Consider the following 55,678-nt stretch of genomic DNA (forward strand, 5'->3'; position numbering starts at 1 on the left):
CATCGGAGACAGACCGCATGAAAATCAAGCAGATCCACCACGTCGCCTACCGCTGCATCGACGCGAAGAAAACCGTTGAGTGGTACGTCAAGCATTTGAACATGAATTTCGTCCTCGCCATCGCCGAAGACCTGGTGCCGTCAACCAAGGCGCCAGACCCGTACATGCATGTGTTTCTCGACGCGGGCCAGGGCAATGTGCTGGCCTTTTTCGAGCTGCCCACGCAGCCGCCCATGGACCGCGACCGCAACACCCCCGCCTGGGTGCAGCACCTGGCGCTGGAAGTGGGCAGCATGGAAGAACTGCTGGCCGCCAAAGAGCGTCTGGTGGCGGGGGGCATCGAGGTGCTGGGCCCCGTGAACCATGCCATCTTCCAGTCGATCTACTTCTTCGACCCGAATGGCCACCGCCTGGAGCTGGCGGCCAACGTGGGCACGCCCGAGATGATGGGCAAACTGGACGCCGTCAAATGGGAAATGCTGGAAGAATGGTCGCAGACGCGCCGCGCGCCCAAGCACGCCGCCTGGATGCACGCGCCGGCCGACGCCTGAGCGCCCCGGATCGACACTCTCTGACCAATACATCGAACAAGGAACACCATGAAACTCGCAACCCTGAAAAACGGCAGCCGCGACGGCGCCCTGATCCTCGTCAGCCGCGACCTGCGCCAGTACCAGCGCGTGGCCGCCATCGCCCCCACCTTGCAGGCGGCGCTTGACAACTGGGACGCCGTGGCGCCAAAACTGGAGCAGGCGTACGCGGACCTGAACGGCGGCAAGGCGCCCGACGCGCAGCCATTTGACGCCGCGCTGTGCCACTCGCCGCTGCCACGCGCCTACCAGTGGGCCGACGGTTCCGCCTACATCAACCACGTGGAACTGGTGCGCAAGGCGCGCAACGCGGAAGTGCCGGCCTCGTTCTACACGGACCCGCTGATGTACCAGGGCGGTTCGGACAGCTTCATCGGTCCGCGCGACCCCATCTTCGCCCTGTCCGAGGACTGGGGGATCGACCTGGAAGCGGAAGTGGCCGTGATCACGGGCGACGTGGCCATGGGCGCCGGCGTGGACGACGCGGCGAAGGCGATCCGCCTGGTGATGCTGGTCAACGACGTCTCCTTGCGCAACCTGATCCCGGGCGAACTGGCGAAAGGCTTCGGCTTCTTCCAATCAAAAGCGGCCAGCGCGTTTTCCCCCGTCGCCGTCACGCCGGACGAACTGGGTGCCGACTGGGCGGACAGCAAGCTGCACCTGCCGCTGCTGGTGGACTTGAACGACAAGCCGTTCGGCAAGCCGAATGCGGGCGAAGACATGACCTTCAACTTTGCCCAGCTGGTCGCGCATGCGGCGAAGACGCGCGAACTGGGCGCCGGCAGCATCGTCGGCTCGGGCACCGTGTCGAACAAGCAGGGCAATTTGTTCGGCTCCAGCATCGACAATGGCGGCGTGGGCTACTGCTGCCTGGCCGAAGTGCGCATGTATGAAACCATCGAACACGGCGCCCCGAAGACGGCGTACCTGAAGTTCGGCGACACGGTGCGCATCGAGATGCGCGACGCGACCGGCGCCAGCATCTTCGGCAGCATCGAGCAGACGGTGGCCCCGTACGCTGGCGCCACGCGCGCCTGAGGAGGCCGCCCATGAAGCTGTACACCTATTTTCGCAGTTCGGCCGCCTACCGCGTGCGCATTGCCCTCAATCTGAAGGGCATCGCCTACGACAGCATCCCCGTGCACCTGCTGCAGGACGGCGGACAGCAGCTGCTGCCCGCCTACCGCGCCGTCAACCCGTCGGCCCTGGTGCCGGCGCTCGACGACGACGGCGCCATCCTGACGCAGTCGCTGGCCATGCTCGAGTACCTGGACGAGACGCGGCCAGCCGTGCCGCTGCTGCCGCCGGACGCGCTGGGACGGGCGCGCGTGCGCGCGCTGGCGCTGGCCATCGCCTGCGACGCCCATCCGCTGACGAATCTGCGCGTCCTGAAGTACCTGAAAGGCACGCTGGGTCTGTCGGACGAGGTCAAGCAGGAATGGTACCGCCACTGGATGGCCGAGGGGCTGGCGGCCGTGGAGGCGCTGCTGGCGCAGGGCGATCCTGCCGGCACGGCCCTGTTCTGCCATGGCGACACCCCCACCATGGCCGACTGCTGCCTGGTGCCGCAAGTGTTCAATGCGCTGCGCTTTGCCATCGACCTGGCGCCGTACCCGCGCGTGGCGCGCATCCACGCGCATTGCGCCGGCTTGCCGGCGTTTGCCGCCGCGCATCCGTCGCAGCAGCCTGACGCCGAATAGCTTTGACACGGCGCACTGCAGCAAGCCCCGCCCGGCAACCGGCGGGGCTTTTTCATGCGCAATTGATCTGGATCGTGTGTTTTCGTTAATGCCAGCTTGCCGGTGCGCTACAATTTGCGTTTGCCCAAATATTTTACGCGCCATGACCGCAACAACCGTTCCTGCCAGTATCACCGATGCCCTGTCCCTGGCGCATGCCTCCTGGCGTCCCATCCTGCTGCGCGGCCTGCACGCCGTGATGGCGGCCGATCCCGCCTACCTGCCGGCGCTGGCCATCGACGATTACCTGCCCACGCAGGGCCGCCTGTTTGCCGCATTTGCCTTGCCGCTGGCGCAGGTGCGCTACGTGCTTGTGGGCGAGGGGCCGTATCCGCGCGCCGACAGCGCCACGGGCGTGTGCTTCATGGATGGCGCCGTGGGCAGCCTGTGGTCGGCGACCGGGCTGTCGAAGCCCGTCAACCGCGCCACGTCCTTGCGCAACTTCATGAAGATGCTGCTGGTGGCCGATGGCCAGCTGCAGGGCGGCGACACGTCCGGCGCGGCCATGGCGCCCGTGGCGGCGGCCGCGCAGCAAGCCGACAGCGACGTGATCCAGACCCTGCCCGACTTGCAGCGCAAGATGACGGAGCAGGGTTTCCTGCTGCTCAATGCGGCGCTGGTGTTCCGTTCCCACGTGCCGCCCGTGCAGGATGCGCGCGGCTGGCTGCCTTTCCTGCAGGTGGTGCTGGAAGCGCTGGCACAGCAGGGCGGGGCAGCCTTGCCGCAACTGGTGCTGTGGGGCAAGATTGCCGAGCTGGTCAAACGCCTGCCGGTGGCGGCATCCTTGCCTCAGGTGACGGCGGAACATCCGTATAATCTGTCCTTTATCGGCAATCGTGACATGCAGGCCTTGTTTGGCCCGATGCAACTATTGCGTGCTTGAGCTTGAATCATCGCCTGTCTGGCGGAAGTGCGGGGAATATGCAAATCAGTAACGTGGAAGAATTGAAGGCGTGGATCGCGGCGGGCGGCGTGCCCGACTATCTGTATTTCTGGGGCCACACGCCGGCGCAGCCGCAGGTGCCCGACAAGAGCTGTTTCAGCCAGTGGTTTCCGTCGCCGTTCAGCCTTGCTGGCGTGACGTATGCGACGGCCGAGCACTACATGATGGCGCAAAAGGCGGCCCTGTTTGGCGACACGGCTGTCCAGGCGCGCATCGTGGCGGCCGAGCGGCCGTCGGAAGTGAAGAAGCTGGGGCGCGAAGTGGCGAACTTCGATGCCAAGGCGTGGGAAGCGGCACGCGCCGGCATCGTTTTCGACGGCAACTTTGCCAAGTTCTCGCAAAAGCCCGCGCTGCGCAAGTTTTTGCTGGGCACGGGCGAGCGCGTCATCGTCGAAGCCAGTCCCGTCGACCGCATCTGGGGCGTGGGCCTGGCGTCGGACAATCCGCGCATCGGCGATCCCTCGCGCTGGGACGGCTTGAACCTGCTGGGCTTTGAACTGATGAAAGTAAGAAGCGCTTTGCGGGGCTGAGAATTGACGCTGCGCATGCCCGCGCTTTCCCGACTGTTGTTTTCCTGATGCCGCCGCGCCTGGCGCGGCCGGCCATGCCCCTGCCAGCCCTGTGGTCATCGAGGGGCGCTCTGACAAACCCCGCCGAATTTGTTATACTTGACTAAATCATTCAACTACTCAGGGTTTGAGAAGTTGAAAAGCCGCAATATTTTAAACCAGTTATTGAACAGTTGAGCCGAGGATGTATGCGTCTGACTACAAAAGGCCGTTTTGCCGTGACAGCGATGATCGATCTTGCCCTGCGCCAGGGCAAGGGACCGGTCACCTTGTCCGGCATCAGCCAGCGCCAGTCGATTTCCCTGTCCTACCTGGAACAGCTGTTCGGCAAGCTGCGCCGCCATGAGATCGTCGAGTCGATCCGCGGCCCCGGCGGCGGCTACAGCCTGGCGCGCCGCGCCGACAAGGTGACGGTGGCCGACATCATCATCGCCGTCGACGAACCGCTGGACGCCACGCAGTGCGGCGGCAAGGAACATTGCCACGGCGCCGACGCGGCCACGGGCGCGCGCTGCATGACGCATGAATTGTGGTCCACACTCAACGAAAAAATGGTCGATTATCTGGATTCTGTGTCCTTGCAGGACCTGGTCGACCAGCAGAGACAAAAGAATGCCGAGCAAAGCGTGATGGTGATGCACCGTAACCACGCCGCCCTCGGTTGATAATGACAAAAATACCAGTTGCTGATTGCAGGAGTTATTGATGAACGCCCCAGAAAAAAACGTAGGCCAAGTGCACTTTGAAACCGCACCGCATTTCCCGATCTACATGGATTACTCGGCCACCACGCCGATCGATCCACGCGTCGCCGACAAGATGATTCCCTACCTGCGCGAGCAGTTCGGCAATCCGGCCTCGCGCAGCCACATGTATGGCTGGACGGCGGAAAAAGCCGTGGAAGAAGCACGCGGCCACGTGGCGGCCCTGGTGAACGCGGACCCGCGCGAAATCATCTGGACGTCCGGCGCGACGGAAAGCAACAACCTGGCCATCAAGGGCGCGGCACAGTTCTACAAGACCAAGGGCAAGCACATCATCACCGTCAAGACCGAGCACAAATCGGTGCTGGACACGGTGCGCGAACTGGAACGCATCGGCTTTGAAGCGACGTACCTGGAACCGCAGGACAACGGCCTGATCACCGTCGAGCAGCTGGCCGCGGCCGTGCGCCCCGATACCATCCTCGTGTCGGTGATGCTGGTGAACAACGAAATCGGCGTGATCCAGCCGATCGACGAAATCGGCGTGTTCTGCCGCTCGAAAGGCATCATCTTCCATTGCGACGCCGCGCAAGCGACGGGTAAGGTCGTCATCGACCTGCAAAAGACCAAGGTCGACCTGATGACCTTTACGGCACACAAGACCTACGGCCCGAAAGGCGTGGGCGCCCTGTACGTCTGCCGCAAGCCGCGCGTGCGCCTGGAAGCGCAGATGCACGGTGGCGGCCATGAGCGCGGCCTGCGTTCGGGCACCCTGCCGACGCACCAGATCGTCGGCATGGGCGAAGCGTTCCGCATCGCCAAGGAAGAAATGGACAGCGAAATCGGCCGCATCCAGGCCTTGCGCGACCGCCTGGCCAAGGGCTTGCAGGAGATCGAGGAAGTCTACATCAACGGCGACATGGACCACCGCGTGCCGCACAACCTGAACGTCAGCTTCAACTATGTCGAAGGCGAGTCGCTGATCATGGCGATCAAGGATATCGCCGTGTCGTCCGGTTCGGCCTGCACCTCGGCCAGCCTGGAACCATCGTACGTGCTGCGCGCCCTGGGCCGCAGCGACGAACTGGCGCACAGCTCGATCCGTTTCACCATCGGCCGCTTCTCGACCGAGGAAGACATCGACTTTGCCGTCAACCTGCTGAAATCGAAAGTACACAAGCTGCGCGACCTGTCGCCGCTGTGGGACATGTTCAAGGATGGCATCGACATCAATTCCATCCAATGGGCTGCCCACTAACCAATACCGTGGCCTCCTTCGGGGGCCGGCAAGAATATTAAAGGAGCATCAAAATGGCTTACTCGGACAAAGTACTCGATCACTACGAAAACCCGCGCAACGTGGGCGCTTTCGACAAGGGTGATGAAACCATCGGCACCGGCATGGTCGGCGCGCCTGCCTGCGGCGACGTGATGAAACTGCAGATCAAGGTCGGCGCCGACGGCCTGATCGAAGATGCGAAATTCAAGACCTACGGCTGCGGTTCGGCCATCGCGTCGAGCTCGCTGGTGACCGAATGGGTCAAGGGCAAGACCCTGGACCAGGCGCTGGCCATCAAGAACACGCAGATCGCCGAAGAACTGGCCCTGCCGCCAGTGAAGATCCACTGCTCCATCCTGGCGGAAGACGCCATCAAGGCGGCAGTATTGGACTACCAGACCCGTCATCCGGCAGCGTAGAGCGCCTGAGAAAACGCCCATGGCTGCGTTGCATTGCCTTGTCGTACTAGTCGTACTGCCTTCGGCAATGCGCCTTGCCCTGAACGTTTTTCAGGCACTCTAGAATTTGTTGGATTTTGATACCTGTTCCCATGTGGGAACAGGAGCGGAGAAATACATGATCACACTGACCGAAAAAGCGGCGAAGCACATCAACCGTTATATCGAACGGCGCGGCAAGGGCATGGGCCTGCGCTTTGGCGTGCGTACCACGGGCTGCTCGGGCCTGGCCTACAAGCTCGAATATGTCGATGAAGTGGCGGCCGAAGACAGCGTCTTCGAATCGCACGGCGTGAAAGTCTTCGTCGACCCGAAAAGCTTGCCTTACATCGACGGCACGGAACTCGATTTCGCGCGCGAAGGCTTGAACGAAGGCTTCAAGTTCCACAATCCGAACGAAAAAGACGCCTGCGGCTGCGGCGAGTCCTTCAGGATTTAAACAGCTGGCAAGACCCCGGTCGGTGCGCTGTACCCATCGATTGCGGTACAGCGACCACCGACCATTATGCAAAACCACTTCGAATTATTCCAGTTGCCGGCGCAGTTCGGGCTCGACATGAGCGCGCTCGACGCGGCCTACCGCGACGTGCAGGGCAAGGTCCATCCGGACCGCTTCATCAACGCCAGCAGTGCTGAAAAGCGCGTGGCGATGCAATGGGCCACGCGCGCCAATGAAGCCTACCAGACCCTGAAACACCCGCAAAAGCGCGCGCAATACCTGTGCGAGCTCAATGGCGTCGATTTGCAGACGGAATCGAACACGGCCATGCCGGTCAGCTTCCTGATGCAGCAGATGGAATGGCGCGAAGAGCTGGGCGATGCGCGGGCCGGCAAGGATGCCGACGCGCTCGACGCCCTGGACCGCCAGCTGCGCGGCGAACGCAAGGCGCTGCTGGCCCAGGTGGCCGCCCAGCTCGACGGCGGCGATTATGTGAACGCCGCGCAAAGCGTGCGCGCCCTGATGTTCCTCGACAAATTCGGCGAGGAAGTCCGGTTTGCCTACGAGGCCATCGAAGCCTGATCGTCAGACCGCTTGACCGGCGTGCCAAGCGCCAGTCTGGCCCGCGTTTTATAATGCGCACCAGGCATCAGCTGCATCACGCAAAAAAATTAATCGAGGCACGAATACAATGGCACTTCTGCAAATTTCCGAACCAGGCATGTCGACCGCGCCGCACCAGCACCGCCTGGCCGTCGGCATCGATCTGGGCACCACCAATTCCCTGGTCGCCACTGTCCGCAACAGCATCCCCGAGGTGCTCAACGACGAAGACGGGCGCTCGCTGCTGCCCTCCGTCGTGCGCTACCTGCCGAACGGCCATGCAAACATCGGCTACAAGGCCTTGTCTGCGCAAACCACCGACCCGAAGAACACCATCGTTTCCGTCAAGCGCTTCATGGGTCGCGGCCTGGCCGACATCGCCTACGCGGAAAACCTGCCCTACGATTTCCAGGATACGCCTGGCATGGTGCAGCTGAAAACCGTGGCCGGCGTGAAAAGCCCCGTCGAAGTGTCGGCGCAGATCCTCGCCACCCTGCGCCAGCGCGCGGAAGACTCGCTGGGCGACGACCTGGTGGGAGCCGTCATTACCGTGCCGGCGTATTTCGACGATGCGCAGCGCCAGGCCACGAAAGATGCGGCCCAGCTGGCCGGCATCAACGTGCTGCGCCTGCTGAGCGAGCCGACGGCCGCCGCCATCGCATATGGCCTCGACAACGCTTCCGAAGGCGTGTACGCCGTGTATGACCTCGGCGGCGGCACCTTCGACATCTCGATCCTGAAACTGAGCAAGGGCGTGTTCGAAGTGCTGTCCACGGGCGGCGACTCGGCCCTGGGCGGCGACGATTTCGACCGCCGCCTGTTCTGCTGGATCAGCGAACACGCCAAGCTGGCGCCCCTGTCGGACGAAGATACGGCCATCCTGATGGTGAAAGCGCGCGAGATCAAGGAATTGCTGTCGACCAAGTCGGAAACGATGATCGACGCGGCCCTGAATTCGGGCGAAGAGATTCATCTGCGCATCACGGCCGAGGAATTCGTCAAGATGACGGCGCACCTGGTCGCCAAGACCATGAACGCCATCAAGAAAGCCTTGCGCGACGCGAACGTGGATGCGGACGACGTCGACGGCGTGGTGATGGTGGGCGGCGCCACGCGCATGCCGCACGTGCAGCGCGCCGTGAGCGAATTCTTCCACACGACGCCGCACGCGAATATCGATCCGGACAAGGTGGTGGCGCTGGGCGCGGCCATCCAGGCGAACTTGCTGGCTGGCAACCGTGCCGCCGGCGACGACTGGCTGCTGCTGGACGTGATCCCGCTGTCCCTGGGCATCGAAACCATGGGCGGCCTGGTGGAAAAGATCATCCCCCGCAATTCGACTATTCCATGCGCGCGCGCGCAGGAATTCACGACCTTCAAGGATGGCCAGACGGCCCTGGCCGTGCATGTGCTGCAGGGCGAGCGCGAGCTGGTCAGCGATTGCCGCTCGCTGGCGCGCTTCGAACTGCGCGGCATTCCGCCGATGGTGGCGGGCGCCGCGCGCATCCGCATCACCTATCAGGTCGATGCGGACGGCTTGCTGTCCGTCTCGGCGCGCGAGCTGCGCTCGGGCGTGGAAGCGTCGATCAGCGTCAAGCCCGCCTACGGCCTGGGCGACGACGACATCGCCCGCATGCTGCAGGATTCGTACACGTCGGCCGACGTCGACATGGTGGCGCGCGCGCTGCGCGAAGAGCAGGTGGAAGCGGAACGCATCCTGCTGGCCACGCAGTCGGCGCTGGACGAAGACGGCGCCCTGCTCGATGCGGACGAACGCGCGGCCGTCGACGGCTTGATGAACAAGGTGCGCGACGCCATCGTGCAGTCGCAAAGCGGCGCCATCGACCACCAGGCCCTGAAGCTGGCGATCGAGGCATTGGCCGACGGCACCGAGGATTTCGCCTCGCGCCGCATGGACCGCAGCGTGCGCACGGCCTTGACGGGTAAATCCCTGGATCAAGTCGTTTAAAGATAATTGACATGCGCGCCGCAGGCACTCGCCGCGGCCGCGCTCCGAATGACAGACTGAAAGAAGAAACCATGCCACAAATCGTTATCCTGCCGCACGCCAAGCTTTGCCCGGACGGCGCCGTCATCGAAGCCCCTGCCGGCAAGTCCATCTGCGACATCCTGCTGGAAAACGACATCGACATCGAGCACGCCTGCGAAAAATCGTGCGCCTGCACCACCTGCCACGTGCTGGTACGCGAAGGCATCGAATCCCTGAACGAAGCGACGGAACTGGAAGAAGACATGCTGGACAAGGCCTGGGGCCTGGAAGCCGTGTCGCGCCTGTCGTGCCAGTCCATCGTGGCCGAGGCCGACCTCGTCGTCGAAATCCCGAAATACACGATCAACCAGGTCAGCGAAGGCAGCCACTAACATGAAATGGTCTGACATCAACGCGATTGCCGAGGCTTTGTACGACACGCATCCGGACATCGATCCCCTGACCGTGCGTTTCACCGACCTGCATAACTGGGTGGTGGAACTGGACGGCTTCGACGATGACCACACGCGCGGCGGCGAAAAAGTGCTCGAAGCGATACAGATGGCGTGGATCGATGAAGCGCGCTAAGGGCGCGGCGCCCGCCGCCGCGGCTTCAGTGCCGAAAGACATCATCACCGCCGCCAGCAACATGCCCGAGATCAAGGACGGCCAGTCGGTCGCCTTGCTGCAGGAATTGCACATCCTGACGCGCGACGGCAAGATGAACCAGGACAGCCGCCGCAAGCTCAAGCAGGTGTATCACCTGACGCAGTTCATCGAACCGCTGCTGCGCGAAGTGCAGCTGGACCACCCCGGCGTGTCCCTGGTCGACCACGGCGCCGGCAAGTCCTACCTGGGTTTCATCCTGTACGACCTGTTCTTCAAGAACGGCAGCGACGGTTCGCACATCTACGGCATCGAGACGCGCGAAGAGCTGGTGCAGCGTTCGCAGGAATTGGCAAAAAAATTCAACTTCCCCGGCATGTCGTTCTTGCCCCTGTCCGTGGCCGAATCGACGGAATCGAACTTGCTGCCGAAACAGATCGACATCGTCACGGCCTTGCACGCGTGCAACACGGCCACCGATGACGCGATCCACTTTGCCTTGAAGAAGAAGGCGAAATTCATGGTGCTGGTGCCATGCTGCCAGGCGGAAGTGGCATCCGTGCTGAAGAAGAACAAGGGCAAGAGCCTGGGCAAGAATGTCTTGACGGAACTGTGGCGCCACCCGCTGCACACGCGCGAGTTCGGCAGCCAGATCACCAACGTGCTGCGTTGCCTGCAGCTGGAAGCGCATGGCTACCAGGTCAGCGTGACGGAGCTGGTGGGCTGGGAGCATTCGATGAAGAATGAGCTGATCATCGCCAGCTACAAGAACCTGCCGCGCCAGCGTCCGACGGAACGCCTGCAGGAAGTGCTGCAGACCCTGGGCCTGGAAGAGATGGGCCACCGCTTCTTTGCCGAGGAACTGGCGAAGGCGCAAGCCTGATTGTTGGCTTACGCGGCAAGCCGCTAAGCTAACCTACCGGATGCACCACGTAGGTCGGATTAGCGCTCTGCGCGTAATCCGACAATCAGCAGCGTAATCCGACAGTCAGCAGCGTAATCCGACAGTCATCAGCGCAAGTCGTAAAAGGGGAGGAGCGGGTCGGTTACAATACCGGCTTTCTCCTCCCTTGCTTTTTGCGCCTCCCATGACCACACCACACGAAATGCCCACCGTCCGCCTGGCCAAGCGCCTGTCCGAAGACGTGCCCTGTTCGCGCCGCGAGGCCGAGCTGTATATCGAGGGCGGCTGGGTAACGGTCGATGGCGTGCTGGTGGAAGAGTCGGGCGCGCGCGTGGCGGACAACCAGGAAGTGGTGCTGTTGCCGAACGCCACCCTCGACGAAATGCCGCCCGTGACGATTTTGCTGCACAAGCCGGCCGGCATCAATGGCGGTGTGGGCAGCGAAGGCAAGCCGGCCCTGAGCTGCTTGCGTCCCGAAGAGATCTTCACGCCGGAGAACGTGGCGCCCAGCTCCGTCACGCGCTTCCTGAAACGCCACCTGATCGGCCTGACCATCACCAATCCGCTCGAGACCATGGCGTCCGGCCTGCTCGTGTTTACGCAGGATTTCCGCGTGGCCCGCAAGCTGGTCGACGAAGCGAAAACGGTGGAGCAGGAATTCATCGTCGAAGTGGCCGGCGCCATCATGGAAAACGGCCTGGCGCTGCTCAATCACGGCTTGCCCTTCAATGGCAAGCCTTTGCCACCGATCAAGGTCAGCTGGCAGAATGAAACGCGTCTGCGTTTCGCCCTGAAAAACGTGCAGCCGGGCCAGATCGCCCACATGTGCAAGATGGTGGGCCTGGAAGTCGTCGGCATGAAACGCCTGCGCATCGGCCGTATTTCGATGGGCGCCATGCCGTCAGGGCAGTGGCGCTATCTGCAAGGCTACGAACGCTTCTAAAGCTGCGGCGCCGTGATGGCGTGGCTTTCTGCAAAGCTTTTCCATAGCCGTTCGGCAATATTCAAGGCGATGGTATCGGCCTTCTCTTGCAGGGCCGCATTGCCCATGCTTTCCGTCGTGGCAAAGAACAGGGTCAGCCAGCGGCGGAACATGCAGGGCGTGAGGTGTTCCATTTGCGCGTGCTGGGCCAGCGGCTTGCCGTGGTAGCGCATGGTGCCGCGCAGCAAGCCTGACCAGAAATCGACCAGTGTGGCCAGGTGGGCATCCCAATCCTTGACCTCGGCGGCAAAGATGGGGCCCAGCATGGCGTCGTCGCGCGCGGCTGCATAGAAGGTGTGGACGAGCAGCTTGACTTCGTCTTCGCTGCAGACTTCCGCGCGGTATGGGGCGAAACGTGTGTGGGGGAGGGGGGAGGTATTGTTCATGGCACGCCATGATCGCAGAGCCCCCGTGGCGCTTCAATGACCCAGGTCAAGCCGCATAAAAACTCAGGCGGCGACTTTCTTCGGTTTCTTGGCGGGCGCCGGCAATTGCACGATCTGCGTGCCCACCAGCTTGTCGTGCAGGAATTGTCCATTGCCCGTGAACAGGGCCGTGGCCGACCAGGCCAGGATGCCCGCGCCGATGGCGCCCAGGGCCGTCCAGTGCTGCAGGTCGAAGACATACGCGGCCACCAGCGCGGGCAGCAGCCACATCCAGGACAGCACGTAGCGGCAGGCGGCCACGCGCAGCGGCACGTGGGCGTGGCCCGGCAGCACCAGTTGCAGGCGCCAAGTCTTCATGGCCAGGGTTTGCCCTTCGCGGCTCCATTGGTGGATGAAATACGCGCCCATGACGAGGAAGGCCAGGCATTGGCGCATGTGTTCCGTCAACGGCGTATGCGCGCCTTGCACGGCCAGTTCGAACAGCAGGAAGGGCAGGAACAGCACGGCCAGGGCCAGCAGCGATTCGTACACCATGGAAATCAGGCGGCGCTTGATCGTGGGATGGGTGATGCTGGCGGCAGGCGTGCTATTTGACATTGGTCGGCAGTGGGGCAGGCGTGGTCGGTGGCGTGACGGGCACGGTGGCGGGAGTCGCGGCAGGATCGGCGACGGGCACGCTTGCTGCTGCGGGAGCGGGCGGCAGGGCAGGCGCAGGCGCAGCGGCGACGGGCGCTGCCGGCGTGGCAGGCAGCAGGATCGGGGCCGGTTTGCTCGTATTCGAATTGATCGCAGGCACTTTTTCCAGCGGCTTCTTCGGCACGAGTTCCGTCGCCAGCTTTTTCTTTTGATCTTCCGGCAACTGCTGGTATTGCTCCCATTGCGCGGTCTTTTGACCAGGATCAATTTTTTTCGTGCGCGCATAGTTTTCGCGCACGAGACGGCGTTGCTCCGGCGTCAGCTTGATCCATTCGCGCATGCGTTCATGCACGCGGGTTTGCTCGTCCGGCGTCATGGAGGCAAAGCGGTTGGCGATATCGAGCCATTTCTGCTTGCGCAGCGCTTCGAGCTTGTTCCATTCGCCCGCCAGCGGCTGCAGGGCTTCCTGCTGCGCGCGCGACAGCTTGTTCCAGGAGGGGTTGTCGCTGGCCTTGGGCGGCGTGCCGCCCTTGCCGGACGTGCGGGGCGAGCCGGGTTTGACGGCGGGGGGCGGTGCCACGGCCGCTGCAGGCGTGGCCGCCACGGGTGCAGCGGCAGGCGGCGCCTGGTGCTGACCCATCCAGGCGGCGCCAGCCAGGGCGCAGGCGCCCAGGCCGATGCCGCCGGCCAGCCAGCCTTTGCGTACGCTCAAGCGTGCCATGCTTATTGCTCGCGTTTCGTCAGATAGGCATTGAAGCCATGGTCCATATAGGCGGAGAGCGGCAATTCGTCCGACAGCACGGCGGCGTCGATTTCTGCCAGTTCGGCAATATGTTGTTCTTGCTCAAACTGATAGATGCCCACCATGCCGCCGACCAGCAGCAGCAGGGGGATGACGACGCTCATGCGGCCCAGCCACGACAGCGGTTCGACAAACAGGCTGCTGGCCACGCCGGCAAACACGTTCTGGCGCACGGTGACGGCGGCGGGTGCGTCCGCCTTCTTGCGCGACAGGGCCAGCTTGCGTGCCGCGGCCAGGCGATCGGTGGCCGATGCGGGCAGGTCGTCGAGTTTTTCGTTCAGTGCATGGCGCACTTTGTAAGCGAAATTGAGATCGTCGGTGTTCATAATTTTATTCCCTTGGCTTTCAGCGATTCGGCGAGCGTGTGGGTAGCTCTAGAGCAATGTGTTTTCACGCTACCTTCGGAGCAACCCATCGCTTCCGCTGTTTCAGCCACATCCATGTCCTGCCAATAACGCATGAGGAAGGCTTCGCGTTGACGTGACGGCAGTTTTTGTACCTCTGCATCAATCAAATCAAGGATTTGCGCGCGTTCGACCTGGTCGGCCGACGATTCGGCGGCGCTGGAGCCCTGTTCCGATTCATAAGTGTCAAGTATATCAAAATCCTCATGCTCGTCGCCCGAGGGCTTCATGCCGGAAAACAGGCTGACCCAGGTGTTGCGAACTTTTTCTCGGCGGAAATAATCGAGTATGGTGTTCTGCAAGATGCGCTGGAATAGCATCGGCAGTTCGGCGGCCGGCTTGTCGCCGTACTTCTCGGCCAGCTTGATCATGGCATCCTGCACGATGTCGAGTGCCGATTCTTCCTTGCGGACCGCGTAGGCGGCTTGCTTGAAAGCGCGCCGCTCGACATTTTCTAGAAAGTCGGATAATTCTTTGTCTGTTGCCATGCGGTATGGGGGATCTTAGCGGCTGCGGGGGCGGTGGGCGAAATGGGGCGGGTATGCTTTTTGCAACCCCGTGCATGCTAGCAAAAAATGTGCGTTTCCGCAGAGTTTTTGCACGGCGTGCGCGCAAAAAGCCCATTCGGCTGACATTTTCCTTGACCATAATGGTGCGACGCGATACCGTATAGGACGCTTTGAACACCCCAAAGCCCTATGGTCAGGTCGCGACCGGCACACAAGGCCATCCGCGGCAAGACGCGCTTTCATTTGTAGGCAGTTTGTTCTAACCCGCGCCACAAGCGCGAGCGGTTCGTACAGGCGCCACAGAAACTCCGGCCAAACGAGTTGCGTTAAGCGTTGTTTTGTAAGGTATCTATGGGTGCCCAAAGAAATTGCGTGACCGCATGAAAAGGGAAGCAGGAGCACTGTCGCGCACAGCGAACTTCGTCAGGAAAGAACATCCGATCAATCTCCAATGGACCTTGAAAGGAATGTTTCATGAATACCGAAGCAGCAGCAGGACCAATTACGGGCGCAGAAATTGTCGTGCGCTGTCTGGCTGAAGAGGGCGTCGAGCACGTCTTTGGATATCCGGGCGGAGCCGTACTCTACATCTACGACGCCATCTTCCAGCAAAACAAATTCCAGCATATCCTGGTACGCCACGAGCAGGCCGCGATCCACGCCGCCGATGCCTATTCGCGCAGCTCGAACAAAGTCGGTGTCGCCATCGTCACGTCCGGTCCGGGCGTCACGAATGCCGTCACGGGCCTGTCGACCGCGTACATGGACTCGATTCCCATGGTGGTGATCTCCGGCCAGGTGCCGAGCCATGCCATCGGGCAGGATGCGTTCCAGGAATGCGACACGGTCGGCATCACGCGCCCCGTCGTCAAGCACAACTTCCTCGTCAAGGATGTCAAGGACCTGGCGGCCACGATCAAGAAAGCCTTCTTCATCGCCCGTACCGGCCGTCCGGGACCCGTGCTGGTCGATATCCCCAAGGATATCAGCATGCACAAATGCCATTTCGACTATCCGAAGGAAGTCGAGATGCGTTCCTACCGTCCCGTCGACAAGGGCCACTCGGGCCAGATCCGCAAGGCCGTGCAGCTGTTGCTGCAAGCCGAACGCCCGATGATCTACACGGGCGGCGGCGTGATCCTGGCGAACGCATCGGCCGAGCTGAACAAGCTGGTCGACCGCCTGGGTTTTCCGTGCACCAACACCTTGATGGGCCTGGGCGCCTACCGTGCCTCGAGCGAGCAGTTTGTCGGCATGCCCGGCATGCACGGCACCTACGAAGCGAACATGGCGATGCAGAATTGCGACGTGCTGATCGCCATCGGCGCCCGTTTCGATGACCGCGTGATCGGCAACCCGAAACATTTCGCCTCGCATCCGCGCAAGATCATCCACGTGGACATCGATCCATCGTCGATTTCCAAGCGCGTCAAGGTCGATATTCCCATCGTCGGCAACGTCAAGGATGTGCTGATCGAATTCCTCGCGCAACTGGACGCGGCCGAAGCCAAGCCGGACGTCAATGCATTGAGTAACTGGTGGAAGCAGATCGCCGAATGGCGTGGCCGCGAATGCCTGAAGTACCCGACCTCGGACCTCGTCATCAAGCCGCAATCGGTGGTCGAGAAAGTGTTCGAGATCACCAAGGGCGACGCCTTCATCACGTCCGACGTGGGCCAGCACCAGATGTGGGCGGCTCAGTATTACCGCTTCGACAAGCCGCGTCGCTGGATCAATTCCGGCGGCCTGGGCACCATGGGTGTCGGCTTGCCGTACGCCATGGGCGTGCAGATGGCCAATCCGGACGCCACCGTTGCCTGCATCACGGGCGAAGGCTCGATCCAGATGTGCATCCAGGAGCTCGCCACGTGCAAGCAGTATCACCTGACGCCGAAGATCATCATGCTCAACAACCGTTTCCTCGGCATGGTGCGCCAGTGGCAGGAAATCGATTACGGTTCGCGCTATTCCGAGTCGTACATGGATTCGCTGCCCGACTTCGAAAAGCTGGCCGAGGCATATGGCCACGTGGGCATGAAAATTGAAAAACCGGGCGACGTCGACGGCGCCCTGAAAGAGGCGTTTGGCATGAAAGACAGGCTGGTATTCATGAACTTCATTACCGACCAGTCCGAAAACGTGTGGCCAATGGTGAAAGCCGGCAAGGGCCTGTCCGAAATGATGCTCGGCTCGGAGGATCTCTAATCATGCGCCATATTATTTCTGTCTTGCTGGAAAACGAAGCGGGCGCCCTGTCGCGCGTGGTGGGCCTGTTCTCGGCACGCGGCTACAACATCGAAACCTTGACCGTGGCGCCGACGGAAGACTCGACCCTGTCGCGCATGACCATCGTCACCAGCGGTTCGGACGACATCATCGAGCAGATCACCAAGCACTTGAACCGCCTGATCGAGGTGGTCAAGGTGGTGGACTTGACCGAAGGCCAGCATATCGAACGCGAGTTGATGCTGATCAAGGTCCGTGCCGTGGGCAAGGAGCGCGAGGAAATGAAGCGCACCGCCGATATCTTCCGTGGCCGCATCATCGATGTCACCGAAAAGACGTACACGATCGAACTGACCGGCAACAAGGTCAAGCTCGACGCGTTCATCGATTCGATCGACCGCGCCGCCATCCTGGAAACCGTCCGTACGGGCGGTTCCGGCATCGGCCGCGGCGAACGCATCCTCAAAGTATAAAAATATAAGCAGCTCTACGCGGCCCTGGCGCCGCATTTAAAACAACAACGCATCATCAAATTATAGGAAATACCATGAAAGTTTTTTACGACAAAGACGCTGACCTCTCCTTGATCAAAGGCAAAAACGTTGCCATCATCGGCTACGGTTCGCAAGGCCACGCGCACGCGCAAAACCTGAACGATTCGGGCGTCAACGTCACCGTCGGCCTGCGCAAGGGCGGCGCTTCGTGGACCAAGGTCGAGCAAGCGGGCTTGAAAGTAGCGGAAGTCAACGACGCCGTGAAAGCGGCCGACGTCATCATGATCTTGCTGCCAGATGAAAACATCGCCCAGGTCTACAACGAAAACATCGCCCCGTTCGCCAAGCAAGGCGCCGTGCTGGCCTTCGCCCACGGCTTCAACGTGCATTACGGTCAAGTCGTGCCACGCGCCGACCTGGACGTGATCATGGTCGCGCCGAAAGCCCCGGGCCACACCGTGCGCGCCACCTACACCCAGGGTGGCGGCGTGCCCCACCTGATCGCCGTCTACCAGGATAAATCGGGCATCGCCCGCGATATCGCCCTGTCGTACGCATCGGCCAACGGCGGCGGCCGTGCCGGCATCATCGAAACGAACTTCCGTGAAGAAACCGAAACGGACTTGTTCGGCGAACAGGCCGTGCTGTGCGGCGGCGCCGTGGAACTGATCAAGGCCGGTTTCGAAACCCTGACGGAAGCGGGCTACGCGCCGGAAATGGCTTACTTCGAGTGCTTGCACGAACTGAAGCTGATCGTCGACCTGATCTATGAAGGCGGCATCGCCAACATGAACTACTCGATCTCGAACAACGCCGAATACGGCGAATACGTGACGGGCCCGAAAGTTGTGACATCGGCCACCAAGGATGCGATGCGTCAATGCCTGAAAGACATTCAGACGGGCGAATACGCGAAGAGCTTCATCCTGGAAAACAAGGCAGGCGCACCGACCCTGATCTCGCGCCGCCGCCTGACGTCCGAGCACCAGATCGAAGAAGTGGGCGCCAAACTGCGCGCCATGATGCCTTGGATTGCGAAGAACAAGATGGTTGACCAGTCGAAAAACTAAACATTTTTTGCGGATTCACCATGAAAAGCCGGCGCAAGCCGGCTTTTTTTTCGTCAGCGATGGCGGATGCTTCCCGCCTGCCGCGCATTGACTCATGCTGGATTTTTGTCAATGCTGCGCGGCAGCGCGGCCTGCCGGTGTTACCCTGAATGCTGCCGGTTTCGGCACCATCTTGATCAGGAGGCACACGTGCACACGATAGCCCTGGCTTCGCTCCCAACTCGTCTGTTGGGCCTGTTTCTGACCACCGTTCTGACCTTGTTTTCCTTTAGTCACGCGCAGGCGGGCGTTCCCGCCTATCCCAAGAGCTTCAAGACCATGAATGTCGCCACGCCCGACGGCACGATCCACGTGCGCGTGGGCGGTTCCGGCCCGGCCGTGCTGTTGCTGCACGGCTTTGGCGATACGGGCGACATGTGGGCGCCGCTGGCGGCGGCGCTGGCTGGCGAGCACACGGTGGTGGCGCCCGACTTGCGCGGCATGGGCCTGTCTTCGCGTCCGGCGGGCGGCTATGACAAGCGCACCCAGGCGGCCGACATGCGTGCCGTGCTCGACAAGCTGGGCATCGACCACGCCGACGTTGTCGGGCACGATATCGGCACGATGGTGGCATACGCGTATGCGGCCCGCTACCCAGACAAGACGGACCGGCTGGTCGTCATGGATGCGCCCGTGCCCGGCATTCCGCCGTGGGAACAGATCGTGCGCAGTCCGCAACTGTGGCACTTTTCGTTTGGCGGCCCCGATGCGGAACGCCTGGTGGCGGGGCGCGAGCGCATCTACCTGGACCGCTTCTGGAATGAATTCGCCGGCACGCCAGCGAAGATCGACGAGGAAACGCGGCGCCATTACGCCAAATTGTATGCGCGCAAGGGCGCCATGCATTCGGCCTTCGCGCAATTTCTGGCGATCCCGCAAGATGCCGAAGACAATGTACGTTCGATGGCAAGCAAGCTGACCATGCCCGTGCTGGCGATCGGCGGCGCCAAGTCCTTCGGCGCCAACGAGGCCGTGGTCATGCGCAATGCCGCCACCAACGTCACGGAACTGGTTGTGCCCGATGCGGGCCACTGGTTGATGGAAGAGCAGCCGGCCGCGACGGTGGACGCCATCCAGGCTTTCCTGCGGCGCGGCAAATAAGGGCGCTGCCCCGGTCCCTTGGAAACCGGGTTTTCTTGCGGAGCCCGGTTTTTTCTTGCCCGCCTCCTGTCTTTTCATATTCCTATATAATCCCGCCCTTCCTTTGCAGTTTTACATGGACTGCATCTGTTTCGGTATCTGCCGACCGCAACGCGCATCACCGCTTTCGTAGCACGCCAGGCGCTAGTTATTAATCGCCTGCGCAACCAGAAGGACCCCTATGACTGACCGCACTACCGCGGCAGTGCCCATGCCGGGCGCTGCAGAATCTTCCATTTCCGATCGCCTTCCCGTCCTGGCCTTGCTGGCCCTGGCCATGACGGCGTTTCTTGCTCTCTTGTCGGAAACCTTGCCGGCCGGCTTGCTGCCGCAGATTGCCCGCGACCTCGGCATTTCCGAGGTCATGACGGGCCAGCTGGTGACCGTCTACGCCATCGGCTCCATCCTGACGGCCATTCCCCTGACGGCGCTCACCAGCACCTGGCGCCGGCGCAATGTCTTGCTGCTGGCCATCGTCGGCTTCCTGATCTTCAATACGGCGACGGCCCTGGCACCCAACTACCTCGTCGCCCTGGTCTCGCGCTTCGTGACGGGCATGGCGGCCGGGCTGGCCTGGGGCTTGATGGCCGGCTATGCGCGCCGCATGGTGGGTGTCGAGCAGCAGGGCAGGGCGATGGCCATCGCCATGATCGGCACGCCGCTGGCCCTGTCCCTGGGCGTGCCCCTGGGCACCCTGATGGGCGGCATGCTGGGCTGGCGCAGCATCTTCGGCATCATGTCCGGCCTGGCCGTGGTGCTGGTCGCGTGGGTGTTGCTGGCCGTGCCCGATTATCCGGGGCAAAAGAACGGCGAACGCCTGAGCATACGCCAGGTGTTCATGACGCCGGGCGTGCGGCCGATTCTGGCGGTCATCGTTGCCTGGATGCTGGCGCATAACATTTTATATACGTATATCGCGCCATTCCTGGCGCCGTCGGGCTTGCGTCCCCGCGTCGACCTGGTGCTGCTCGTGTATGGCGTGGGCTCGCTGGCCGGCATCTGGCTGGTCAGCCAGCTGATCGACCGCTGGCTGCGCAAGCTCGTGCTGGGCTGCATCGCCGCGTTTGCGCTGGTGGTGGTGGCGCTGGGCCTGGCGATGGACGTGCCGGCCGTCATCTATATCAGCATGGCCATCTGGGGCGTCACCTTTGGCGGCGCCGGCACTTTGCTGCAGACGGCATCGGCCGATGCTGCCGGCGACGGCATGGACGTGGCGCAGGCCATGGTGGCAACCATCTGGAACGTGGCCATCGCGGGCGGCGGCCTGGCGGGCGGCATGCTGCTCGACGGCTATGGCGCGGCCTCGTTCCCGTGGGCCATGCTGGCCTTGCTGCTGGTGGCGCTGGCCATCGCCTGGCGCGCGCGGCGGCACAGCTTCAAGCCGGGCCGCCGCAGCGGCGGCGTGGTGGCGGGGCATTGATATCAATGTTATATAAAATAACGTTGTTATTTAAATGTGAGCAGATGTGACTGGCTGACGCATTTTGTGACGATTTGTTAATTTGCGCCACGGGAATGAATGAGGCGTTAGAATCTACACAGTTTGACAAGTTTCTCAAGCGCATGTGGCACCGCAGTTCAGTACGGCTGCCGCTGCATGCCTTGTTGTCAGCCATTATTAACCACCTAGGAGTACCCTATGACCGTGATGAAATCCGTCCTTGTTGCCGCCGCTGCCACCGTTGCCTTGAGCGCACAAGCCCAATCCTTGCCGACCAACGGCACCCTGGTGGTCGTACCCGCATTTGGCGAAGTCAAGCATGTTAACGACCAGGTCGTCGCGACGCTGGCCGTCGAAGAACAGGACAAGGACAAGGCAGCCGCCGCGTCGCGCGTGAACCAGAAGATGAACAAGGGCATCGCCATCGTCAAGCAGGCCGATCCTTCCGCCGCGCTGAAATCGTATGGCTATTACACCTATCCCGTGTATCCGGAAGAGCGCCCATTGCCAGCCGGCGCCGTCGCCAAGCCACGCTTGCCTACAGCCTGGCGCGTGGGCCAGTACCTGGAAGTGACGACGGCCAACCTGGCTGCGCTGCCAAAAACCGTGTCCGCAGCGCAAGGCGTGCTGACCCTGAATGGCTTGAATTTCGGCCTGAAGCCGGAAACCATCCGCGTGCTGGATGACCAGCGCATCGCCGCCACGTATAAAAACCTGAACGAGCGCGTGGCCGCCATCGCCAAGGCCATGGGCCGCAACGTTTCCGACGCCGTGCTCGATACGGTGGACTTCGAAGGTTCGGGCAACTATGTCACCGAAAACCGTGCTGCCGCCGCACCGATGATGATGCGCAGCGCCAAGATGGCCGATGACAGCGCCGTTGCCGAACCTAGCTTCGAGCCAGGCGAAACGACCCTGGACATGCGCGTCGTCGGCAAGGTCAAGTTCAAGTAAGCACACGTTTGAGCTGCGTAAAGCGGTAGTTTTCCGCAGTAGATTGTTTGAAAAATCATGGGGCTTCTGGCCCCATGGTCGTTTTTGCCCCATTATTTTCCAGGAGAATACTATGACCGTCATGAAATCGTTGCTGGCTGCGGCCGTTGCTACCGTTGCCCTGGGCGCACAAGCCCAGGCCTTGCCCACTGCGGGCACCCTTGTGGTGGTGCCCGCGAATGGCGAAGTGGTGCATGCGAATGACCAGGTGACCGTCACCCTGGCCATCGAAGAGCAGGACAAGGACAAGGCTGCCGCCGCCTCGCGCGTGAACCAGAAGATGAACCAGGGCGTGGCCATCGTCAAGAAAGCCGATCCGCAAGCCGTACTGAAGACCCAGGGCTACTACACGTATGCCGTGTATCCGGAAACGGCGCCTTTGCCGCCGGGTGTTGCCGCCAAGCCGCGCGTGCCGACCGGCTGGAGAGTGGGCCAGTATCTGCAGGTGACGACGACGAATCTGGCCGCCTTGCCGAAAACCGTGTCCGCGGCACAAGGCGTGCTGACCCTGAACCGCCTGAACTTCGGCCTGGCGCCCGCCACCATCCGCAAGCTCGACGACCAGCGCATCGCTGCCGCCTACAAGAACCTGAACGAGCGCGTGGCCGCCATCGCCGGCGCCATGGGCCGCAACGTCAATGACGCCGTGATCGATACCATCGATTTCGAAGGTTCGGGCAACTACGCGCAACGCGTCAACGTGGCCGGCGCGCGCAACATGAGCGCCGATATGGCGGCTTATGGCGGCAGCCAGGTGGCCGAGCCGAGTTTCGAGCCGGGCGAAACGACCCTGAACATGGGACTGGTAGCGAAAATCAAGTTCAAGTAATCATGTGAATGGCCTTCAATGTTGCCAGGTTTGCTCCGCCGCGCTTTTCTTTGGCGGCGGCTCCTCTATAATGGCAACATCGGCAGGCGCATGGTGTAATGGCCGTGCGCCCGTCATCTGGCACCGAATCCCCGGCAGTACACAAGATATGGAACAACATGGCAAACTTCCCCCGTCGTAGAGGCAAGAACGGCACCCCCGCAGCATCCAAAGCGTCCCGCTTCAGCAAATTCGTGCGCCAGCCGGTGACCGATGGCACTGGCAAGAAAACCTTGCGCCGCCGCGGCATCTACCTGTTGCCGAATGCCTTCACGACGGCAGCCCTGTTTTGCGGCTTCTACGCCATCGTCATGGCCATGAACCAGAAATTCGAACACGCGGCCTGGGCCATCTTCATCGCCATGATCCTCGATGGCCTCGACGGCCGCATCGCGCGCCTGACGAATACGCAGAGCGAATTCGGCGCCCAGTACGACAGCCTGTCCGACATGGTGTCGTTTGGCGCCGCCCCGGCGCTGGTGATCTATGAGTGGTCGCTGCGCGGCATGGGCAAGCTGGGCTGGCTGGCTGCCTTCGTGTATTGCGCCGGCGCCGCCCTGCGCCTGGCCCGCTTCAACACGAACATCCAGGTGGTCGACAAGCGCTTCTTCCAGGGCTTGCCCAGTCCGGCGGCAGCGGCCATGGTGGCCGGCTTCATCCTGCTGATGAACGACCTGGAATTTGCCGGCAACCAGCTGGCCTGGGTGTCGTGGACGATCGCCCTGTTCGCCGGCCTGACCATGGTCACCAACGTGCCGTTCTACAGTTTCAAGGATGTGAATTTCCGCAAGTCCGTGCCCTTCATCGTGGTATTCCTGCTGGCATTGTTCTTTGCGCTCATTTCCATCGACCCGCCGAAAGTGCTGTTCCCGATTTTCGTCGCCTATGGCCTGTCCGGCTACGCCGTGTTTTTCTGGCGCATGGCGAAGGGCAAGCCCGTCAGCATCATCCAGACCGACCCCGAGCATTGATGCGCCGAGTCGGTAGCGCCGCCAGTCTTCAGCCAGCCAGGAGCAGCCATGAGCACCAGCAACCGACTCATCATTTTTGATACCACCTTGCGCGACGGCGAGCAATCGCCGGGCGCTTCCATGACGCGCGAGGAAAAGCTGCGCATCGCCAAGCAGCTCGAACGCATGAAGGTCGATGTGATCGAAGCGGGCTTCGCCGCTGCCTCGCAGGGTGATTTCGAGTCGATACGGGCAATCGCGGGCGCCGTGCGCGAGTCGACCATCTGTTCGCTGTCGCGCGCCAACGACCGCGACATCGCCCGCGCCGCCGAAGCGCTGGCGCCAGCCGAGCGCAAGCGTATTCACACCTTTATTGCCACCTCGCCCCTGCACATGCAGATGAAGCTGCGCATGACGCCCGAGGAAGTCTTGCTGCAGGCGCAGAACGCCGTGCGCTTTGCCCGCCAATTCACGGACGACATCGAATTCAGCCCCGAAGACGGCAGCCGCTCCGACGAGGATTTCCTGTGCCGCGTGCTGGAAGGCGTGATTGCCGAGGGCGCCACCACCATCAATTTCCCCGACACGGTGGGTTACGCCGTGCCTGAAATCTTCGGCAATACCATCAAGCGCCTGCGCGAACGCATACCGAATTCCGATAAAGCCATCTGGTCTGTTCATTGTCACAACGACCTGGGCCTGGCCGTGGCCAATTCGCTGGCCGGCGTCATGATCGGCGGCGCGCGCCAGATCGAATGCACGGTCAATGGCCTGGGCGAGCGGGCCGGCAATACGGCGCTGGAAGAGGTGGTGATGGCGCTGCGCACGCGCGCCGCCTATTACAACCTGACGGTGGGCATCGATACGACGCAAATCGTGGCGGCATCCAAGATGGTGTCGCAGATCACGGGCTTTGCCGTGCAGCCGAACAAGGCCGTCGTGGGCGCGAACGCCTTTGCGCACGCTTCCGGCATCCACCAGGATGGCATCTTGAAGGCGCGCGAAACGTATGAAATCATGCGCGCCGAAGACGTGGGCTGGACGGCCAACAAGATCGTGCTGGGCAAATTGTCGGGCCGCAATGCCTTCAAGCAGCGGCTGCACGAGCTGGGCATCGCGCTGGAATCGGAAGCGGACATCAACGCGGCCTTCATCCGCTTCAAGGAGTTGGCGGACCGGAAATCCGACATCTTCGATGAAGACATCATGGCCCTCGTCAGCGAGGAACAGCAGGCGCAGGAGAGCGAGCACTACCGTTTTATTTCGCTGACGCAGCAGTCGACGACGGGCGCCGTGCCCCGCGCCCGCGTGGAATTTCTCGTCGGCGGCAAGCAGCTCAGCTGCGAAGGGCAGGGCGACGGCCCCGTCGACGCCACCGTCAACGCCATCGAAAGCGCGGCCGCCAGCGGGGCGGAACTGGTCTTATTCTCCGTCAATGCCATCAGCACGGGCACGCAGTCGCAGGGCGAAGTAACGATGCGCTTGTCGCGCGACGGACGCATCGTCAACGGCGTGGGCGCCGATCCGGACATCATCGTCGCCTCGGCCAAGGCGTATCTGTCGGCGCTGAACAAGTTGCACGCCAAGGATGAGCGTATCGACCCGCAGCCCTGATCAAACCTACTGCGCGTCGCGCCTTGCGGCCGGCGATGCTCATCGTGCTTCAGCACGGCTGCGCTTCTCGGCCACAAATCACTGCCGCTCTCTACGGTTTTATCAGGCGTCGTTACGCCGGTAATGTTTTACCAGAAGAAACGCCGCTCTTCCTTGTCCGGGTCGGGCCCGTTCATCATCATGCGCACGATGCCGTCGTGGTCGAAGTGCACATGCATCATGGAATCCCACACGCCCGATTCCTTGTAGCGGTAGGACCAGACGTAGAGCTTGGGCAGCGGCAGGTAGGATTTTTCCGTCGGGCGGCCCAAGGTGTGCAGCACGTCCTGCTGGGTCGATACGCCCACCTTGATGCGGGCAAAGCCCGGCGTGTCGAGCACTTGCTCGTAGGAAATTAACTTGTCGTCGGGACCGAAGCGGGCCATGTAGGTGTACTGGCCGTACGGTCCCGTCGCGTATTCCAGTTCCAGCCCCGTGGGCAGCTGGTAGATGCTGGTCGGCCGGCCCAGGCGCGCTTCCACGGCGGCGCGCGGTTCGCCCGCCTGCGGCGGCGGGGCGTTCCAGCTGGCGCAGCCGGCCAGCGCGGCGAGCAGCAGCGGTGTTGCTAATTTGAGCAGCTTTTTCATGTTTGACCTCCTGAAATGCAGGAAAACCCTATCATGCACCGAGAAAAGCGCGCACGGCAGGATACAGGCGGGCATTTTTCCGATATACTTGCGCGTCTGGTTGGAAGCATCGGCCAGTATTTTAATAATCGTAGTTCACGGTGGATAGGGTTCAGACTCTGTGCACCGCATGTGAAAGGTTTATCATGACAGTAGAAAACATCAACAAAGCCGCTATCATCGCGGACAACGCACGTGGTCAAAACGACACCGGCTCCCCTGAAGTGCAAGTTGCATTGCTGACAGCTCGCATCAACGAACTGAACGGCCACTTCAAAGCCCACTCGAAAGATCACCACTCCCGCCGCGGCCTGATCATGATGGTCAACCGTCGTAAGAGCCTGTTGTCCTACCTGAAGGCTAAAGACGCTACCCGTTATCGCGACCTGATCGCTAAACTTGGTCTGCGCAAGTAATTTTTGCCGTACAAGGTTTATACAGAAATGCCTGCGCCAGTTCGCTGACGCGGGCATTTTGTCATTTGAATTCCGGATTTATATCCGTAAGTGAAGTATTCTCTTACCGATATCATGTTTTAGCAGCAATGTAGCAAAGGTGGTAACAAGTAAAGGCAGCATTTTTACGCCGCCTGTGGTGAGGTGAACGACAGCCCCTGAAAATCTGTCGGCAATTAGAAAAGGGATACCCCATGTTTAACAAAGTTACGAAAACCTTCCAGTACGGTCAACATCAAGTGACCCTGGAAACCGGCGAAATCGCACGTCAGGCATCCGGCGCAGTGCTGGTGTCGATCGAAGATACCGTCGTTCTGGCAACGGTGGTGGCACGCAAAGATGCCAAGCCAGGCCAGGATTTCTTCCCTTTGACGGTTGATTATGTCGAGAAAACCTATGCTGCCGGTAAAATCCCGGGCGGTTTTTTCAAGCGCGAAGGCCGTCCTTCCGAAAAAGAAACACTGACTTCCCGTCTGATCGACCGTCCTATCCGTCCGCTGTTCCCGGAAGGCTACCTGAATGAAGTGCAAGTCATCATTCACGTGCTGTCGGTCAACCCTGAAATCGATCCGGACATCGCCGCCATGATCGGCGCATCGGCTGCCCTGTGCGTATCGGGCGTGCCTTTCAACGGCCCGATCGGCGCTGCGCGCGTCGGTTACGCCAATGGCCAGTACATCCTGAACCCGACCGTCCAGCAACTGAAAACGTCGCAAATGGACCTGGTTGTCGCCGGTACCGAAACGGCCGTGCTGATGGTCGAATCGGAAGCGCAGCAGCTGTCCGAAGAAATCATGCTGGGCGCCGTGGTCTTCGGCCACGACCAGATGAAAGTCGTCATCGACGCGATTCACGACCTGGTGCGTGACGGCGGCAAGCCGGAAGTGGAATGGGCGCCTGCGCCGAAAAACGAAGCACTGATCGCCCGCGTCGCGCATTTCGCCAACGCCAAGATCAACGATGCGTATCAAACCAAGGATAAGCAAGAGCGTACGGCCAAGCTGAAAGCAGCGACGTCGGAAGTGATCGCCGACCTGAGCGCTGAAGCGGCTGCTGCCGGCGGCGCAGCGATCGACAGCGCCGAAGTGAACAACATCCTGTTCGATATCGAAGCGAAAATCGTGCGTACGCAAATCCTGGACGGCGAGCCACGCATCGACGGCCGCGACACGCGCACCGTGCGTCCGATCTCGATCCGCACCAGCGTGCTGCCACGCACCCACGGTTCGGCCCTGTTCACGCGCGGCGAAACGCAAGCGCTGGTCGTTGCCACCCTGGGCACCGCCCGCGACAGCCAGAAGATCGACGCGCTGATGGGCGAGTTCACCGATTCGTTCATGCTGCATTACAACATGCCTCCGTTCGCCACCGGCGAAACGGGCCGTGTCGGTACGCCAAAACGCCGCGAAATCGGCCACGGCCGTCTGGCCAAGCGCGCGCTGATCGCCGCCCTGCCAGCCGCTGAGGAGTTCAGCTACTCGGTGCGCCTGGTATCGGAAATCACGGAATCGAACGGTTCCTCGTCGATGGCATCGGTGTGCGGCGGCTGCCTGGCACTGATGGACGCCGGCGTGCCGATGAAAGAACACGTGGCCGGTATCGCCATGGGCCTGATCAAGGAAGGCGGCAAGTTTGCCGTGCTGTCCGACATTCTGGGCGACGAAGATCACCTGGGCGACATGGACTTCAAGGTAGCCGGTACCCGCAACGGTATCACGGCGCTGCAGATGGACATCAAGATCATGGGCATCACCAAGGAAATCATGCAAGTGGCACTGGCGCAAGCCAAGGAAGGCCGCGAGCACATCCTGGGCGAAATGCAAAAAGCCATGCCGCACGTCAAAACCGAACTGTCCGATTTCGCACCGCGTCTGATCACCATCAAGATCAACCCGGAAAAAATCCGTGACGTGATCGGCAAGGGCGGCGCCGTGATCCGCGCGCTGACCGAAGAGACGGGCACCCAGATCGACATCAGCGACGAAGGCGTGGTCACCATCGCTTCCGTCGATGCTGCTGCCGGCCAGGAAGCCAAGCGCCGCATCGAAGAACTGACCGCTTCCGTCGAAGTGGGCAAGACCTACGAAGGCACCGTGCTGAAACTGCTGGACTTCGGCGCCATCGTGCAAGTCATGCCAGGCAAGGATGGCTTGCTGCACATCAGCCAGATCGCCAACGAGCGCGTCAACGCCGTGGCCGACTACCTGAAAGAAGGCCAGCTGGTCCGCGTAAAAGTGCTGGAAACGGACGACCGCGGCCGTCTGAAACTGTCGATGAAAGCTGCAGAAGGCAACGAAGCGCCAGCCGCTTAAGTTAGGCTAAATGCGGCTTCGGCCGCATGCTCAAAAACCGCCGGCGCGCAAGCCCTGGCGGTTTTTTTATGCGCGGCGTTTGCGCTGCATCGAAGGCGAAGGCTGGCCAGCGCACCAGTCTGCGCCGGCCTTGATGCAGCTCGCGTTGGCGCGGTTTGCGCCTTGTAGATTCGGGATGGGATCTTCCCCTGAACGAGTCTTCCAAGGAGATGCAGCATGCGTACACTATGCGGGCTGGCCGCCGCCTTTCTGCTTGCCGTCGCGCCCGGTGTCCGGGCACAGCTGGACAACGCGCCCACGCCGGTGCCGCTGCCCATCCCCATTGCCGCCGCGTCCACGGCCATGCCGGCGCAGGATATCGACGCCTTGCGCGCCGTGCATGCGCGCGAAATCAATGACCTCAGCACTTTCAAGACGGCGGGCTTGCAGCGCGCAGCCATCGACCCCTACCTGGACAGCACGGCAGGGCAGCAGTTCCTGCGCGAATTGCGCGCGGCCGATCCTGCCGCCCCGGCCGAGACGATATACGCGCGGGCGGTCGAGCAGCTCGCTTCCGGCAGCACCTTGCCCGACGTGCAAGCCATGTCGGCCGCGCTGGTGAAAATCGTGCCGCATGGGCAGAGCGTGTCGCCGTATTCGCCGTACTTCACCACCAGCGCGCAGCTGCAGCTGGCCTCGGGCCAGTGCGCCAGCCTGGCCGACTGTTTCGGCTTGCCCTTGAAGAGCGAGGCGCCGCTGTATGATGTGTACCAGATCATGCCCAAGGGTACGGTGAACGTCTTCGTCAGCCAGGTGGCGCCCACGCAGGAGCTGGGCGGCCTGGTGCGGCGCAGGGGCGGGGCGCAACAATACTTGCTGCCGAACCGCAACTTGTGGTCGACCCCCGTGCTGATCGGCACGATCAAGAACTGAGGAGAGATGATGGACCAGCTGCGCTTGCAAGCCCTTGCCGCCGAACTGGAACAGTTGCTGGCGCGCCTGGCGCCTGCCGATGGGGAAGTGGCTGACCTGCGCAGCGCGCTGGCGCCGCTGCTGGCACAGGCCGCTGCCGGCGCCTTGACCGCCCCCGTAGCCTGGGGCGACATCCCCGGCGGGCCTTATTTTACGGAAGGCGGCTTGCGCCGTTTCCCCGAGCTGGAACAGGCATTTGCCCGTTTCCGCATCGCGGCGACGGGCGGCGAATCGGCGGCCCTGCGCAAGCTGCGCGGCGAGATATGATTAATATATGGTATCAATTGTTGTTTATGGGTAATTGAGAGTTAGTATTGCTTGACGACAAAATCTTATTCATCGACCATGGCGCATCCCTCCCGATTTTCTCTTTTTTATTGGATGCACCATGTTGTCCTCTCTTAAGGCGCGGCTGATCGCCATTGCCGTTTCCATCGTCGTGCTGGCCATGCTGGCCGTCGCCATCGCCAATTTTTATACCACGCGCTCCAGCACCCTGGCCGCGCTCGACACGCAGATGCTGCAGCTGTCGCACAGCCACGCGCAAGCGATTGCCGAGTGGCTGCGTTCCAAGCAAGCCGTCGTGGGCTCGCTCAAGCAGGGCGCCACGGCGGCCGATCCGCTGCCGGCCCTGAAGGCGGCCGAGCAGGCCGGCACGTTTGACATGGCGTATATCGGCTTTGCCGACAAGCACGCCGTCTTTTCGCAGGAGCGCCAGCGCGCCGCCGACTACGATCCCACGGCGCGTCCCTGGTACAAGCTGGCGTCCGAAGCTGGCGGCCCCGTCATCACGGCGCCGTACATCGGCGCCAGCACGGGCAAGCTGGTGGTGACGTTTGCCGAGCCGCTGGGCGGCAAGGGCAGCGTGACGGGCGTGCTGGCGGCCGACGTGATGATGGATGCGGTGGTGCAGAACGTCGCCTCGATCAAGCCGACGGCGGCCAGCTACGCCTTCCTCGTCGATGGCGGCGGCAAGATCATCGCCCACCCGGACGGCAAGCTGACCCTGAAGCCGCTGGCCGAGCTGGACCCGGGCTTGAGCGCGCAGGCGCTTGCCGATATCGAAAAGAGCGGCGATGGCGCCGCCATCCGCCTGGGCGAACGCGACGGCATCTTGCATGTAAGTAAGGTGCCGGGCAGCGACTGGCTGCTGGCTACCGTGCTCGACCGTTCGGAAGCGACGCAGGCGCTGAGCTCCATGCTGCGCGCCTCGGCCCTGACGGCCTTGCTGGTGCTGGCCCTGGCAGCCACCGTATTGAGCGCGCTGGTGGCGCGCGCCCTGCGCCGCCTGGGACTGGTGCGCGATGCGATGGAAGCGATCGCCACGGGCGACGGCGACCTGACCAGCCGCCTCGACGCGGAAGGCGCAGATGAACTGGCGCAGATCGCCCAGGCGTTCAATTTGTTCGTGGAAAAGATCGCCACCGTGCTGGTGCAGATCCGCAGCATCAGCACCCTCGTGCGCAGCGAGTCGGCCGACATTGCCGCCGGCAACGCCGACCTGTCTTCGCGCACGGAAGCGCAGGCGGGGGCGTTGGAAGAAACGGCCAGTTCGATGGATGAACTGACCTCGACCGTCAAGCAGAATGCGGAAAACGCGCATGCGGCCAACGAGCTGGCCGTGTCCGCCTCGGAAGTGGCGGCCAAGGGCGGCCGCGTGGTGCAGCAGGTGGTGGGCACCATGGCGGGCATCCAGGAAAGCTCGCGCAAGATCGTCGACATCATCGGCGTGATCGACGGCATCGCCTTCCAGACGAATATCCTGGCCTTGAACGCGGCCGTCGAGGCGGCGCGCGCGGGCGAACAGGGCAGGGGCTTTGCCGTGGTGGCATCCGAAGTGCGCAACCTGGCGCAACGTTCGAGCCAGGCCGCCAAGGAAATCAAGGAATTGATCGGCGACTCGGTGGAGAAGGTGGGCGCCGGCGGCAGGCTCGTCGATGAGGCGGGCCAGACCATGGACCAGGTGGTGGCGTCGGTGCAGCAATTGACGGCCATCATGAGCGAGATCACGGTGGCCAGCCGCGAACAGAGCGCCGGCATCGGCGAGATCAATACGGCCGTCACGCACATGGATACCATGACGCAGCAAAATGCCGCCCTCGTCGAGCAGGCGGCGGCCGCCGCGGAAAGCTTGCAGGAGCAGGCGGTGGACCTGGCGCAGGCCGTCGGCATGTTCCGCCTCGGTGATGCGGGCCCTGCCGCGGCGCCCGCGCCCGTGACGCGCCTCAAGGTCAAGCCGGCTGCGCCAGCGCCGCGTGCGCCGGCCCGCGTGCTGCCGCCGGCCAGGCCTGTCAAGGCGGCCAAGTCCGGCGCCGACGAGTGGGAAGAGTTTTAAGCGCCTGTAAGCGCGCAGCTGCAAATCGACGTTTATCCGCGTTTTTGTCAGGCCAGCCTGCCAAAAACGCAGTTCGTCGCAATCGGCGTGTCTGCCGGGGCCGGTATGGCTATAGTGACACCATACCGCAAGCCCACTGCCAGACACCCGAGGAGATTCAAATGAACGTCGCTAAAAACATGGAAGTCATCGCCGTTGCCGCCGCCATCCTGGTCAGCGCCAGCTGCTACGCCATCGCCCCGGCCGCCCCGGCCCTGCAAGTGGCCAGCACCACGGCCACCCTGGCCGCACCGCTGGGCAAAGCTGCCATGCAAGTGGTGGTAGTCAAGGCCAAGCGCCTGAGCGCCGCCGAAAAAGCCCGTTTCGCGTAATCGATTGTCAGCAGTTTTCTGCGCTGCTACAGTGTTGACCAGTGGCAATGCGCGGACGTCCCGCGAGGACGCCACGACACATAAAAACAAGATACCGAGGATGCACTACATGAAAAAGACACTGCAACTGGCGCTGCTGTTCCTGGCGACACTGGGCCTGGTGCGCGGCGCGGCCGCCGAGACCCGCCTGCTGGAAATGCGCAACATCGACGCCCGCGTGGTGCGCGTCAAGCTCGATGGCGTGATGGAAGTGCGCATTCGCCAGGGCAACGTGCCTTCGCTGAGCATCACGGCCGACAAGCGCTACATCGCCGATGTCAGCACGGCGCAAAGCGGCGACACCCTGCATATCGAAACGGAAGTACGCGGCATCAAGATCGGCCCTTCGTCGATACGCGCCGACCTGGTCTTGCCGAACTTGCGCGAGCTGAGCTCGGAAGGCTTTGGCAGCACGGACATCACGGGCTTCAAGGGCGAGGAACTGACCCTGTCGCTGGAAGGGGCGGGCAGCATCAAGCTGGTGGGCGACTACCGCAAGCTCAATGCCAGCCTGGGCGGCGTGGGCAGCATGCAGATCTGGATCGGCAACAATGAGCGTGCGGAACTGGACTTGCAGGGCGCCGGCTCGGTGGTGCTGGGCGGACGCGGGCGCCTGTTGAAGGCCAGCCTGGGGGGGCTGGGCAGCCTCAATGCGCAGCAATTCGAAGCCGATGCCGTCAACCTGGAATTGAGCGGCCTCGGTAATGCCACGGTGAATGCCCATACGAATGCCAAGCTGAACCTGAGCGGACTCGGTTCGGTGGTGGTGTACGGCAAGCCGGCCAACCGCGATGTCAGCGTCGAGGGCCTGGGCAAAGTGAGCTGGAAATAAGGATGTCCGTGCATGCCGCAAGGCGTGTTCCGATAACAGTACAGTCAGACCTCTTCCCATTCCGATGAAAAAACTGATCATTACATTACTCATGCTGTGCGTCATACAGCTACCCGCGCGGGCGGGCTTTGTCGAGGGCGCCAGCGCCTACAACAACAAGAATTACGCGCTAGCCTACAAGGAAATATTGCCCCTTGCTAAGACCGGCAACGCCGACGCCCAGCATTTGCTGGGCCTGATGTATTACATGGGCCGGGGCTTGCCGCAGGATTACAAGCAAGCCATGTTCTGGCACCGCAAGGCGGCCGACCAGGGCAAGGCCGACGCCCAGTATGTGGTGGGCGCCATGTATTACACGGGCAATGCCGTGCTGCAGGACCACAAGCAAGCCGTGGGCTGGTTCCGCAAGGCGGCCGAGCAAAATCATGCAGAGGCGCAGCAGGTGCTGGGCCTGATGTACCGCTATCACATGGGTGGCGTGCAGCAGGACAACGTCATCGCCTACATGCTGTGGAACCTGGCGGCGGCAAATGGCAATGCGAATGCGGCCGACCAGCGCGCCGCCGTGGTGCGCAAGATGACGCCCGAGCAAGTCGAGGAGGGGCAGGCCCTGTCGGCGAAATGGAAGCCGGGCACGCCCTTGCCGCGTCAGTCGAAGACGGGCGCCGGCTAAGGGGGGGGGCGATGACGTCGGGAAGGCTCCTCGAGAGGGGGCCTGCAAGGCTGGGCGGCTTGGCGTACAATCGCCGTTTTGCCTAGAAAGAGTCCCGCCATGCGTGCAGTTGCCATCAGCCAGCCAGGTCCCGCCGACGTTCTGCAGATCGCCGAGCATCCCGTTCCCGCCTTCAAGGCAGGCGAATTGCTGATCAAGGTGCACGCGGCCGGCATCAACCGTCCCGACGTGCTGCAGCGCCTGGGCAAGTACGCGCCGCCCGCCGGCGCGTCCGACTTGCCGGGCCTGGAAGTGGCGGGCGAAGTCGTCGATGGCGACTTTACTAACACCGGATTCAGCAAGGGCGACCTGGTCTGCGCGCTGGTGCAAGGCGGCGGCTATGCCGAATACTGCGCCGCGCCTGCCGGCCAGTGCCTGCCCTTGCCGAAAGGCTTGACGGCGCTGGAGGGCGCGTCCCTGCCGGAAAACTTCTTTACCGTGTGGAGCAATGTCTTCGACCGCTGCGCGCTGGCCGATGGCGAAACCCTGCTGGTGCAGGGCGGCACGTCCGGCATCGGCGTGGCGGCCATCCAGCTGGCGGCCGCGCTCGGTCACCGCGTGTTCGCCACGGCGGGCAGCGACGACAAGGCGCGTGCCTGCGAAGCGCTGGGCGCCGAACGGGGCATCAATTACCGCACGGAAGATTTCGTGGCCGTCGTCAAGGAACTGACTGGCGGCCGCGGCGTCGACGTCATCCTCGACATGGTGGGCGGCGATTACCTGCCGCGCGAAATCGATTGCCTGGCCGACGATGGCCGCATCGGCCTGATCGCCGTGCAGGGCGGCACCAAGGCGGAGCTGGACCTGGGTAGCTTGCTACGCCGTCGCCTGACGGTGACGGGTTCCACCTTGCGTCCCCGTTCCGTCGCCTTCAAGGCCGCCATCGCCAACCATCTGCGCACGACCGTCTGGCCCCTGATCGAAGCGGGCAAGATCAAGCCCGTGATCTACAAAACTTTCCCTTTGGAAAAAGCCAACGAGGCGCATGCCTTGATGGAGGCGAGCACGCACGTGGGCAAGATCATGTTGCAAGTTGCCTGAAACGGGGCACTGCCTGTTTGACCGGCATCGGTGCCGGAGTTAGAATGACGGGTTATTAGAATTTAGGCTACTATGCGTCGCAAACTCGTCGTCGGAAATTGGAAAATGAACGGCAGTCGCACCTCGAACGCGGTGTTATTGTCTGAAATAGTTGCTGGCCTGGCTGCCTCTGGCGCCGCCAGCGCCGTCTGCGTGCCCGCGCCGTATCTGGCGCAGTGCCAGGCGCAATTGGCAGGCTCGGCTCTGGGCTGGGGCGCGCAGGATGTGTCCGCGCACGCCAGCGGCGCCTACACGGGAGAAATCTCGGCCGCCATGCTGCAGGATTTTGGCTGCAGCTATGTGGTGATCGGGCATTCCGAGCGCCGCGCCTACCATGGCGAGAGCGATGCGCAAGTGGCGGCCAAGACGGTTGCCGCGCTGGCGGCGGGCATCACGCCCATCGTCTGCATCGGCGAGACGCTGGCGCAGCGCGAAGCGGGCCAGACCAATGCCGTAGTGGCGCAGCAGCTGGGTGCCGTGCTGGCAGCCATCGGCGGCGACGACGTGGCGAAACTGGTGCTGGCCTACGAGCCGGTCTGGGCCATCGGCACGGGCAAGACAGCGACGCCGCAAATGGCGCAGGACGTGCATCAGGAGTTGCGCGGCCAGCTGGTGGTAAAGAATGCGGTAGCGGCGGCCGGCGTGCAGATCCTGTACGGCGGCAGCATGAAGCCAGAGAACGCAAAAGAATTGATGGCGATGCCGGATATCGATGGCGGTCTGATCGGTGGAGCAGCATTGAAGGCGGCGGATTTCCTGGCGATTATTCACGCCGCTGATTGAATTACTTTAAACTAAGAATGGAATTGCAATGAACATGATGTTCAATCTGGTAGTGGTAGTACAGGTTATTTCGGCATTGTCGATTATCGCGCTGGTGTTGCTGCAGCACGGCAAGGGCGCCGACATGGGTGCCGCCTTCGGTTCGGGCGCATCGGGCAGCCTGTTCGGTGCGACGGGTTCGTCGAACTTTATGTCGAAGTCGACGGGCGTTGCCGCCGCGATCTTCTTCGGTGCCACCCTGGCCCTGTCGCTGATGGCCAATCAGCGCGCCACCACGGTGGGCGGCGGCGTGATGGATAAAGTCGTCAAGCCAGTGCCGGTGACCGGCGCAGGCGCCATCCCGACGACGGTGCCAGCAGCAGCTCCGGCTGCCAGCGCTCCGGCAGCGGCAGCTCCGGTTGCCAGCACCCCGGCCGGCGCGATTCCGAAGTAATCGGCTAGTCGCCGGGTAGTTACTCGATACCTCATCGAGAGTAATTCTCATTACGGGCAGATTATTGCTCAATGTTTTAGCAGTGCGGCAGGAAAAAATCGTGGCGCGCTGGAAGATGTAAAAATTTATCGTTTTTATCTGTGTTTTGATGCATTTGTGCATTAACTTTAGCGGCAAAGCAGAGTAGAATACGGGCCTTACCGCCGACGTGGTGAAATTGGTAGACACGCTATCTTGAGGGGGTAGTGGCGAAAGCTGTACGAGTTCGAGTCTCGTCGTCGGCACCAGAAATCAGAAGCCAGCAACGGCGCACGAGCCATGGCTCGTACAAAGTTGCTGGCTTTTTTTACGAGGATGTGTCGTTCGATCCTGGTCTTAGCTTTGATTGGGGTCGTGCGTTAGATACGCTGCAAATGATCGCAGCGTCCTCATTTAACCGATCGTTCAATATAAGCTCATCAATCGTGAACCTCGAAAATTACTTCCCCGTCCTGCTGTTCATTATTATCGGCCTTGGTGTCGGTATCGCTCCCCAGCTCCTGGGGCGCCTGTTAGGCCCTAACAAGCCTGACGCAGCAAAACTCTCCCCGTACGAATGTGGCTTTGAAGCATTCGAAGACGCGCGCATGAAATTTGATGTGCGCTACTATCTGGTCGCAATCCTGTTTATTTTGTTCGATCTGGAAACGGCATTCTTTTTCCCATGGGGCGTTGCAATGCGCGACCTGGGCTGGGCCGGTTTCGTCACGATGATGGTGTTCATCGCTGAATTCGTGGTCGGATTTTGGTACATTTGGAAGAAAGGTGCCCTTGACTGGGAATAAGCCATGGCTATTGAAGGCGTATTAAGCGAAGGTTTCATCACCACCTCGGCCGACAAGCTGATCAACTGGGCGCGCACCGGGTCTATGTTCCCGATGACGTTCGGTCTGGCCTGCTGTGCGGTCGAAATGATGCATGTGGGCGCAGCCCGCTACGATATGGACCGTTTCGGCGTCGTGTTTCGTCCGTCGCCGCGTCAGTCCGACGTCATGATCGTTGCCGGCACCCTGTGCAACAAGATGGCGCCGGCCCTGCGCAAGGTCTACGACCAGATGGCAGAGCCACGCTGGGTCATCTCGATGGGTTCCTGCGCCAATGGCGGCGGGTATTACCATTACTCCTACTCTGTGGTGCGCGGCTGCGACCGCATCGTGCCCGTCGACGTGTATGTGCCTGGCTGTCCTCCGACCGCTGAAGCCTTGTTGTACGGCATCATGCAGTTGCAGAACAAGATCAAGCGTACCAGCACGATCGCACGCTAACGGGGCCGCTTCAGATTATGACAACACATTTAGAAGTATTGCAAAACGCCCTCGGCACTGCCCTGGGCGATCGCGTTAGCACGACCGTTGCGCTGGGCGAAGTGACCCTGGTCGTCAAGGCCGAGGACTACCTGGCCGTGATGCAGACCTTGCGCGACGATCCGACCCTGCATTTCGAGCAATTGCTCGACCTGTGCGGCGTCGACTACTCGACCTATGGCGACGGTAGCTGGGATGGCCTGCGTTTCGCGGCCGTCTCGCACCTGCTGTCGGTCAAGCACAACTGGCGCGTGCGCGTGCGCGTGTTCGCACCGGACGACGACATGCCGCTGCTGCCTTCCGTGGTGGGTATCTGGCGTGCCGTCAACTGGTACGAGCGCGAAGCGTTCGACCTGCTGGGCATCCTCTTCGAAGGCCACAACGACTTGCGCCGCCTGCTGACCGACTACGGTTTCATCGGCCATCCGTTCCGCAAGGATTTCCCCGTCTCCGGCTATGTCGAGATGCGCTACGATCCGGAACAAAAGCGCGTGATTTACCAGCCCGTGACGATCGAGCCGCGGGAAAACGTGCCGCGCGTGATCCGCGAAGAACATTACGGGATGAAATAATGGCTGAGATTAAGAACTACACCCTGAACTTTGGGCCACAGCATCCGGCCGCGCACGGTGTGCTGCGCCTGGTGCTGGAGATGGATGGCGAAGTCATCCAGCGCGCCGACCCGCATATCGGCCTGCTGCACCGCGCTACCGAAAAGCTGGCCGAGCAAAAGACCTACCTGCAATCCGTGCCGTACATGGACCGTCTCGACTATGTGTCGATGATGTGCAATGAACACGCGTACGTGATGGCCATCGAAAAGATGCTGGGCCTGGAAGTGCCCCTGCGCGCGCAATACATCCGCGTCATGTTCGACGAGATGACGCGCATCCTGAATCACCTGATGTGGCTGGGTACCCACGCGCTGGACGTCGGCGCCATGGGCCCGTTCCTGTATTGCTTCCGCGACCGCGAAGACTTGTTCGACGCCTACGAGGCAGTGTCGGGCGCGCGCATGCACGCGGCCTACTACCGTCCGGGCGGCGTGTACCGCGACCTGCCGGACGCGATGCCGCAGCACAAGGCGTCGATCATCCGCAACGCCAAGGCCATCGGCAAGCTGAACGAAAACCGCCAGGGTTCGCTGCTGGACTTCATCGAAGACTTCGCGCGCCGTTTCCCGAACTCGGTGGACGAGTACGAAACCCTGCTGACCGACAACCGTATCTGGAAACAGCGTACCGTCGGCATCGGCGTGGTCTCGCCGGAAGATGCGCTGGCCATGGGCTTTACGGGCGCCATGCTGCGCGGCTCGGGCGTGCAGTGGGACTTGCGCAAGAAACAGCCGTACGAAGTGTACGACCTGATGGATTTCGACATTCCTATCGGCACCAACGGCGATTGCTACGACCGCTACCTGGTCCGCGTGGAAGAGCTGCGCCAGTCGAACCGCATCATCAAGCAATGCGTGGAGTGGCTGCGCAACAATGAAGGTCCTGTCATGACCAGCAACCGCAAGGTGGCGCCTCCGGGCCGCGTCGACATGAAGACCAACATGGAATCGCTGATTCACCACTTCAAGCTGTTTACGGAAGGTTTCCACGTGCCGCCAGGCGAGGCCTACAGTGCCGTGGAGCATCCGAAGGGCGAGTTCGGCGTGTACCTGGTGTCCGATGGCGCCAACAAGCCGTACCGCATGAAACTGCGCGCGCCAGACTACGCCCACTTGCAGTCGCTCGACGAGATGGCGCGTGGGCACATGCTTGCCGACGCCGTGACCATCATCGGGACGCAAGATATCGTGTTCGGCAGTATTGACCGCTAAGAGGCAAAAAGTATGTTGTTATCAGAGCAATGCTATAAGAAAATTGACCGCGAGCTGGCCAAGTACCCGGCCGACCAGCGTCAGTCGGCCGTCATGGCCGCGCTGGCCCATGCCCAGGATGAACTGGGCTGGCTGGCGCCGGAAACCATGAAGGAACTGGCCGATTACATCGGCATGCCGGCGATTGCCGTGCAGGAAGTGGCCACGTTCTACAATATGTACAACGTGAAACCCGTGGGCAAGCACAAGATCACCGTGTGCACCAACCTGCCATGCGCCCTGTCGGGCGGCGTGCGCGCTGCAGACTACCTGAAGCAGAAACTGGGTATCGATTTCCGCGAAACCACCGCTGATGGCCAGTTCACCCTGGTTGAAGGCGAGTGCATGGGTGCTTGCGGCGATGCGCCTGTCTTGCTGGTCAGTAATAAAACCATGTGCAGCTGGATGTCGAACGAGAAAATCGACGCCATGCTGGAGGAACTCAAGAAATGACGTCACTCCACAACCGCCATATCGATCCATTGATCCTGAAGGATCTGGATGGCAAGAACTGGCATTTGCAAGATTATGTGAACCGCGGCGGCTATTCGGCCCTGCGGCGTATCCTGGAAGAGAAAATCACGCCGGAACAGATCATCGCCGACCTCAAGGCTTCGTCCTTGCGCGGCCGTGGCGGCGCGGGTTTCCCTACCGGCTTGAAGTGGAGCTTCATGCCGCGCCAGTTCCCGGGTCAAAAATACCTCGTCTGCAATACAGATGAAGGCGAACCGGGTACTTTCAAGGACCGCGACATCATTCGTTACAATCCCCATGCGCTGATCGAAGGCATGGCCATTGGCGCTTATGCGATGGGCATCACCGTGGGTTACAACTATATCCACGGTGAAATCTTCCAGGAATACCTGCGTTTCGAAGAAGCGCTGGAAGAGGCGCGCGCCGCCGGTTTCCTGGGCGACAAGATCATGGGCAGCGAGTTCTCGTTCCAGTTGCATGCGCACCATGGTTATGGCGCCTACATCTGCGGCGAAGAAACGGCCCTGCTGGAATCGCTGGAAGGCAAGAAAGGCCAGCCGCGCTTCAAGCCGCCTTTCCCTGCCTCGTTTGGCCTGTACGGCAAGCCGACGACGATCAACAACACGGAAACCTTCGCGGCCGTGCCATTCGTGCTGAACATCGGTCCAGAGAAATACCTGGCCATGGGCAAGCCGAACAACGGCGGTTCGAAGATCTTCTCGATCTCGGGCGACGTGGAAAAACCGGGCAACTACGAAGTGCCGCTCGGCACCCCGTTTGCGACCCTGCTGGAACTGGCAGGCGGCATGCGCGGTGGCAAAAAGATCAAGGCCGTGATCCCTGGCGGTTCGTCCGCTCCGGTGATCCGCGGCGACATCATGATGCAGACCGACCTGGACTATGACTCGATCGCGAAAGCCGGTTCGATGCTGGGTTCGGGCGCCGTCATCGTGATGGACGAAACACGCTGCATGGTAAAGGCGCTGGAACGCCTGTCCTACTTCTACTTTGAAGAATCGTGCGGCCAGTGTACGCCTTGCCGTGAAGGCACAGGCTGGATGTACCGCATGGTGCACCGCATCGAGCAGGGGCAGGGTCGTCCAGACGACCTGGACATGCTCAACTCGATCGCCGACAACATCCAGGGCCGCACCATTTGCGCGCTGGGCGATGCGGCTGCCATGCCGGTACGGGCCTTCATTAAGAATTTCCGTGAAGAATTTGAATATCATATCGAGCACAAGCATTGCTTAGTGCCCGCATATATCTAAGCTGCGTCAGGTAACGATCACCATGGTTGAAATCGAAATAGACGGCAAAAAAGTCGAAGTCCCTGCTGGTAGCATGGTGATGGACGCCGCCAACAAATTGGGAACCTACATTCCGCACTTCTGCTATCACAAGAAATTGTCGATCGCAGCGAACTGCCGCATGTGCCTGGTCGAAGTGGAAAAGGCGCCCAAGCCTTTGCCCGCTTGTGCGACCCCGGTCAGTGCCGGCATGATCGTGCGCTCCGCCAGCGACAAAGCTGTGCAGGCGCAAAAGTCGGTCATGGAATTCTTGCTGATTAACCACCCGCTCGATTGCCCTATCTGCGATCAGGGCGGCGAATGCCAGTTGCAAGACTTGGCTGTGGGCTACGGCAAGAGCGAATCGCGCTACAAGGAAGACAAGCGCGTCGTGCAGCCGAAGGAAGCCGGTCCGCTGGTCTCCATGCAGGAAATGTCGCGCTGCATCCAGTGCACCCGTTGCGTACGCTTTGGCCAGGAAGTGGCCGGCGTGATGGAGCTGGGCATGATCGGCCGCGGCGAACACTCGGAAATCGTGTCCTTCGTGGGCCAGACGGTCGACTCCGAACTGTCGGGCAACATGATCGACCTGTGCCCGGTCGGCGCACTGACCTCGAAACCGTTCCGCTACAGCGCCCGTACGTGGGAACTGTCGCGCCGCAAATCGGTCAGCCCGCATGATGGCCTGGGTTCGAACCTGATCGTGCAAGTGAAAGCTGGCAAGGTCAAGCGCGTATTGCCGCTGGAAAATGAAGCCGTCAACGAGTGCTGGATCTCGGACAAGGACCGTTTCTCGTACGAAGCGCTGGACAGCGCCGAACGCCTGACTTCCCCGATGCTGAAACAAGGCAACGAGTGGAAAGAAGTCGATTGGCAAACGGCGCTGGAATACGTGGCGCACGGTTTGAAAAACATCAAGCACGAGCATGGCGCCGACGCCATCGCCGCGCTGGCAACGCCGCATTCGACCGTCGAAGAGCTGGTCCTGCTGCAAAAAGTGGCCCACGGTCTCGGTTCCGAGCACGTCGACTTCCGCCTGCGCCAGACCGACTTCGCGCTCGACGCGTCCGTCAAGCCATGGCTGGGCATGCCGATCAATGAATTTGGCCAGATCAAGCGCGCCTTCGTCATCGGCTCGTTCCTGCGCAAGGACCACCCGTTGCTGGCCACGCGTTTGCGCGCGTCCGTCAAGGGCGGCGCCAAGCTGTCGATCCTGCACGCCTCCGACGATGATCAGCTGATCACGATCGCCAACAAGATGATCGCAGCGCCAAGCGATTGGCTGGCGGCCTTGTCGGAAGTGGTCGTCGCTGTTGCCAAAGCGAAAGAAATCGCCGCACCAGCCGGTTTCGAAGCGATTGCCGCTTCGGACGTGGCCGTTGCGATTGCCGCCAGCCTGATGGCCGGCGACAACGGCGCCGTGCTGCTGGGTAACGCGGCAACGCAACACCCGCAAGCGTCGCAATTGCATGCTGCCGCGCAATGGATCGCCGAACAGACGGGCGCCAAGCTCGGCTACCTGACGGAAGCGGCCAACACGGTTGGCGCGCACCTGGTCGCCAAGCCGCGCGCCAACGTGCAAGCTGCGTTTGCCGTGCCGAAGAAAGCCTACGTGCTGCTGCACGCGGAGCCGGAACTCGATGCCGCCAATCCACAAGCGGCCCGCGCCGCCCTGGACAAGGCCGAGATGGTCGTGGCGATGTCGGCCTTCAAGCACGGCATGGATTACGCCGATGTCTTGCTGCCGATCGCCCCGTTCGCTGAAACCTCGGGCACCTTCGTGAACTGCGAAGGCCGCGCGCAAAGCTTCAACGGCACTGTGAAACCGCTGGCGGAAACCCGTCCGGCCTGGAAAGTGCTGCGCGTCCTGGGCAACATTCTGGGCCTGGCCGGTTTCGACTACGACACGTCCGAAGCGATCCGCGACGAAGCGTTTGGCGCCGGTGTGACCGACCTGTCGGCACAGCTGAACAACATCGCCAAGAACGCGCCGGAAGCGGCAGCGTACGCACCGGCATCGCCGGCGCTGCAACGCATCGCCGACGTGCCGATCTACTTCGCCGACGCGCTGGTACGCCGCTCCGAACCGCTGCTGCGCACGGTCGATGGCGCCGCGCCGCAAGCCCATCTGTCGCCAGCATTGGCCGAGAAGCTGGGCATCAAGGCAGGCGACAAGGTCAAAGTGGCGCAAGGCTCCGGCAGCGCCATCCTGGTGGCGGCAATCCATGCCGGCCTGCCAGCCAATGTGGTCAAAGTGTCGGCGGCGCATGCCTCGACGGCTAGCCTGGGCGGCATGTTCGGTGACATCACAGTTGAAACAGCAGAGGGGAAAATCTGATGGCTCTGCCTGAATTTGTAAACGTCATCAACAGCAGCGGCCAGGATTTGCTGGGCGGCTCCTGGCCGTTCTTCTGGACCCTGATCAAGATCCTGTGCGTGCTGCTGCCGCTGATGGGCCTGGTTGCCTACCTGACCTTGTGGGAACGCAAGCTGATCGGCTGGATCCAGATCCGCGTGGGTCCGAACCGCGTGGGCCCGCTGGGCTTGCTGCAACCGATCGCCGATGCGCTGAAACTCTTGTTCAAAGAGATCATCATCCCGTCCAAGGCCGCCAAGGGCCTGTTCGTGATCGGCCCGATCATGACCATCATGCCGGCCCTGGCCGCCTGGTCGGTCGTGCCGTTCGGTCCGCAAGCCGTGCTGGCCAACGTCAACGCAGGCTTGCTGATGCTGCTGGCGATTACCTCGATGGAAGTCTACGGCATCATCATCGCCGGCTGGGCTTCGAACTCGAAGTACTCGTTCATGGGCGCCATGCGCGCTTCGGCACAGATGATTTCGTATGAAATCCCGATGGGCTTCGTGATGGTCATCGTGCTGATGGTCTCGGGCAGCCTGAACTTCATCGACATCGTCGGCGGCCAGCAAATCGGCTTCTTCGCCGACAAGGGCGTGAACTTCCTGTCGTGGAACTGGCTGCCGCTGCTGCCGATGTTCGTCATCTACCTGGTGTCGGGCCTGGCTGAAGCCAACCGCCACCCGTTCGACGTCGTCGAAGGCGAGTCGGAAATCGTGGCCGGCCACATGGTCGAGTACTCGGGCATGGCCTACGCCATGTTCATGCTGGCCGAATACGCCAACATGATCCTGATCGGCGCCCTGGCTTCGATCATGTTCCTCGGTGGCTGGTCCGCACCATTTGCTTTCCTTGAGTTCTGGGGTGGTTTCGGCGGCTTCTTCTGGCTGTTCGCCAAGACCTTCTTCATCGTGTCGGTGTTTATCTGGGTGCGCGGTACTTTCCCACGCTACCGTTATGACCAGATCATGCGCCTCGGCTGGAAAGTGTTTATCCCGTTGACGCTGGTCTACCTGGTCTTCGTCGCTGCCTGGATGCAGACATCCTGGAATATTTGGAAGTAAGAGAGTGCATACGAATGGATAAGGTAAAAGATTTCTTCAGCAGCCTCTTGTTAGGCGAGCTGATCAAGGGCATGGCGTTGACAGGCAAGTACATGTTTTCGCGCAAGATCACGGTGCAATTCCCGGAAGAGAAGACACCGATCTCGCCGCGCTTCCGTGGCTTGCACGCGCTGCGCCGCTACCCGAACGGCGAGGAACGTTGCATCGCCTGCAAACTGTGCGAAGCGGTTTGCCCGGCGATGGCCATCACGATCGAATCGGAACAGCGTGACGACGGCTCGCGCCGCACCACGCGTTACGATATCGACTTGACCAAGTGCATCTTCTGCGGTTTCTGCGAAGAGTCCTGCCCGGTCGATTCGATCGTCGAGACGCAAATCCTAGAATACCACGGCGAGAAACGCGGGGATTTGTATTACACGAAAGAGATGTTGCTGGCCGTAGGTGATCGTTATGAAAATGACATCGCCGCTGCGCGCGCCGCCGACGCACCTTATCGCTGATGGATGCGCCGCAGCCGAGAGGCTGCGGCGCGCCCCTCGTTCATCTGTACGTCTATTGGGTTTTTTATGGACTTTAAAACAATTTTGTTTTACGCCTTCGCGCTGATCTTGATTCTGGCAGCGACGCGCGTCATCACGGCCCGTAATCCGGTCCACGCAGTACTGTTCCTAGTGCTGTCCTTCTTTTCCGCAGCGGGCATCTGGATGCTGCTGCAAGCTGAATTCCTGGCCATCGTGCTGGTATTGGTGTATGTCGGCGCCGTGATGGTGCTGTTCCTCTTCGTGGTCATGATGCTCGATATCAATATCGACCGCATGCGCGAAGGCTTCTGGGGCTATCTGCCTTTGTCGGTGACGGTGGGCGTGATCATCGTGCTGGAAATGGCTGCCGTCCTGTGGCACGGTTTCCGCAACTTTGCGCCGAGCATCGCTCCCGTGAACGTCAACCTGGGCGGCACCAAGGAACTGGGCCTGCTGATCTACACGAAATATGTGTTTGCTTTCGAGATCGCTGCCGTCGTGCTGCTGGTGGCCATCGTTGCCGCAGTTGCACTGACCCTGCGCAAACGCAAGGACACCAAGCATTTTGCTCCAGGCGATGCGGTACGCGTCAAGCGCAACGACCGCCTGAAGATCATCAAGATGGACGCGGTCGTCGAGCGTCCTGCGGCTGAGCCGGAAGTTAAGGAGGCACCATGACATTATCGCTCACACATTTTCTGGTCCTGGGCGCGATCCTGTTCGCAATCTCGATCGTCGGTATTTTCCTGAACCGCAAGAACATCATCGTATTGCTGATGGCAATCGAACTGATGCTGCTGGCGGTGAATATGAATTTCATCGCGTTCTCCCATTTCATGGGCGACGCTGCCGGTCAGATCTTCGTTTTCTTCATCCTGACGGTTGCCGCCGCTGAGTCGGCTATCGGTCTGGCTATTCTGGTGGTGATGTTCCGTAATCTGGATACCATCAACGTCGAAGACCTGGACAGCCTCAAAGGCTGATGTTTTTCAGACTCGATCTCTCGAATAATAACGATTAAGGTTCATCATGGCGGGGCAACTCCTCAACCCTAACCTCCTTCTTGCCGTACCGCTGGCGCCGCTGGCCGGTGCCGCGATTGCAGGCTTGCTTGGCACCCAGTTCCTGGGTAATTTGGTCGGACGCAAGACGTCGCATACCGCGACGATCCTGGGCGTACTGATTGCGTTCATCCTGTCCGTGCAGACACTGCTGGCAGTGATGGATGGCGCGACATTCAATGGCACGATCTATAACTGGATGACGATCGGCACCCTGAAGATGGAAGTGGGCTTCCAGATCGATTCGCTGTCGGCGATGATGATGTGCGTGGTCACCTTCGTCTCCCTGATGGTGCACATCTACACGATCGGCTACATGAAGGACGACGAAGGCTACAACCGCTTCTTCGCCTACATCTCGCTGTTCACGTTCTCGATGCTGATGCTGGTCATGGCCAACAACTTCCTGCAGCTGTTCTTCGGTTGGGAAGCCGTGGGCCTGGTCTCCTACCTGCTGATCGGTTTCTGGTACCAGCGTCCGACGGCCATCGTGGCCAACATGAAGGCGTTCCTCGTCAACCGCGTGGGCGACTTCGGCTTCATCCTGGGCATCGGCCTGCTGCTGGCGTTTGCCGGCACCATGAACTACCAGGAAGTATTCGCCAAGAAAGACGAACTGGCGCTGCTGACGATGCCAGGCACCGACTGGGCCCTGCTGACCGTGGCCTGCATCTGCCTGTTCATCGGCGCGATGGGCAAGTCGGCGCAATTCCCGCTGCACGTGTGGCTGCCTGACTCGATGGAAGGTCCTACCCCGATCTCGGCACTGATCCACGCCGCGACGATGGTGACGGCCGGTATCTTCATGGTCTCGCGCATGTCGCCGCTGTTCGAACTGTCCGACACGGCACTGTCCTTCATCCTGGTGATCGGTTCCATCACGGCGCTGTTCATGGGCTTCCTGGGCATCATCCAGAACGACATCAAGCGCGTCGTCGCTTACTCGACCCTGTCGCAGCTGGGCTACATGACCGTGGCGCTGGGTTCGTCCGCGTACTCCGTGGCCGTGTTCCACCTGATGACGCACGCATTCTTCAAGGCACTGCTGTTCCTGGGCGCCGGTTCCGTCATCATCGGCATGCACCATGACCAGGACATCCGCAACATGGGCGGCCTGCGCAAATACATGCCAATCACCTGGATTACTTCGCTGATCGGTTCGCTGGCCCTGATCGGTACGCCGCTGTTCTCCGGTTTCTACTCGAAAGACAGCATCATCGAAGCCGTCGAAGCAACGCACATCTGGGGCGCTGGCTTTGCCCAGTTCGCCGTGCTGGCTGGCGTGTTCGTCACCGCGTTCTACTCGTTCCGCATGTACTTCCTCGTCTTCCACGGCAAGGAACGTTTCGGCCAGGCGCATGCGCACGGTCACGACGACCATCACGCACCGAAAGCGGCCCATGGCGCGCACGGCGATGCACATGACGACCATCACGAAGAGGAAGAGGACGACCACGGCCACCACGGTCTGGAACCTGGCCAGAAGCCGCACGAGTCCCCATTCGTCGTATGGTTCCCGCTGGTGATGCTGGCGATCCCTTCCTTGATCATCGGTTACCTGACGATCGGCCCGATGCTGCATGGCGATTTCTTCAAGGGCGTGATTTTTGTGGGCGAAAACCATCCAGCAATGGAAGAGTTGTCGCATGAATTCCACGGCGCAATGGCGATGGCGATCCACGGCCTGTCGACGGCACCGTTCTGGCTGGCATTGTCCGGCGTGGTGGCAGCCTACTACTGCTACATGGTCAACCCGCGCGTACCGGCCTGGTTCTTTGCCAAGTTCCACGCGATCCACACCCTGCTGGACAACAAGTACTACATGGACAAGTTCAATGAAGTCGTGTTCGCCGGCGGTGCCCGCTTGCTGGGTAATGGCCTGTGGAACTTCGGTGACAAGAAGCTGATCGATGGCCTGCTGGTCAACGGTAGCGCCAAGGTCGTCGCCTGGCTGTCCTCGCTGTCGCGAGTGCTGCAGACCGGCTACATCTATCACTATGCATTCGTGATGATCCTGGGCGTGCTGGGCTTCCTGATCTATTTCCTGCCATTCTGGCCCGCTAAGTAAGCTGACCTGATAAAAGAATACTGAGAACCATGATGCAGTCTACGATTTCTACATTACCTCCTTACCTGAGTCTGTCGATCTGGGTGCCGATCATTTGCGGCGTCCTGATCCTGGCTCTCGGCCGTGACAGCAAAGCGGGCTTTACCCGCTGGCTGTCGCTGGCTGGCGCCGTGCTCAGCATGCTGTGCACCTTGCCGCTGATCCAGCATTTCGACAACGCCGCACACGGCATGCAATTCGTCGAAAAAGCACCGTGGATCCAAACCTTCAATATCTGGTATTCGCTGGGTATCGACGGCCTGTCCCTGTGGTTCGTGCCGCTGACGGCATTCATCACGGTGATCGTGGTGATTTCCGCTTGGCAAGTGATCGAGAAGCGCATCGCCCAGTACATGGGCTCCTTCCTGATCCTGTCGGGCTTGATGATCGGCGTGTTCTGCGCGCTGGACGGCTTGCTGTTCTACTTCTTCTTTGAAGCAACCCTGATACCGATGTTCATCATCATCGGTATCTGGGGCGGTTCGAACCGCGTGTACGCGTCGTTCAAGTTCTTCCTGTACACCTTCTTCGGTTCGCTGCTGACCCTGGTTGCCATCATCTACCTGCGCAATGTGTCGGGCACCTTCGACATCCTGGCCTGGCATGCGTTCAAGCTGACGATGAACGAACAGATCTTCATCTTCCTGGCCTTCCTGATGGCGTTTGCCGTAAAGGTACCGATGTTCCCCGTGCACACGTGGCTGCCGGACGTCCACGTGGAAGCGCCTACGGGCGGTTCCGCCGTGCTGGCCGCCATCATGCTGAAACTGGGCGCCTACGGCTTCCTGCGTTTCTCGCTGCCGATCACGCCAGACGCCAGCCACTACCTGTCGGGCTTCATGATCGCCTTGTCGCTGATCGCCGTCATCTACATCGGTCTGGTTGCCCTGGTGCAGACGGACATGAAAAAACTGGTCGCCTATTCGTCGATCGCGCACATGGGTTTCGTGACCCTGGGCTTCTTCATGTTCAACGACATCTCGGTGCAGGGCGGTATCGTGCAGATGGTGTCGCACGGCTTCATCTCCGGCGCCATGTTCCTGTGCATCGGCGTGCTGTATGACCGCATGCATACCCGCAACATCGCCGACTACGGCGGCGTCGTGAACCGCATGCCGAAATTTGCCGCCTTCTTCGTGCTGTTCTCGATGGCCAACTGCGGTCTGCCAGCGACGTCCGGCTTCGTCGGCGAGTTCATGGTGATCCTGGGCGCGGTGAAATTCAACTTCTGGATCGGCTTGCTGGCTGCAACGGCACTGATCTGGGGCGCGGCGTACTCGCTGTGGATGGCCAAGCGCGTGGTGTTCGGCAAGATCAAGAACAAGCACGTGGCCGAACTGACCGACATCAACAAACGTGAATTCTTCATGCTTGCTGTGCTGGCCATCGCCGTGCTTGTGATGGGTCTGTACCCAGCCCCGTTCACCGACACGATGCAAACTTCGGTTGCCGACCTGCTGCAGCATGTCGCCACCAGCAAGTTGCCTTAAATAGAAGACCGATAACATGACTAATGCACCTAATCTGGTACCGCTGTACGCGGAAATCTTTCTGCTGATCGCCACGTCGGCGCTCTTGCTGATCGATATGTTCTTGCCTGCGGCGAAGCGTTCGATCACCTACGCGCTGTCCCTGCTGACGTTGGCAGGCTGCGCCTTGCTGACCGTGGGCGACTTCAACGCGGGCACCACCGTCTACACGTTCCACAACATGTTCGTGTCGGACCCGATGTCGCAGCTGCTGAAACTGTTCTCGTACGGCGCCGTGGCGCTGACCCTGATCTACTCGCGTGCCTACGCTACCGACCGCAACATGCTGTCGGGTAACCTGGGCGGCGAGTTCTACGTGCTGGCCCTGTTTGCACTGCTGGGCCAGATGATCATGATCTCGGCCAACAACTTCCTGATCATCTACCTGGGTCTGGAACTGATGTCGCTGTCGCTGTACGCGCTGATCGCCTTGCGCCGTGACAATGCCAAGGCCACGGAAGCGGCCATGAAATACTTCATCCTGGGCGCACTGGCTTCCGGTTTCATGTTGTACGGTATCTCGATGCTGTACGGCGCGTCCGGCACCCTGGACCTGGGCGAACTGCGCGTGGCGCTGGAAAACGGCAAGACCAACGGCACCATCATGGTCTTCGGCCTGGTGTTCCTCGTCGCCGGCCTGGCCTTCAAACTGGGCGTCGTGCCATTCCACATGTGGGTGCCTGACGTGTACCAAGGTTCGCCAACGGCCGTGACCCTGCTGCTGGGCGGCGCGCCGAAACTGGCCGCGTTTGCCATCACCCTGCGTTTGCTGGGCGAGGGCTTGCTGCCGATGGCGCATGACTGGCAGCAAATGCTGCTGGTACTGGCCGTGATGTCGCTGGCCATCGGTAACTTCACCGCCATCGCGCAAACGAACCTGAAGCGCATGCTGGCGTACTCGACCATCGCGCAAATGGGCTTCGTGCTGCTGGGCCTGCTGTCGGGTACCGTCGATGCACCGAACAACACCCTGAACGCGGCTGGCGCAGCCACCGCCTACGGCGCCTCGATGTACTACGTCATCACCTACGTGTTCACCACCCTGGGTACCTTCGGCGTGATCATGTTGTTGGCACGTAATGGTTTCGAAGCAGAAGAACTGGCCGACTTCAAGGGCCTGGGCAAACGCAGCCCGATCTTCGCGCTGGTGATGACCCTGTTCATGTTCTCGCTGGCCGGCGTGCCGCCGCTGATGGGCTTCATGGCCAAGTACTCGGTGCTGGCCTCGGTGTTGGCCACGGGCCAGCTGTGGCTGACCATCGCTGCCGTGCTGTTCTCGCTGATCGGCGCCTTCTACTACCTGCGCGTCGTGAAGATGATGTGGTTCGACGAGCCGACGGACAGCAATGCGCTGGTCGTGCATGGCGACATGCGCGTCGTGCTGGCCCTGAACGGCGTGTTCGTCCTGGCACTGGGCGTGATGCCTAACAGCATCCTGGCGGCCTGCGCTTCGGCCATCACCAAGACCCTGGCGTCCTGACCATGGATGTCACCGTCTCGAGCTGGCTGGTGATCGCCCTGGGCATCCTGGGCGCCAACCTGCCATTCTTGAACGAGAAACTGTTTGCCGCCGTGCCGTTGAAAAAAGCCGCGCCGGCGGAGCAGGGCTGGCGCAAGCCGCTGGCACTGCGCCTGCTGGAGATGGTGGTGCTGTACTTCATCGTCGGCGCCGTGGCATTCGCGCTCGAAGCGCGCATCGGCAACGGTTTCCCGCAGACGTGGGAATTCTATGCCATCACGGGATGCCTGTTCCTGGTGCTGGCCTTCCCCGGCTTTGTCGCACGCTACCTGCGCAAACGGCGCTAGCCCCCTCGACCGAAAGCGGCGCCTCTGGCGCCGTTTTTTTTTATTGAGCATAATCAAGGTATGGATACTGAACGCATGGATATGAATTTGACTGAGACGAAGGTGGATGGCGAGCTGGCCTACCAGGGCAGCTTCCTGCGCGTGCAGCGCGACCGGGTGACACTGCCCGATGGCAAGATCACGGTGCGCGAATTCATCCTGCACCCGGGCGCCGTCGTCATCCTGCCGCTGCTCGACGACGGCACCGTGCTGATGGAGCGGCAGTACCGCTATCCGCTGGACCGCGTGTTCATCGAGTTCCCGGCCGGCAAGATCGACGCGGGCGAGTCCCACTTGGCCTGCGCCCGGCGCGAATTGCTGGAAGAGACGGGCTACACGGCGACCGACTGGCAATTCGTCTCCACCATCCACAACGCTATCGCCTATTCCGACGAGCACCTGGAACTGTTCCTGGCGCGGGGCCTCGTGGCCGGCGAGCGCCGCCTCGACGACGGCGAGTTCCTGGAAACATTTACGGCAACCGTGCCGCAGCTGCTGGACTGGGTCAGGGATGGCACGATCACGGACGTGAAGACGGTCATCGGCATCTTCTGGCTCGACAAGATCACCAGCGGCGCCTGGCAGCCGGCCTGATCCGGCGCATGCGCAAGGCGCTCTTCCTGCTGCTCGCTGGTGCCGTCCTGGGGGCGCAGGCGCAGGCGCGCACGCCGTTCCAGGTGCGCTGCGAAGACACGATCAGCAAGACGGTGTCGGTGCTGACGGTGCAGCAGAACGGCTACAGCATCGACACGCATCTGTCGTACAAGGCGCTGACGGTGATGAAGGGCATGGCGCGGCCCAATACCTGGGTGCTGGGCCTGACGAAGACGGATTCGCAGGTGCAGATTGCCCTGGCCGGGCCCATGCTGCAAGATCCTGCCAGCGGCTACGAATGCGTGGCGCCGCAGATATCCGTCAAGCTCAACTACGCTCCCGTGGTGATTTACATCGGCCGCGAGTTCGCCCCCGGCAGCTGCGCGTATGATGAGATACTCGCGCACGAGCTGCGGCACATGAAAACGTATATGGAGCATCTGCCGCGCGTGGAAAAGACCGTGCGCGCCGCGCTGGCCAGGCGCTTCGAGGCGCGGCCCCTGTATGCGCCCAGCGGGACGGCCAGGGCGGCGCTGGCGCGCGAGATCGATACGGGCTGGTTGCCGTATATCAAGGCCGAGATGCGCAAGGTGGAAGTCTTGCAGGCGGCCATCGATTCGCCGCAGGAATATGCGCGCCTGGGCAAGGCGTGCAATGGCGACATCCAGAATATATTGGCGGGCAAGGCACGGCCCGCCCAGCAGTGACACGACAAGGAAACGCATGACAGTAGCAGCATCGAATCGCCCCCGTTATTTTGCGCTGATCCCCGCCGCCGGCGTGGGCGCGCGCATGGAAGCGGGCAGCCCCAAGCAATACCTGCCCATCGCCGGCAAACCCATGTTGCGCCACGCCGTGGACGCCTTTCTCGCCAGTCCCCTCATTGCGCACACGTACATCGTGGTCAGCGCGGAAGACGGGCAGATCGATGGCCTGGTGCCAGAGCAGGGCGTGACGGTATTGCGCTGCGGCGGCGCCACGCGCATGGAGACGATCCTGAATGCCTTGCAGGCGCTGCACGGCAGCATTGCCGCGCACGACCAGGTGCTGGTGCACGACGCGGCCCGTCCCGGCCTGACGCCGGCGCTGATCGCAAAACTCATCAACGAGGTGGGCGAGCATCCGGCCGGCGGCTTGCTGGCCTTGCCCGTGGTCGACACCGTCAAGCGGGCGGGCCCGGCCAATGTGTCGGCGCTGACCGTGCCGCGCGACGGCCTGTGGCTGGCGCAAACGCCGCAGATGTTCAGCTACGCCTTGCTGCACCGGGCCCTGTCGCAGGCGTCCGACCCGCAGGCGATCACGGACGACGCCAGTGCCGTCGAGGCGCTGGGCCTGGCGCCCAGGCTCGTCGAGGGCCACCCGCGCAACCTGAAGGTGACCTTGCCGCGCGACATACAAACGGCCGAGTTGTATCTGGCCCATTCCTGAATTTTAAAGAGACCCGCATGAACACTACGACTCCCGTACTGCCTTTCCGCATCGGCCAGGGCTATGACTGCCACGCGCTGGTGGAAAACCGCGACCTGATCATCGGCGGCGTGAAGATTCCCCATCACCTGGGCCTGCTCGGCCATTCCGACGCGGACGTGCTGCTGCACGCCATCACGGACGCCATCTTCGGCGCCGCCGCCCTGGGCGACATCGGCCGCCATTTCCCCGATACGGATGCGCAATTCAAGGGCGCCGATTCGCGCACCCTGCTGCGCGAAGCCGTGCGCCGCGTGCAAGCCACCGGCTATATCATCGGCAATATCGACGCCACCATCATCGCCCAGCGCCCGAAGATGGCGCCGCACATCGCCGCCATGTGCGCCAACGTGGCCGAAGACCTGGGCGTATCGGTAGGACAGGTCAACATCAAGGCCAAGACAAATGAAAAGCTGGGCTACCTGGGCCGCGAAGAGGGCATCGCGGCCGAAGCCGTGGCCTTGCTGCTGCGCGCCTGAGGCGGCGGGCGGTAAATATTGCTGATTTTTAATGATTTCTGTGAATTAATATTTCCAAAGTGAAATTTGGTGAAAATTTAACGTTGTTGTCATGATAATATGCGTGCGCATTTTAGACGCGACAAGACGTCATCTTTCTAACCACGGGAATATTAGAGAACGGAATCATATGAAGAGTCGTATGCAGGGGCCGGTATTGCGCTGGCTGGGCGCCAGTCTGCTGGCCATGGCCATGCTGGCCGGATGTGGCGGCGGAAGCGGCAATGATGGCAACGTCGTGACGCCGCCCGCGGCCGTCGTGCCGCAGCCCGCCATCCTGTTTGCCGGCGCCGTGTCAGCGGCGGCCGAAGGCGCCGACGCGATCGGCACCATGGGTGCGCCCATCGAACTCGATGCGAGCGGCAGCAAGGATAGCGATGGCAATACCTTGACCTTTGCCTGGAGCATCGTCTCCAAGCCGGCGGACAGCGCGCTCAAGCTGGACGCTGCCAGCGCGGCCAAGCTCAACTTCCAGGCCGACGTGCTGGGAACGTATGTCTTCAAGCTGCGCCTGGCCAATGGCAAGGGCGGCTCGGTCGACAAAAATGTCACGGTACTGGTCAATAACCGGGTGCCGAACGCCGTCGTGGTGGTTAATGCCACCTTCACGGCGCAGCCGGTCGTCAAGCCAGCCATGGCCATATCGGTGGGCTCCGGCATCGTCCTCGACGCCACGGGCAGTACCGATGCGGATGGCGACAAGGTCACCACCACGTGGGAATTGATGCAGAAACCGTCCGGCAGCGCGTCCGTGCTGTATGCCACAGGTCAAACGGCCCGTTTCTCGCCGGATGTGCTGGGCCTGTACATCGTGCGCGCCCGTGGCGCGGACGGCAAGGGAGCCTATGCCGAGACGGTGTACCAGTTCGACGCCAACAACAGCTTGCCGACGGGCGTGATCCAGGGCACGGTGGCTGTCGTCAGCCGCAACAATCAAACGGTTCCCGTCGGCCAGCCGGTGGTGACCAGCGGCATCCTCAGCTATGACGAGGGCGGCGCGAAATTGACCTACGCCTGGACGGTGGACAGCCGTCCTGCCGGTTCCGTTGCGACGCTGGGCGCCGCCACGGCTGCCATACCGTCGTTCACGCCGGACGTGGCCGGTGCTTACGTGTTGTCGCTGACGGTGAGCAATGGCCGCCAGACAGCGGTCGCCTACCTGAAACTCAATGCCGTCACCTCGACCTCGAGCGTGCTCGCGTTGCCGTTCAAGCCGCTGGACATGCGTTACAGCGTGGCGACCGATCGCCTGGTCGCCATTACGGCCGAGCCGAACGCCATGAAAGTCATCAATCCG

The 55,678-nt window shown here is 61.5% G+C and carries 61 protein-coding genes and 1 tRNA gene (1 of these 62 only partly in view); 56 read left to right on the plus strand and 6 right to left on the minus strand.

Translation table 11 applies throughout. From position 1 onward, the window contains the following. Positions 1–17: 17 nt before the first annotated feature. From VPH41_RS06840 to VPH41_RS06910, 15 genes are all read left to right on the plus strand, one after another. On the plus strand, positions 18–551 hold the full coding sequence (locus VPH41_RS06840) for a VOC family protein (protein WP_328569393.1): 534 nt from the start codon (positions 18–20) through the stop codon (positions 549–551). A gap of 48 nt (positions 552–599) precedes the next feature. After that, positions 600–1,628 (plus strand): fumarylacetoacetate hydrolase family protein, encoded by a 1,029-nt coding sequence (locus VPH41_RS06845; RefSeq protein ID WP_328569394.1) that lies wholly within the window; start codon positions 600–602, stop codon positions 1,626–1,628. An 11-nt stretch (positions 1,629–1,639) separates the two neighbouring features. Continuing rightward, positions 1,640–2,290 (plus strand): maleylacetoacetate isomerase, encoded by a 651-nt coding sequence (gene maiA, locus VPH41_RS06850; RefSeq protein ID WP_328569395.1) that lies wholly within the window; start codon positions 1,640–1,642, stop codon positions 2,288–2,290. A 142-nt stretch (positions 2,291–2,432) separates the two neighbouring features. Continuing rightward, positions 2,433–3,212: a uracil-DNA glycosylase gene (locus VPH41_RS06855; protein WP_328569396.1), complete on the plus strand. Its 780-nt coding sequence runs from the start codon at positions 2,433–2,435 to the stop codon at positions 3,210–3,212. A 38-nt stretch (positions 3,213–3,250) separates the two neighbouring features. Continuing rightward, positions 3,251–3,802, plus strand: coding sequence for an NADAR family protein (locus tag VPH41_RS06860; protein WP_152283131.1), 552 nt, complete (start codon positions 3,251–3,253; stop codon positions 3,800–3,802). Positions 3,803–4,029: 227 nt separating this feature from the next. After that, positions 4,030–4,506: a Fe-S cluster assembly transcriptional regulator IscR gene (iscR, locus tag VPH41_RS06865; protein WP_065310626.1), complete on the plus strand. Its 477-nt coding sequence runs from the start codon at positions 4,030–4,032 to the stop codon at positions 4,504–4,506. A 40-nt stretch (positions 4,507–4,546) separates the two neighbouring features. Next, positions 4,547–5,803 (plus strand): IscS subfamily cysteine desulfurase, encoded by a 1,257-nt coding sequence (locus VPH41_RS06870; protein ID WP_152257109.1) that lies wholly within the window; start codon positions 4,547–4,549, stop codon positions 5,801–5,803. A 53-nt stretch (positions 5,804–5,856) separates the two neighbouring features. After that, positions 5,857–6,243, plus strand: a complete 387-nt coding sequence (gene iscU / locus VPH41_RS06875; RefSeq protein ID WP_034750082.1) for a Fe-S cluster assembly scaffold IscU — start codon at positions 5,857–5,859, stop codon at positions 6,241–6,243. Between the two features lie 157 nt (positions 6,244–6,400). Beyond that, positions 6,401–6,721, plus strand: a complete 321-nt coding sequence (gene iscA, locus VPH41_RS06880; RefSeq protein WP_010399774.1) for an iron-sulfur cluster assembly protein IscA — start codon at positions 6,401–6,403, stop codon at positions 6,719–6,721. Between the two features lie 66 nt (positions 6,722–6,787). Further along, positions 6,788–7,303, plus strand: a complete 516-nt coding sequence (hscB, locus tag VPH41_RS06885) for a Fe-S protein assembly co-chaperone HscB (protein ID WP_287778441.1) — start codon at positions 6,788–6,790, stop codon at positions 7,301–7,303. A gap of 109 nt (positions 7,304–7,412) precedes the next feature. Continuing rightward, positions 7,413–9,293 carry a Fe-S protein assembly chaperone HscA gene (gene hscA, locus VPH41_RS06890; protein WP_152283133.1) on the plus strand — a complete coding sequence of 627 codons (1,881 nt, stop codon included), beginning with the start codon at positions 7,413–7,415 and terminating at the stop codon, positions 9,291–9,293. 71 nt (positions 9,294–9,364) lie between these two features. Next, entirely contained in the window at positions 9,365–9,706 is a 342-nt protein-coding gene (fdx, locus tag VPH41_RS06895; protein ID WP_034750070.1) for an ISC system 2Fe-2S type ferredoxin, read from the plus strand. 1 nt (position 9,707) lies between these two features. Then, on the plus strand, positions 9,708–9,902 hold the full coding sequence (gene iscX, locus VPH41_RS06900; RefSeq protein ID WP_152283134.1) for a Fe-S cluster assembly protein IscX: 195 nt from the start codon (positions 9,708–9,710) through the stop codon (positions 9,900–9,902). Then, positions 9,889–10,803, plus strand: a complete 915-nt coding sequence (locus VPH41_RS06905; protein WP_152283135.1) for a class I SAM-dependent methyltransferase — start codon at positions 9,889–9,891, stop codon at positions 10,801–10,803. The genes iscX and VPH41_RS06905 overlap by 14 nt, the downstream gene beginning before the upstream one ends. 205 nt (positions 10,804–11,008) lie before the next feature. Further along, the gene (locus tag VPH41_RS06910) at positions 11,009–11,767 is read left to right on the plus strand and encodes an rRNA pseudouridine synthase (protein WP_328569397.1); all 759 of its coding nucleotides are present in this window, start codon (positions 11,009–11,011) and stop codon (positions 11,765–11,767) included. Here VPH41_RS06910 and VPH41_RS06915 read toward each other — a convergent pair. From VPH41_RS06915 to VPH41_RS06935, 5 genes are all read right to left on the minus strand, one after another. Then, a complete protein-coding gene (locus VPH41_RS06915; RefSeq protein WP_328569398.1) occupies positions 11,764–12,192 on the minus strand; it encodes a group III truncated hemoglobin in 429 nt (142 codons plus the stop codon). The genes VPH41_RS06910 and VPH41_RS06915 overlap by 4 nt on opposite strands. 63 nt (positions 12,193–12,255) lie before the next feature. Then, positions 12,256–12,789, minus strand: coding sequence for an RDD family protein (locus tag VPH41_RS06920; RefSeq protein WP_328569399.1), 534 nt, complete (start codon positions 12,787–12,789; stop codon positions 12,256–12,258). Continuing rightward, on the minus strand, positions 12,779–13,549 hold the full coding sequence (locus tag VPH41_RS06925; protein WP_328569400.1) for a DUF3106 domain-containing protein: 771 nt from the start codon (positions 13,547–13,549) through the stop codon (positions 12,779–12,781). The genes VPH41_RS06920 and VPH41_RS06925 overlap by 11 nt, the downstream gene beginning before the upstream one ends. A 2-nt stretch (positions 13,550–13,551) precedes the next feature. Beyond that, complete coding sequence (locus VPH41_RS06930; protein ID WP_152283140.1) at positions 13,552–13,956, minus strand: DUF3619 family protein; 405 nt, start codon at positions 13,954–13,956, stop codon at positions 13,552–13,554. Beyond that, positions 13,953–14,522, minus strand: coding sequence for an RNA polymerase sigma factor (locus VPH41_RS06935; RefSeq protein WP_034779551.1), 570 nt, complete (start codon positions 14,520–14,522; stop codon positions 13,953–13,955). The genes VPH41_RS06930 and VPH41_RS06935 overlap by 4 nt, the downstream gene beginning before the upstream one ends. 495 nt (positions 14,523–15,017) lie before the next feature. Between VPH41_RS06935 and VPH41_RS06940 the strand changes: the two genes are divergently transcribed. From VPH41_RS06940 to VPH41_RS06980, 9 genes are all read left to right on the plus strand, one after another. Next, a complete protein-coding gene (locus VPH41_RS06940; RefSeq protein ID WP_328569401.1) occupies positions 15,018–16,748 on the plus strand; it encodes an acetolactate synthase 3 catalytic subunit in 1,731 nt (576 codons plus the stop codon). Positions 16,749–16,750: 2 nt separating this feature from the next. Continuing rightward, positions 16,751–17,242 (plus strand): acetolactate synthase small subunit, encoded by a 492-nt coding sequence (gene ilvN, locus VPH41_RS06945; RefSeq protein WP_010399754.1) that lies wholly within the window; start codon positions 16,751–16,753, stop codon positions 17,240–17,242. Between the two features lie 74 nt (positions 17,243–17,316). Further along, positions 17,317–18,333 (plus strand): ketol-acid reductoisomerase, encoded by a 1,017-nt coding sequence (gene ilvC / locus VPH41_RS06950; RefSeq protein WP_034750044.1) that lies wholly within the window; start codon positions 17,317–17,319, stop codon positions 18,331–18,333. A 318-nt stretch (positions 18,334–18,651) separates the two neighbouring features. Beyond that, complete coding sequence (locus VPH41_RS06955; RefSeq protein ID WP_328569626.1) at positions 18,652–19,473, plus strand: alpha/beta fold hydrolase; 822 nt, start codon at positions 18,652–18,654, stop codon at positions 19,471–19,473. Between the two features lie 220 nt (positions 19,474–19,693). Further along, entirely contained in the window at positions 19,694–20,932 is a 1,239-nt protein-coding gene (locus VPH41_RS06960; protein ID WP_328569402.1) for an MFS transporter, read from the plus strand. Between the two features lie 219 nt (positions 20,933–21,151). Further along, entirely contained in the window at positions 21,152–21,907 is a 756-nt protein-coding gene (locus VPH41_RS06965; protein ID WP_152283143.1) for an SIMPL domain-containing protein, read from the plus strand. A 112-nt stretch (positions 21,908–22,019) separates the two neighbouring features. Further along, a complete protein-coding gene (locus VPH41_RS06970) occupies positions 22,020–22,775 on the plus strand; it encodes an SIMPL domain-containing protein (RefSeq protein ID WP_328569403.1) in 756 nt (251 codons plus the stop codon). 158 nt (positions 22,776–22,933) lie between these two features. Then, a complete protein-coding gene (gene pssA, locus VPH41_RS06975; RefSeq protein WP_152283145.1) occupies positions 22,934–23,785 on the plus strand; it encodes a CDP-diacylglycerol--serine O-phosphatidyltransferase in 852 nt (283 codons plus the stop codon). Between the two features lie 48 nt (positions 23,786–23,833). Next, on the plus strand, positions 23,834–25,378 hold the full coding sequence (locus VPH41_RS06980; protein ID WP_328569404.1) for a 2-isopropylmalate synthase: 1,545 nt from the start codon (positions 23,834–23,836) through the stop codon (positions 25,376–25,378). Positions 25,379–25,506: 128 nt separating this feature from the next. On the opposite strand, the gene bamE is transcribed toward VPH41_RS06980, so the two are convergent. After that, positions 25,507–26,004 (minus strand): outer membrane protein assembly factor BamE domain-containing protein, encoded by a 498-nt coding sequence (gene bamE / locus VPH41_RS06985; RefSeq protein ID WP_328569405.1) that lies wholly within the window; start codon positions 26,002–26,004, stop codon positions 25,507–25,509. A 185-nt stretch (positions 26,005–26,189) separates the two neighbouring features. On the opposite strand from bamE, the gene rpsO reads away from it, so the two are divergent. From rpsO to VPH41_RS07145, 32 genes are all read left to right on the plus strand, one after another. Further along, positions 26,190–26,459 (plus strand): 30S ribosomal protein S15, encoded by a 270-nt coding sequence (gene rpsO / locus VPH41_RS06990; RefSeq protein WP_010399743.1) that lies wholly within the window; start codon positions 26,190–26,192, stop codon positions 26,457–26,459. Between the two features lie 233 nt (positions 26,460–26,692). Beyond that, positions 26,693–28,810, plus strand: coding sequence for a polyribonucleotide nucleotidyltransferase (gene pnp / locus VPH41_RS06995; RefSeq protein WP_152283148.1), 2,118 nt, complete (start codon positions 26,693–26,695; stop codon positions 28,808–28,810). A 216-nt stretch (positions 28,811–29,026) separates the two neighbouring features. Next, positions 29,027–29,722: a hypothetical protein gene (locus VPH41_RS07000; protein WP_328569406.1), complete on the plus strand. Its 696-nt coding sequence runs from the start codon at positions 29,027–29,029 to the stop codon at positions 29,720–29,722. A gap of 6 nt (positions 29,723–29,728) precedes the next feature. Continuing rightward, entirely contained in the window at positions 29,729–30,028 is a 300-nt protein-coding gene (locus VPH41_RS07005) for a hypothetical protein (protein WP_328569407.1), read from the plus strand. A gap of 121 nt (positions 30,029–30,149) precedes the next feature. Then, positions 30,150–32,096 carry a methyl-accepting chemotaxis protein gene (locus tag VPH41_RS07010; RefSeq protein ID WP_328569408.1) on the plus strand — a complete coding sequence of 649 codons (1,947 nt, stop codon included), beginning with the start codon at positions 30,150–30,152 and terminating at the stop codon, positions 32,094–32,096. A 161-nt stretch (positions 32,097–32,257) separates the two neighbouring features. Beyond that, on the plus strand, positions 32,258–32,467 hold the full coding sequence (locus tag VPH41_RS07015) for a hypothetical protein (RefSeq protein ID WP_328569409.1): 210 nt from the start codon (positions 32,258–32,260) through the stop codon (positions 32,465–32,467). Between the two features lie 109 nt (positions 32,468–32,576). Further along, complete coding sequence (locus tag VPH41_RS07020) at positions 32,577–33,338, plus strand: GIN domain-containing protein (RefSeq protein WP_152283152.1); 762 nt, start codon at positions 32,577–32,579, stop codon at positions 33,336–33,338. Between the two features lie 64 nt (positions 33,339–33,402). Continuing rightward, positions 33,403–34,011: a tetratricopeptide repeat protein gene (locus VPH41_RS07025; RefSeq protein ID WP_328569410.1), complete on the plus strand. Its 609-nt coding sequence runs from the start codon at positions 33,403–33,405 to the stop codon at positions 34,009–34,011. Positions 34,012–34,110: 99 nt separating this feature from the next. Continuing rightward, positions 34,111–35,091 carry an NAD(P)H-quinone oxidoreductase gene (locus VPH41_RS07030; protein ID WP_328569411.1) on the plus strand — a complete coding sequence of 327 codons (981 nt, stop codon included), beginning with the start codon at positions 34,111–34,113 and terminating at the stop codon, positions 35,089–35,091. Positions 35,092–35,163: 72 nt separating this feature from the next. After that, positions 35,164–35,913, plus strand: coding sequence for a triose-phosphate isomerase (gene tpiA / locus VPH41_RS07035; RefSeq protein WP_328569412.1), 750 nt, complete (start codon positions 35,164–35,166; stop codon positions 35,911–35,913). A 28-nt stretch (positions 35,914–35,941) separates the two neighbouring features. Further along, positions 35,942–36,346: a preprotein translocase subunit SecG gene (gene secG / locus VPH41_RS07040; protein ID WP_034749996.1), complete on the plus strand. Its 405-nt coding sequence runs from the start codon at positions 35,942–35,944 to the stop codon at positions 36,344–36,346. A 202-nt stretch (positions 36,347–36,548) separates the two neighbouring features. Beyond that, positions 36,549–36,633 (plus strand) — tRNA-Leu (locus VPH41_RS07045). Positions 36,634–36,810: 177 nt separating this feature from the next. Beyond that, entirely contained in the window at positions 36,811–37,170 is a 360-nt protein-coding gene (locus VPH41_RS07050; protein WP_010399734.1) for an NADH-quinone oxidoreductase subunit A, read from the plus strand. Between the two features lie 3 nt (positions 37,171–37,173). Next, the gene (locus VPH41_RS07055) at positions 37,174–37,650 is read left to right on the plus strand and encodes a NuoB/complex I 20 kDa subunit family protein (RefSeq protein ID WP_010399733.1); all 477 of its coding nucleotides are present in this window, start codon (positions 37,174–37,176) and stop codon (positions 37,648–37,650) included. A gap of 17 nt (positions 37,651–37,667) precedes the next feature. Further along, the gene (locus VPH41_RS07060; protein ID WP_034779526.1) at positions 37,668–38,261 is read left to right on the plus strand and encodes an NADH-quinone oxidoreductase subunit C; all 594 of its coding nucleotides are present in this window, start codon (positions 37,668–37,670) and stop codon (positions 38,259–38,261) included. Next, a complete protein-coding gene (locus VPH41_RS07065) occupies positions 38,261–39,514 on the plus strand; it encodes an NADH-quinone oxidoreductase subunit D (protein WP_034749992.1) in 1,254 nt (417 codons plus the stop codon). Before VPH41_RS07060 ends, VPH41_RS07065 begins: the two co-directional genes overlap by 1 nt. A 12-nt stretch (positions 39,515–39,526) precedes the next feature. Further along, positions 39,527–40,006 (plus strand): NADH-quinone oxidoreductase subunit NuoE, encoded by a 480-nt coding sequence (nuoE, locus tag VPH41_RS07070; protein ID WP_034749989.1) that lies wholly within the window; start codon positions 39,527–39,529, stop codon positions 40,004–40,006. After that, complete coding sequence (gene nuoF / locus VPH41_RS07075) at positions 40,003–41,298, plus strand: NADH-quinone oxidoreductase subunit NuoF (RefSeq protein ID WP_010399729.1); 1,296 nt, start codon at positions 40,003–40,005, stop codon at positions 41,296–41,298. The genes nuoE and nuoF overlap by 4 nt, the downstream gene beginning before the upstream one ends. A gap of 22 nt (positions 41,299–41,320) precedes the next feature. Beyond that, complete coding sequence (gene nuoG / locus VPH41_RS07080; protein WP_328569413.1) at positions 41,321–43,654, plus strand: NADH-quinone oxidoreductase subunit NuoG; 2,334 nt, start codon at positions 41,321–41,323, stop codon at positions 43,652–43,654. Further along, the gene (nuoH, locus tag VPH41_RS07085) at positions 43,654–44,736 is read left to right on the plus strand and encodes an NADH-quinone oxidoreductase subunit NuoH (RefSeq protein ID WP_071076363.1); all 1,083 of its coding nucleotides are present in this window, start codon (positions 43,654–43,656) and stop codon (positions 44,734–44,736) included. The genes nuoG and nuoH overlap by 1 nt, the downstream gene beginning before the upstream one ends. Before the next feature lie 14 nt (positions 44,737–44,750). Further along, the gene (gene nuoI / locus VPH41_RS07090; protein ID WP_010399726.1) at positions 44,751–45,239 is read left to right on the plus strand and encodes an NADH-quinone oxidoreductase subunit NuoI; all 489 of its coding nucleotides are present in this window, start codon (positions 44,751–44,753) and stop codon (positions 45,237–45,239) included. 66 nt (positions 45,240–45,305) lie between these two features. Then, positions 45,306–45,938, plus strand: a complete 633-nt coding sequence (locus VPH41_RS07095; protein WP_034779507.1) for an NADH-quinone oxidoreductase subunit J — start codon at positions 45,306–45,308, stop codon at positions 45,936–45,938. Next, complete coding sequence (gene nuoK / locus VPH41_RS07100; RefSeq protein WP_010399724.1) at positions 45,935–46,243, plus strand: NADH-quinone oxidoreductase subunit NuoK; 309 nt, start codon at positions 45,935–45,937, stop codon at positions 46,241–46,243. The genes VPH41_RS07095 and nuoK overlap by 4 nt, the downstream gene beginning before the upstream one ends. A 46-nt stretch (positions 46,244–46,289) precedes the next feature. After that, positions 46,290–48,389: an NADH-quinone oxidoreductase subunit L gene (nuoL, locus tag VPH41_RS07105; RefSeq protein ID WP_152257083.1), complete on the plus strand. Its 2,100-nt coding sequence runs from the start codon at positions 46,290–46,292 to the stop codon at positions 48,387–48,389. A gap of 29 nt (positions 48,390–48,418) precedes the next feature. Further along, positions 48,419–49,918 (plus strand): NADH-quinone oxidoreductase subunit M, encoded by a 1,500-nt coding sequence (locus tag VPH41_RS07110; RefSeq protein ID WP_152283157.1) that lies wholly within the window; start codon positions 48,419–48,421, stop codon positions 49,916–49,918. A gap of 16 nt (positions 49,919–49,934) precedes the next feature. Next, positions 49,935–51,437 (plus strand): NADH-quinone oxidoreductase subunit NuoN, encoded by a 1,503-nt coding sequence (gene nuoN / locus VPH41_RS07115; RefSeq protein WP_152283158.1) that lies wholly within the window; start codon positions 49,935–49,937, stop codon positions 51,435–51,437. Positions 51,438–51,439: 2 nt separating this feature from the next. Continuing rightward, positions 51,440–51,763 (plus strand): DUF2818 family protein, encoded by a 324-nt coding sequence (locus VPH41_RS07120; RefSeq protein WP_152257080.1) that lies wholly within the window; start codon positions 51,440–51,442, stop codon positions 51,761–51,763. Positions 51,764–51,838: 75 nt separating this feature from the next. Then, positions 51,839–52,396, plus strand: a complete 558-nt coding sequence (locus VPH41_RS07125) for an NUDIX hydrolase (protein ID WP_328569414.1) — start codon at positions 51,839–51,841, stop codon at positions 52,394–52,396. An 8-nt stretch (positions 52,397–52,404) separates the two neighbouring features. Next, the gene (locus VPH41_RS07130; RefSeq protein ID WP_328569415.1) at positions 52,405–53,103 is read left to right on the plus strand and encodes a hypothetical protein; all 699 of its coding nucleotides are present in this window, start codon (positions 52,405–52,407) and stop codon (positions 53,101–53,103) included. A 16-nt stretch (positions 53,104–53,119) separates the two neighbouring features. Then, positions 53,120–53,824: a 2-C-methyl-D-erythritol 4-phosphate cytidylyltransferase gene (gene ispD / locus VPH41_RS07135; RefSeq protein WP_328569416.1), complete on the plus strand. Its 705-nt coding sequence runs from the start codon at positions 53,120–53,122 to the stop codon at positions 53,822–53,824. Positions 53,825–53,841: 17 nt separating this feature from the next. Next, positions 53,842–54,342 (plus strand): 2-C-methyl-D-erythritol 2,4-cyclodiphosphate synthase, encoded by a 501-nt coding sequence (ispF, locus tag VPH41_RS07140; protein ID WP_099388380.1) that lies wholly within the window; start codon positions 53,842–53,844, stop codon positions 54,340–54,342. A gap of 169 nt (positions 54,343–54,511) precedes the next feature. Further along, positions 54,512–55,678, plus strand: the 5' portion of a protein-coding gene (locus VPH41_RS07145; protein ID WP_328569417.1) for a PKD domain-containing protein. The gene runs 873 nt beyond the window's last position; 1,167 of the gene's 2,040 nt are visible here — the first part of the coding sequence; the start codon lies at positions 54,512–54,514; its stop codon lies beyond the right edge, outside the window.

The organism is Janthinobacterium sp. P210006, assembly GCF_036231885.1.
GTDB lineage: Bacteria > Pseudomonadota > Gammaproteobacteria > Burkholderiales > Burkholderiaceae_D > Janthinobacterium > Janthinobacterium violaceinigrum.

Excerpts from the sequence above, each read along its gene's own strand:
- nuoF (WP_010399729.1), top strand. The coding sequence starts at position 40,003 with ATGACGTCACTCCACAACCGCCATATCGATCCATTGATCCTGAAGGAT.
- VPH41_RS07000 (WP_328569406.1), top strand. The coding sequence starts at position 29,027 with ATGCGTACACTATGCGGGCTGGCCGCCGCCTTTCTGCTTGCCGTCGCG.
- VPH41_RS07120 (WP_152257080.1), top strand. The coding sequence starts at position 51,440 with ATGGATGTCACCGTCTCGAGCTGGCTGGTGATCGCCCTGGGCATCCTG.
- fdx (WP_034750070.1), top strand. The coding sequence starts at position 9,365 with ATGCCACAAATCGTTATCCTGCCGCACGCCAAGCTTTGCCCGGACGGC.
- nuoN (WP_152283158.1), top strand. The coding sequence starts at position 49,935 with ATGACTAATGCACCTAATCTGGTACCGCTGTACGCGGAAATCTTTCTG.
- nuoI (WP_010399726.1), top strand. The coding sequence starts at position 44,751 with ATGGATAAGGTAAAAGATTTCTTCAGCAGCCTCTTGTTAGGCGAGCTG.
- nuoK (WP_010399724.1), top strand. The coding sequence starts at position 45,935 with ATGACATTATCGCTCACACATTTTCTGGTCCTGGGCGCGATCCTGTTC.
- ilvN (WP_010399754.1), top strand. The coding sequence starts at position 16,751 with ATGCGCCATATTATTTCTGTCTTGCTGGAAAACGAAGCGGGCGCCCTG.
- VPH41_RS06970 (WP_328569403.1), top strand. The coding sequence starts at position 22,020 with ATGACCGTCATGAAATCGTTGCTGGCTGCGGCCGTTGCTACCGTTGCC.
- VPH41_RS06905 (WP_152283135.1), top strand. The coding sequence starts at position 9,889 with ATGAAGCGCGCTAAGGGCGCGGCGCCCGCCGCCGCGGCTTCAGTGCCG.
- VPH41_RS07110 (WP_152283157.1), top strand. The coding sequence starts at position 48,419 with ATGATGCAGTCTACGATTTCTACATTACCTCCTTACCTGAGTCTGTCG.
- pnp (WP_152283148.1), top strand. The coding sequence starts at position 26,693 with ATGTTTAACAAAGTTACGAAAACCTTCCAGTACGGTCAACATCAAGTG.
- hscA (WP_152283133.1), top strand. The coding sequence starts at position 7,413 with ATGGCACTTCTGCAAATTTCCGAACCAGGCATGTCGACCGCGCCGCAC.
- iscX (WP_152283134.1), top strand. The coding sequence starts at position 9,708 with ATGAAATGGTCTGACATCAACGCGATTGCCGAGGCTTTGTACGACACG.
- VPH41_RS07130 (WP_328569415.1), top strand. The coding sequence starts at position 52,405 with ATGCGCAAGGCGCTCTTCCTGCTGCTCGCTGGTGCCGTCCTGGGGGCG.
- ispF (WP_099388380.1), top strand. The coding sequence starts at position 53,842 with ATGAACACTACGACTCCCGTACTGCCTTTCCGCATCGGCCAGGGCTAT.
- VPH41_RS06860 (WP_152283131.1), top strand. The coding sequence starts at position 3,251 with ATGCAAATCAGTAACGTGGAAGAATTGAAGGCGTGGATCGCGGCGGGC.
- VPH41_RS06870 (WP_152257109.1), top strand. The coding sequence starts at position 4,547 with ATGAACGCCCCAGAAAAAAACGTAGGCCAAGTGCACTTTGAAACCGCA.
- VPH41_RS06925 (WP_328569400.1), bottom strand. The coding sequence starts at position 13,549 with ATGGCACGCTTGAGCGTACGCAAAGGCTGGCTGGCCGGCGGCATCGGC.
- VPH41_RS07005 (WP_328569407.1), top strand. The coding sequence starts at position 29,729 with ATGATGGACCAGCTGCGCTTGCAAGCCCTTGCCGCCGAACTGGAACAG.
- VPH41_RS07025 (WP_328569410.1), top strand. The coding sequence starts at position 33,403 with ATGAAAAAACTGATCATTACATTACTCATGCTGTGCGTCATACAGCTA.
- VPH41_RS06915 (WP_328569398.1), bottom strand. The coding sequence starts at position 12,192 with ATGAACAATACCTCCCCCCTCCCCCACACACGTTTCGCCCCATACCGC.
- maiA (WP_328569395.1), top strand. The coding sequence starts at position 1,640 with ATGAAGCTGTACACCTATTTTCGCAGTTCGGCCGCCTACCGCGTGCGC.
- VPH41_RS06840 (WP_328569393.1), top strand. The coding sequence starts at position 18 with ATGAAAATCAAGCAGATCCACCACGTCGCCTACCGCTGCATCGACGCG.
- VPH41_RS06955 (WP_328569626.1), top strand. The coding sequence starts at position 18,652 with ATGAATGTCGCCACGCCCGACGGCACGATCCACGTGCGCGTGGGCGGT.
- VPH41_RS06845 (WP_328569394.1), top strand. The coding sequence starts at position 600 with ATGAAACTCGCAACCCTGAAAAACGGCAGCCGCGACGGCGCCCTGATC.
- VPH41_RS06960 (WP_328569402.1), top strand. The coding sequence starts at position 19,694 with ATGACTGACCGCACTACCGCGGCAGTGCCCATGCCGGGCGCTGCAGAA.
- VPH41_RS06980 (WP_328569404.1), top strand. The coding sequence starts at position 23,834 with ATGAGCACCAGCAACCGACTCATCATTTTTGATACCACCTTGCGCGAC.
- iscA (WP_010399774.1), top strand. The coding sequence starts at position 6,401 with ATGATCACACTGACCGAAAAAGCGGCGAAGCACATCAACCGTTATATC.
- VPH41_RS06920 (WP_328569399.1), bottom strand. The coding sequence starts at position 12,789 with ATGTCAAATAGCACGCCTGCCGCCAGCATCACCCATCCCACGATCAAG.
- VPH41_RS06935 (WP_034779551.1), bottom strand. The coding sequence starts at position 14,522 with ATGGCAACAGACAAAGAATTATCCGACTTTCTAGAAAATGTCGAGCGG.
- nuoE (WP_034749989.1), top strand. The coding sequence starts at position 39,527 with ATGTTGTTATCAGAGCAATGCTATAAGAAAATTGACCGCGAGCTGGCC.
- VPH41_RS07065 (WP_034749992.1), top strand. The coding sequence starts at position 38,261 with ATGGCTGAGATTAAGAACTACACCCTGAACTTTGGGCCACAGCATCCG.
- VPH41_RS06940 (WP_328569401.1), top strand. The coding sequence starts at position 15,018 with ATGAATACCGAAGCAGCAGCAGGACCAATTACGGGCGCAGAAATTGTC.
- VPH41_RS07020 (WP_152283152.1), top strand. The coding sequence starts at position 32,577 with ATGAAAAAGACACTGCAACTGGCGCTGCTGTTCCTGGCGACACTGGGC.
- bamE (WP_328569405.1), bottom strand. The coding sequence starts at position 26,004 with ATGAAAAAGCTGCTCAAATTAGCAACACCGCTGCTGCTCGCCGCGCTG.
- VPH41_RS06930 (WP_152283140.1), bottom strand. The coding sequence starts at position 13,956 with ATGAACACCGACGATCTCAATTTCGCTTACAAAGTGCGCCATGCACTG.
- iscR (WP_065310626.1), top strand. The coding sequence starts at position 4,030 with ATGCGTCTGACTACAAAAGGCCGTTTTGCCGTGACAGCGATGATCGAT.
- hscB (WP_287778441.1), top strand. The coding sequence starts at position 6,788 with ATGCAAAACCACTTCGAATTATTCCAGTTGCCGGCGCAGTTCGGGCTC.
- pssA (WP_152283145.1), top strand. The coding sequence starts at position 22,934 with ATGGCAAACTTCCCCCGTCGTAGAGGCAAGAACGGCACCCCCGCAGCA.
- ilvC (WP_034750044.1), top strand. The coding sequence starts at position 17,317 with ATGAAAGTTTTTTACGACAAAGACGCTGACCTCTCCTTGATCAAAGGC.
- VPH41_RS07095 (WP_034779507.1), top strand. The coding sequence starts at position 45,306 with ATGGACTTTAAAACAATTTTGTTTTACGCCTTCGCGCTGATCTTGATT.
- ispD (WP_328569416.1), top strand. The coding sequence starts at position 53,120 with ATGACAGTAGCAGCATCGAATCGCCCCCGTTATTTTGCGCTGATCCCC.
- tpiA (WP_328569412.1), top strand. The coding sequence starts at position 35,164 with ATGCGTCGCAAACTCGTCGTCGGAAATTGGAAAATGAACGGCAGTCGC.
- VPH41_RS07125 (WP_328569414.1), top strand. The coding sequence starts at position 51,839 with ATGGATATGAATTTGACTGAGACGAAGGTGGATGGCGAGCTGGCCTAC.
- secG (WP_034749996.1), top strand. The coding sequence starts at position 35,942 with ATGAACATGATGTTCAATCTGGTAGTGGTAGTACAGGTTATTTCGGCA.
- VPH41_RS07010 (WP_328569408.1), top strand. The coding sequence starts at position 30,150 with ATGTTGTCCTCTCTTAAGGCGCGGCTGATCGCCATTGCCGTTTCCATC.
- iscU (WP_034750082.1), top strand. The coding sequence starts at position 5,857 with ATGGCTTACTCGGACAAAGTACTCGATCACTACGAAAACCCGCGCAAC.
- VPH41_RS07015 (WP_328569409.1), top strand. The coding sequence starts at position 32,258 with ATGAACGTCGCTAAAAACATGGAAGTCATCGCCGTTGCCGCCGCCATC.
- VPH41_RS07060 (WP_034779526.1), top strand. The coding sequence starts at position 37,668 with ATGACAACACATTTAGAAGTATTGCAAAACGCCCTCGGCACTGCCCTG.
- nuoL (WP_152257083.1), top strand. The coding sequence starts at position 46,290 with ATGGCGGGGCAACTCCTCAACCCTAACCTCCTTCTTGCCGTACCGCTG.
- nuoG (WP_328569413.1), top strand. The coding sequence starts at position 41,321 with ATGGTTGAAATCGAAATAGACGGCAAAAAAGTCGAAGTCCCTGCTGGT.
- rpsO (WP_010399743.1), top strand. The coding sequence starts at position 26,190 with ATGACAGTAGAAAACATCAACAAAGCCGCTATCATCGCGGACAACGCA.
- VPH41_RS06965 (WP_152283143.1), top strand. The coding sequence starts at position 21,152 with ATGACCGTGATGAAATCCGTCCTTGTTGCCGCCGCTGCCACCGTTGCC.
- VPH41_RS07055 (WP_010399733.1), top strand. The coding sequence starts at position 37,174 with ATGGCTATTGAAGGCGTATTAAGCGAAGGTTTCATCACCACCTCGGCC.
- nuoH (WP_071076363.1), top strand. The coding sequence starts at position 43,654 with ATGGCTCTGCCTGAATTTGTAAACGTCATCAACAGCAGCGGCCAGGAT.
- VPH41_RS06855 (WP_328569396.1), top strand. The coding sequence starts at position 2,433 with ATGACCGCAACAACCGTTCCTGCCAGTATCACCGATGCCCTGTCCCTG.
- VPH41_RS07030 (WP_328569411.1), top strand. The coding sequence starts at position 34,111 with ATGCGTGCAGTTGCCATCAGCCAGCCAGGTCCCGCCGACGTTCTGCAG.
- VPH41_RS06910 (WP_328569397.1), top strand. The coding sequence starts at position 11,009 with ATGACCACACCACACGAAATGCCCACCGTCCGCCTGGCCAAGCGCCTG.